Origin of the sequence: Amycolatopsis sp. GA6-003 (assembly GCF_046267895.1) — a bacterium.
Taxonomy (GTDB): Bacteria; Actinomycetota; Actinomycetes; order Mycobacteriales; family Pseudonocardiaceae; genus Amycolatopsis.
The window spans coordinates 8,245,420-8,296,970 of record NZ_CP176499.1 but is presented as its reverse complement, the minus strand read 5'-3'; the positions used below and the strand labels follow the sequence as shown (position 1 = coordinate 8,296,970).

General features: G+C 68.8%; 80 protein-coding genes, 1 tRNA gene and 1 pseudogene (2 of these 82 only partly in view). 6 read left to right on the top strand and 76 right to left on the bottom strand.

The window, feature by feature from the left end:
* The 22 genes from F9C12_RS37640 to F9C12_RS37535 form a co-directional block, all read right to left on the bottom strand.
* Window positions 1-63, bottom strand: the 5' portion of a protein-coding gene (locus F9C12_RS37640) for a hypothetical protein (protein ID WP_409186495.1). Its footprint begins 354 nt before the window's first position; only the first 63 of its 417 coding nucleotides appear in the window; its start codon is at window positions 61-63; its stop codon lies off the left edge, out of view.
* Between the two features lie 86 nt (window positions 64-149).
* Window positions 150-638 carry a hypothetical protein gene (locus F9C12_RS37635; RefSeq protein WP_409186494.1) on the bottom strand — a complete coding sequence of 163 codons (489 nt, stop codon included), beginning with the start codon at window positions 636-638 and terminating at the stop codon, window positions 150-152.
* A 14-nt stretch (window positions 639-652) separates the two neighbouring features.
* Window positions 653-1,210: a hypothetical protein gene (locus F9C12_RS37630; RefSeq protein ID WP_409186493.1), complete on the bottom strand. Its 558-nt coding sequence runs from the start codon at window positions 1,208-1,210 to the stop codon at window positions 653-655.
* 138 nt (window positions 1,211-1,348) lie between these two features.
* On the bottom strand, window positions 1,349-1,783 hold the full coding sequence (locus tag F9C12_RS37625; protein WP_409186492.1) for a hypothetical protein: 435 nt from the start codon (window positions 1,781-1,783) through the stop codon (window positions 1,349-1,351).
* 2 nt (window positions 1,784-1,785) lie between these two features.
* Window positions 1,786-2,097: an HK97 gp10 family phage protein gene (locus tag F9C12_RS37620; RefSeq protein ID WP_409186491.1), complete on the bottom strand. Its 312-nt coding sequence runs from the start codon at window positions 2,095-2,097 to the stop codon at window positions 1,786-1,788.
* A 2-nt stretch (window positions 2,098-2,099) separates the two neighbouring features.
* Window positions 2,100-2,426 carry a hypothetical protein gene (locus tag F9C12_RS37615; protein ID WP_409186490.1) on the bottom strand — a complete coding sequence of 109 codons (327 nt, stop codon included), beginning with the start codon at window positions 2,424-2,426 and terminating at the stop codon, window positions 2,100-2,102.
* A gap of 13 nt (window positions 2,427-2,439) precedes the next feature.
* A complete protein-coding gene (locus F9C12_RS37610) occupies window positions 2,440-2,733 on the bottom strand; it encodes a hypothetical protein (protein ID WP_409186489.1) in 294 nt (97 codons plus the stop codon).
* The gene (locus F9C12_RS37605) at window positions 2,708-3,004 is read right to left on the bottom strand and encodes a hypothetical protein (protein ID WP_409186488.1); all 297 of its coding nucleotides are present in this window, start codon (window positions 3,002-3,004) and stop codon (window positions 2,708-2,710) included. The genes F9C12_RS37610 and F9C12_RS37605 overlap by 26 nt, the downstream gene beginning before the upstream one ends.
* A 10-nt stretch (window positions 3,005-3,014) precedes the next feature.
* Window positions 3,015-3,413 (bottom strand): Gp19/Gp15/Gp42 family protein, encoded by a 399-nt coding sequence (locus tag F9C12_RS37600; RefSeq protein WP_409186487.1) that lies wholly within the window; start codon window positions 3,411-3,413, stop codon window positions 3,015-3,017.
* 3 nt (window positions 3,414-3,416) lie between these two features.
* Window positions 3,417-3,770 carry a hypothetical protein gene (locus tag F9C12_RS37595; RefSeq protein WP_409186486.1) on the bottom strand — a complete coding sequence of 118 codons (354 nt, stop codon included), beginning with the start codon at window positions 3,768-3,770 and terminating at the stop codon, window positions 3,417-3,419.
* Between the two features lie 12 nt (window positions 3,771-3,782).
* The gene (locus F9C12_RS37590) at window positions 3,783-4,805 is read right to left on the bottom strand and encodes a major capsid protein (RefSeq protein WP_409186485.1); all 1,023 of its coding nucleotides are present in this window, start codon (window positions 4,803-4,805) and stop codon (window positions 3,783-3,785) included.
* A 14-nt stretch (window positions 4,806-4,819) separates the two neighbouring features.
* Entirely contained in the window at window positions 4,820-5,224 is a 405-nt protein-coding gene (locus F9C12_RS37585; RefSeq protein ID WP_409186484.1) for a head decoration protein, read from the bottom strand.
* Window positions 5,225-5,240: 16 nt separating this feature from the next.
* A complete protein-coding gene (locus F9C12_RS37580; protein WP_409463594.1) occupies window positions 5,241-5,987 on the bottom strand; it encodes a hypothetical protein in 747 nt (248 codons plus the stop codon).
* 66 nt (window positions 5,988-6,053) lie between these two features.
* Window positions 6,054-7,082, bottom strand: a complete 1,029-nt coding sequence (locus F9C12_RS37575; RefSeq protein WP_409186482.1) for a hypothetical protein — start codon at window positions 7,080-7,082, stop codon at window positions 6,054-6,056.
* Window positions 7,060-8,532, bottom strand: coding sequence for a phage portal protein (locus F9C12_RS37570; protein WP_409186481.1), 1,473 nt, complete (start codon window positions 8,530-8,532; stop codon window positions 7,060-7,062). Before F9C12_RS37570 ends, F9C12_RS37575 begins: the two co-directional genes overlap by 23 nt.
* Window positions 8,529-10,331 (bottom strand): terminase large subunit, encoded by a 1,803-nt coding sequence (locus F9C12_RS37565; protein ID WP_409186480.1) that lies wholly within the window; start codon window positions 10,329-10,331, stop codon window positions 8,529-8,531. The genes F9C12_RS37570 and F9C12_RS37565 overlap by 4 nt, the downstream gene beginning before the upstream one ends.
* Entirely contained in the window at window positions 10,303-10,785 is a 483-nt protein-coding gene (locus F9C12_RS37560) for a phage terminase small subunit P27 family (protein WP_409463593.1), read from the bottom strand. The genes F9C12_RS37565 and F9C12_RS37560 overlap by 29 nt, the downstream gene beginning before the upstream one ends.
* 26 nt (window positions 10,786-10,811) lie before the next feature.
* On the bottom strand, window positions 10,812-11,231 hold the full coding sequence (locus tag F9C12_RS37555) for a hypothetical protein (protein WP_409463592.1): 420 nt from the start codon (window positions 11,229-11,231) through the stop codon (window positions 10,812-10,814).
* Between the two features lie 323 nt (window positions 11,232-11,554).
* Entirely contained in the window at window positions 11,555-11,806 is a 252-nt protein-coding gene (locus F9C12_RS37550; RefSeq protein WP_409186477.1) for a hypothetical protein, read from the bottom strand.
* A 407-nt stretch (window positions 11,807-12,213) separates the two neighbouring features.
* Entirely contained in the window at window positions 12,214-12,465 is a 252-nt protein-coding gene (locus F9C12_RS37545) for a hypothetical protein (protein WP_409186476.1), read from the bottom strand.
* A gap of 380 nt (window positions 12,466-12,845) precedes the next feature.
* On the bottom strand, window positions 12,846-13,394 hold the full coding sequence (locus F9C12_RS37540) for a hypothetical protein (RefSeq protein ID WP_409186475.1): 549 nt from the start codon (window positions 13,392-13,394) through the stop codon (window positions 12,846-12,848).
* Window positions 13,395-13,396: 2 nt separating this feature from the next.
* Entirely contained in the window at window positions 13,397-13,792 is a 396-nt protein-coding gene (locus F9C12_RS37535) for a hypothetical protein (RefSeq protein ID WP_409186474.1), read from the bottom strand.
* Window positions 13,793-13,969: 177 nt separating this feature from the next.
* Between F9C12_RS37535 and F9C12_RS37530 the strand changes: the two genes are divergently transcribed.
* Window positions 13,970-14,569, top strand: a complete 600-nt coding sequence (locus tag F9C12_RS37530) for a GNAT family N-acetyltransferase (RefSeq protein WP_409186473.1) — start codon at window positions 13,970-13,972, stop codon at window positions 14,567-14,569.
* Between the two features lie 3 nt (window positions 14,570-14,572).
* Here F9C12_RS37530 and F9C12_RS37525 read toward each other — a convergent pair whose 3' ends face one another.
* The 39 genes and pseudogenes from F9C12_RS37525 to F9C12_RS37335 all read right to left on the bottom strand — a co-directional run bounded on the left by F9C12_RS37525 (window position 14,573) and on the right by F9C12_RS37335 (window position 32,833).
* A complete protein-coding gene (locus F9C12_RS37525; protein ID WP_409186472.1) occupies window positions 14,573-14,944 on the bottom strand; it encodes a hypothetical protein in 372 nt (123 codons plus the stop codon).
* A 54-nt stretch (window positions 14,945-14,998) separates the two neighbouring features.
* Window positions 14,999-15,541, bottom strand: a complete 543-nt coding sequence (locus F9C12_RS37520; RefSeq protein ID WP_409186471.1) for a DUF6221 family protein — start codon at window positions 15,539-15,541, stop codon at window positions 14,999-15,001.
* Window positions 15,541-16,077 carry a hypothetical protein gene (locus tag F9C12_RS37515; protein ID WP_409186470.1) on the bottom strand — a complete coding sequence of 179 codons (537 nt, stop codon included), beginning with the start codon at window positions 16,075-16,077 and terminating at the stop codon, window positions 15,541-15,543. Before F9C12_RS37515 ends, F9C12_RS37520 begins: the two co-directional genes overlap by 1 nt.
* 64 nt (window positions 16,078-16,141) lie before the next feature.
* A complete protein-coding gene (locus F9C12_RS37510) occupies window positions 16,142-16,753 on the bottom strand; it encodes a hypothetical protein (protein WP_409186469.1) in 612 nt (203 codons plus the stop codon).
* Window positions 16,746-17,843: a hypothetical protein gene (locus F9C12_RS37505; RefSeq protein WP_409463591.1), complete on the bottom strand. Its 1,098-nt coding sequence runs from the start codon at window positions 17,841-17,843 to the stop codon at window positions 16,746-16,748. Before F9C12_RS37505 ends, F9C12_RS37510 begins: the two co-directional genes overlap by 8 nt.
* Window positions 17,844-17,856: 13 nt before the next feature.
* Window positions 17,857-18,060, bottom strand: coding sequence for a hypothetical protein (locus F9C12_RS37500; RefSeq protein WP_409463590.1), 204 nt, complete (start codon window positions 18,058-18,060; stop codon window positions 17,857-17,859).
* Window positions 18,053-18,238 (bottom strand): hypothetical protein, encoded by a 186-nt coding sequence (locus F9C12_RS37495; RefSeq protein WP_409186466.1) that lies wholly within the window; start codon window positions 18,236-18,238, stop codon window positions 18,053-18,055. The genes F9C12_RS37500 and F9C12_RS37495 overlap by 8 nt, the downstream gene beginning before the upstream one ends.
* Entirely contained in the window at window positions 18,231-18,395 is a 165-nt protein-coding gene (locus tag F9C12_RS37490; RefSeq protein ID WP_409186465.1) for a hypothetical protein, read from the bottom strand. Before F9C12_RS37490 ends, F9C12_RS37495 begins: the two co-directional genes overlap by 8 nt.
* The gene (locus F9C12_RS37485) at window positions 18,392-18,634 is read right to left on the bottom strand and encodes a hypothetical protein (protein WP_409186464.1); all 243 of its coding nucleotides are present in this window, start codon (window positions 18,632-18,634) and stop codon (window positions 18,392-18,394) included. Before F9C12_RS37485 ends, F9C12_RS37490 begins: the two co-directional genes overlap by 4 nt.
* On the bottom strand, window positions 18,627-19,634 hold the full coding sequence (locus F9C12_RS37480; RefSeq protein ID WP_409186463.1) for a hypothetical protein: 1,008 nt from the start codon (window positions 19,632-19,634) through the stop codon (window positions 18,627-18,629). Before F9C12_RS37480 ends, F9C12_RS37485 begins: the two co-directional genes overlap by 8 nt.
* Window positions 19,627-19,851: a hypothetical protein gene (locus F9C12_RS37475; protein WP_409186462.1), complete on the bottom strand. Its 225-nt coding sequence runs from the start codon at window positions 19,849-19,851 to the stop codon at window positions 19,627-19,629. Before F9C12_RS37475 ends, F9C12_RS37480 begins: the two co-directional genes overlap by 8 nt.
* A 41-nt stretch (window positions 19,852-19,892) precedes the next feature.
* Window positions 19,893-20,657 carry a hypothetical protein gene (locus tag F9C12_RS37470; RefSeq protein WP_409186461.1) on the bottom strand — a complete coding sequence of 255 codons (765 nt, stop codon included), beginning with the start codon at window positions 20,655-20,657 and terminating at the stop codon, window positions 19,893-19,895.
* Between the two features lie 113 nt (window positions 20,658-20,770).
* Window positions 20,771-21,349, bottom strand: coding sequence for a hypothetical protein (locus tag F9C12_RS37465; protein WP_409186460.1), 579 nt, complete (start codon window positions 21,347-21,349; stop codon window positions 20,771-20,773).
* Window positions 21,346-21,780, bottom strand: a complete 435-nt coding sequence (locus tag F9C12_RS37460) for a DUF6011 domain-containing protein (RefSeq protein ID WP_409186459.1) — start codon at window positions 21,778-21,780, stop codon at window positions 21,346-21,348. Before F9C12_RS37460 ends, F9C12_RS37465 begins: the two co-directional genes overlap by 4 nt.
* The gene (locus tag F9C12_RS37455) at window positions 21,777-22,058 is read right to left on the bottom strand and encodes a hypothetical protein (protein ID WP_409186458.1); all 282 of its coding nucleotides are present in this window, start codon (window positions 22,056-22,058) and stop codon (window positions 21,777-21,779) included. The genes F9C12_RS37460 and F9C12_RS37455 overlap by 4 nt, the downstream gene beginning before the upstream one ends.
* Window positions 22,055-22,870, bottom strand: coding sequence for a hypothetical protein (locus F9C12_RS37450; protein ID WP_409186457.1), 816 nt, complete (start codon window positions 22,868-22,870; stop codon window positions 22,055-22,057). The genes F9C12_RS37455 and F9C12_RS37450 overlap by 4 nt, the downstream gene beginning before the upstream one ends.
* Window positions 22,867-23,241 carry a hypothetical protein gene (locus tag F9C12_RS37445; protein WP_409463589.1) on the bottom strand — a complete coding sequence of 125 codons (375 nt, stop codon included), beginning with the start codon at window positions 23,239-23,241 and terminating at the stop codon, window positions 22,867-22,869. The genes F9C12_RS37450 and F9C12_RS37445 overlap by 4 nt, the downstream gene beginning before the upstream one ends.
* Complete coding sequence (locus F9C12_RS37440; RefSeq protein WP_409186455.1) at window positions 23,238-23,621, bottom strand: hypothetical protein; 384 nt, start codon at window positions 23,619-23,621, stop codon at window positions 23,238-23,240. Before F9C12_RS37440 ends, F9C12_RS37445 begins: the two co-directional genes overlap by 4 nt.
* Window positions 23,618-24,415: a hypothetical protein gene (locus F9C12_RS37435; protein WP_409186454.1), complete on the bottom strand. Its 798-nt coding sequence runs from the start codon at window positions 24,413-24,415 to the stop codon at window positions 23,618-23,620. The genes F9C12_RS37440 and F9C12_RS37435 overlap by 4 nt, the downstream gene beginning before the upstream one ends.
* Window positions 24,412-24,786, bottom strand: coding sequence for a hypothetical protein (locus F9C12_RS37430; protein WP_409186453.1), 375 nt, complete (start codon window positions 24,784-24,786; stop codon window positions 24,412-24,414). Before F9C12_RS37430 ends, F9C12_RS37435 begins: the two co-directional genes overlap by 4 nt.
* Window positions 24,783-25,001: a hypothetical protein gene (locus F9C12_RS37425; protein WP_409186452.1), complete on the bottom strand. Its 219-nt coding sequence runs from the start codon at window positions 24,999-25,001 to the stop codon at window positions 24,783-24,785. The genes F9C12_RS37430 and F9C12_RS37425 overlap by 4 nt, the downstream gene beginning before the upstream one ends.
* The gene (locus F9C12_RS37420) at window positions 24,998-25,819 is read right to left on the bottom strand and encodes a hypothetical protein (RefSeq protein WP_409186451.1); all 822 of its coding nucleotides are present in this window, start codon (window positions 25,817-25,819) and stop codon (window positions 24,998-25,000) included. Before F9C12_RS37420 ends, F9C12_RS37425 begins: the two co-directional genes overlap by 4 nt.
* Window positions 25,809-26,096 carry a hypothetical protein gene (locus tag F9C12_RS37415; RefSeq protein WP_409186450.1) on the bottom strand — a complete coding sequence of 96 codons (288 nt, stop codon included), beginning with the start codon at window positions 26,094-26,096 and terminating at the stop codon, window positions 25,809-25,811. Before F9C12_RS37415 ends, F9C12_RS37420 begins: the two co-directional genes overlap by 11 nt.
* Window positions 26,097-26,157: 61 nt before the next feature.
* A complete protein-coding gene (locus F9C12_RS37410) occupies window positions 26,158-26,583 on the bottom strand; it encodes a hypothetical protein (RefSeq protein ID WP_409186449.1) in 426 nt (141 codons plus the stop codon).
* Window positions 26,584-26,727: 144 nt separating this feature from the next.
* Entirely contained in the window at window positions 26,728-26,976 is a 249-nt protein-coding gene (locus F9C12_RS37405) for a hypothetical protein (protein ID WP_409186448.1), read from the bottom strand.
* Window positions 26,973-27,536 (bottom strand): hypothetical protein, encoded by a 564-nt coding sequence (locus tag F9C12_RS37400; protein WP_409186447.1) that lies wholly within the window; start codon window positions 27,534-27,536, stop codon window positions 26,973-26,975. The genes F9C12_RS37405 and F9C12_RS37400 overlap by 4 nt, the downstream gene beginning before the upstream one ends.
* Complete coding sequence (locus F9C12_RS37395) at window positions 27,536-28,213, bottom strand: lambda exonuclease family protein (RefSeq protein ID WP_409186446.1); 678 nt, start codon at window positions 28,211-28,213, stop codon at window positions 27,536-27,538. The genes F9C12_RS37400 and F9C12_RS37395 overlap by 1 nt, the downstream gene beginning before the upstream one ends.
* A pseudogene (locus tag F9C12_RS37390) lies at window positions 28,210-28,410 on the bottom strand (response regulator transcription factor); the annotation flags it as partial. The gene F9C12_RS37395 and the pseudogene F9C12_RS37390, both read right to left, overlap by 4 nt.
* A gap of 164 nt (window positions 28,411-28,574) precedes the next feature.
* The gene (locus F9C12_RS37385) at window positions 28,575-28,790 is read right to left on the bottom strand and encodes a hypothetical protein (RefSeq protein ID WP_409186445.1); all 216 of its coding nucleotides are present in this window, start codon (window positions 28,788-28,790) and stop codon (window positions 28,575-28,577) included.
* Entirely contained in the window at window positions 28,787-29,440 is a 654-nt protein-coding gene (locus F9C12_RS37380; RefSeq protein WP_409186444.1) for a hypothetical protein, read from the bottom strand. Before F9C12_RS37380 ends, F9C12_RS37385 begins: the two co-directional genes overlap by 4 nt.
* Window positions 29,440-29,697: a hypothetical protein gene (locus F9C12_RS37375; protein ID WP_409186443.1), complete on the bottom strand. Its 258-nt coding sequence runs from the start codon at window positions 29,695-29,697 to the stop codon at window positions 29,440-29,442. Before F9C12_RS37375 ends, F9C12_RS37380 begins: the two co-directional genes overlap by 1 nt.
* On the bottom strand, window positions 29,697-30,473 hold the full coding sequence (locus F9C12_RS37370; protein WP_409186442.1) for a hypothetical protein: 777 nt from the start codon (window positions 30,471-30,473) through the stop codon (window positions 29,697-29,699). Before F9C12_RS37370 ends, F9C12_RS37375 begins: the two co-directional genes overlap by 1 nt.
* Window positions 30,470-30,868: a hypothetical protein gene (locus F9C12_RS37365; RefSeq protein WP_409186441.1), complete on the bottom strand. Its 399-nt coding sequence runs from the start codon at window positions 30,866-30,868 to the stop codon at window positions 30,470-30,472. Before F9C12_RS37365 ends, F9C12_RS37370 begins: the two co-directional genes overlap by 4 nt.
* Entirely contained in the window at window positions 30,865-31,002 is a 138-nt protein-coding gene (locus tag F9C12_RS37360; RefSeq protein ID WP_409186440.1) for a hypothetical protein, read from the bottom strand. The genes F9C12_RS37365 and F9C12_RS37360 overlap by 4 nt, the downstream gene beginning before the upstream one ends.
* Window positions 31,002-31,373: a hypothetical protein gene (locus F9C12_RS37355; protein ID WP_409186439.1), complete on the bottom strand. Its 372-nt coding sequence runs from the start codon at window positions 31,371-31,373 to the stop codon at window positions 31,002-31,004. The genes F9C12_RS37360 and F9C12_RS37355 overlap by 1 nt, the downstream gene beginning before the upstream one ends.
* Complete coding sequence (locus tag F9C12_RS37350; protein ID WP_409186438.1) at window positions 31,370-31,708, bottom strand: hypothetical protein; 339 nt, start codon at window positions 31,706-31,708, stop codon at window positions 31,370-31,372. The genes F9C12_RS37355 and F9C12_RS37350 overlap by 4 nt, the downstream gene beginning before the upstream one ends.
* Window positions 31,705-32,007, bottom strand: a complete 303-nt coding sequence (locus F9C12_RS37345) for a hypothetical protein (RefSeq protein WP_409186437.1) — start codon at window positions 32,005-32,007, stop codon at window positions 31,705-31,707. Before F9C12_RS37345 ends, F9C12_RS37350 begins: the two co-directional genes overlap by 4 nt.
* A gap of 225 nt (window positions 32,008-32,232) precedes the next feature.
* The gene (locus tag F9C12_RS37340; RefSeq protein WP_409186436.1) at window positions 32,233-32,493 is read right to left on the bottom strand and encodes an excisionase family DNA-binding protein; all 261 of its coding nucleotides are present in this window, start codon (window positions 32,491-32,493) and stop codon (window positions 32,233-32,235) included.
* A gap of 121 nt (window positions 32,494-32,614) precedes the next feature.
* Window positions 32,615-32,833 (bottom strand): helix-turn-helix transcriptional regulator, encoded by a 219-nt coding sequence (locus F9C12_RS37335; RefSeq protein WP_409186435.1) that lies wholly within the window; start codon window positions 32,831-32,833, stop codon window positions 32,615-32,617.
* A gap of 247 nt (window positions 32,834-33,080) precedes the next feature.
* Here F9C12_RS37335 and F9C12_RS37330 point away from each other — a divergent pair, with 247 nt between their 5' ends.
* The 3 genes from F9C12_RS37330 to F9C12_RS37320 all read left to right on the top strand — a co-directional run bounded on the left by F9C12_RS37330 (window position 33,081) and on the right by F9C12_RS37320 (window position 35,262).
* Window positions 33,081-33,503, top strand: a complete 423-nt coding sequence (locus F9C12_RS37330) for a hypothetical protein (protein ID WP_409463588.1) — start codon at window positions 33,081-33,083, stop codon at window positions 33,501-33,503.
* Window positions 33,504-33,624: 121 nt separating this feature from the next.
* Window positions 33,625-34,050, top strand: a complete 426-nt coding sequence (locus F9C12_RS37325; protein WP_409186433.1) for a hypothetical protein — start codon at window positions 33,625-33,627, stop codon at window positions 34,048-34,050.
* Between the two features lie 3 nt (window positions 34,051-34,053).
* Window positions 34,054-35,262: a tyrosine-type recombinase/integrase gene (locus F9C12_RS37320; protein ID WP_409186432.1), complete on the top strand. Its 1,209-nt coding sequence runs from the start codon at window positions 34,054-34,056 to the stop codon at window positions 35,260-35,262.
* An 86-nt stretch (window positions 35,263-35,348) separates the two neighbouring features.
* Here the strand turns inward: F9C12_RS37320 and F9C12_RS37315 are convergent.
* Window positions 35,349-35,424 (bottom strand) — tRNA-Asn (locus F9C12_RS37315).
* Between the two features lie 167 nt (window positions 35,425-35,591).
* Here F9C12_RS37315 and F9C12_RS37310 point away from each other — a divergent pair.
* Window positions 35,592-35,771: a hypothetical protein gene (locus tag F9C12_RS37310; protein WP_409463587.1), complete on the top strand. Its 180-nt coding sequence runs from the start codon at window positions 35,592-35,594 to the stop codon at window positions 35,769-35,771.
* Window positions 35,772-35,782: 11 nt separating this feature from the next.
* On the opposite strand, the gene F9C12_RS37305 is transcribed toward F9C12_RS37310, so the two are convergent.
* From F9C12_RS37305 to dnaG, 4 genes are read right to left on the bottom strand one after another with little or no spacing between them, the layout of a single operon-like run.
* A complete protein-coding gene (locus F9C12_RS37305) occupies window positions 35,783-36,358 on the bottom strand; it encodes a class I SAM-dependent methyltransferase (RefSeq protein ID WP_409463586.1) in 576 nt (191 codons plus the stop codon).
* A complete protein-coding gene (locus tag F9C12_RS37300; protein WP_409186429.1) occupies window positions 36,358-37,125 on the bottom strand; it encodes a trans-aconitate 2-methyltransferase in 768 nt (255 codons plus the stop codon). The genes F9C12_RS37305 and F9C12_RS37300 overlap by 1 nt, the downstream gene beginning before the upstream one ends.
* 52 nt (window positions 37,126-37,177) lie before the next feature.
* Complete coding sequence (locus F9C12_RS37295) at window positions 37,178-37,699, bottom strand: hypothetical protein (protein WP_409186428.1); 522 nt, start codon at window positions 37,697-37,699, stop codon at window positions 37,178-37,180.
* Window position 37,700: 1 nt separating this feature from the next.
* The gene (dnaG, locus tag F9C12_RS37290) at window positions 37,701-39,614 is read right to left on the bottom strand and encodes a DNA primase (protein WP_409186427.1); all 1,914 of its coding nucleotides are present in this window, start codon (window positions 39,612-39,614) and stop codon (window positions 37,701-37,703) included.
* Between the two features lie 50 nt (window positions 39,615-39,664).
* Between dnaG and F9C12_RS37285 the strand changes: the two genes are divergently transcribed.
* A complete protein-coding gene (locus tag F9C12_RS37285; protein WP_409463585.1) occupies window positions 39,665-40,606 on the top strand; it encodes a sigma-70 family RNA polymerase sigma factor in 942 nt (313 codons plus the stop codon).
* A 41-nt stretch (window positions 40,607-40,647) separates the two neighbouring features.
* Here F9C12_RS37285 and F9C12_RS37280 read toward each other — a convergent pair whose 3' ends face one another.
* From F9C12_RS37280 to F9C12_RS37235, 10 genes are all read right to left on the bottom strand, one after another.
* Window positions 40,648-41,214, bottom strand: coding sequence for a carboxymuconolactone decarboxylase family protein (locus tag F9C12_RS37280; RefSeq protein WP_409463584.1), 567 nt, complete (start codon window positions 41,212-41,214; stop codon window positions 40,648-40,650).
* A gap of 63 nt (window positions 41,215-41,277) precedes the next feature.
* On the bottom strand, window positions 41,278-43,011 hold the full coding sequence (locus F9C12_RS37275) for a glycosyl transferase (RefSeq protein WP_409467135.1): 1,734 nt from the start codon (window positions 43,009-43,011) through the stop codon (window positions 41,278-41,280).
* Between the two features lie 89 nt (window positions 43,012-43,100).
* Window positions 43,101-44,174 (bottom strand): serpin family protein, encoded by a 1,074-nt coding sequence (locus F9C12_RS37270; protein WP_409463583.1) that lies wholly within the window; start codon window positions 44,172-44,174, stop codon window positions 43,101-43,103.
* A gap of 370 nt (window positions 44,175-44,544) precedes the next feature.
* A complete protein-coding gene (locus tag F9C12_RS37265; protein WP_409463582.1) occupies window positions 44,545-45,843 on the bottom strand; it encodes a deoxyguanosinetriphosphate triphosphohydrolase in 1,299 nt (432 codons plus the stop codon).
* A gap of 132 nt (window positions 45,844-45,975) precedes the next feature.
* Window positions 45,976-46,623: a YdcF family protein gene (locus tag F9C12_RS37260; protein WP_409186423.1), complete on the bottom strand. Its 648-nt coding sequence runs from the start codon at window positions 46,621-46,623 to the stop codon at window positions 45,976-45,978.
* A gap of 103 nt (window positions 46,624-46,726) precedes the next feature.
* A complete protein-coding gene (locus tag F9C12_RS37255; protein ID WP_409186422.1) occupies window positions 46,727-47,332 on the bottom strand; it encodes a response regulator in 606 nt (201 codons plus the stop codon).
* Entirely contained in the window at window positions 47,329-48,558 is a 1,230-nt protein-coding gene (locus F9C12_RS37250) for a sensor histidine kinase (protein ID WP_409186421.1), read from the bottom strand. The genes F9C12_RS37255 and F9C12_RS37250 overlap by 4 nt, the downstream gene beginning before the upstream one ends.
* 23 nt (window positions 48,559-48,581) lie before the next feature.
* The gene (locus F9C12_RS37245; RefSeq protein WP_409186420.1) at window positions 48,582-49,322 is read right to left on the bottom strand and encodes an ABC transporter permease; all 741 of its coding nucleotides are present in this window, start codon (window positions 49,320-49,322) and stop codon (window positions 48,582-48,584) included.
* A complete protein-coding gene (locus F9C12_RS37240) occupies window positions 49,319-50,248 on the bottom strand; it encodes an ABC transporter ATP-binding protein (RefSeq protein ID WP_409463581.1) in 930 nt (309 codons plus the stop codon). The genes F9C12_RS37245 and F9C12_RS37240 overlap by 4 nt, the downstream gene beginning before the upstream one ends.
* Window positions 50,249-50,399: 151 nt before the next feature.
* Window positions 50,400-51,551, bottom strand: partial view of a glycine--tRNA ligase gene (locus F9C12_RS37235; protein ID WP_409186418.1) — the 3' portion only. The gene runs 237 nt beyond the window's last position; only the last 1,152 of its 1,389 coding nucleotides appear in the window; its start codon lies off the right edge, out of view — the gene reads right to left on this strand; its stop codon occupies window positions 50,400-50,402.

Sequence of the window (51,551 nt, the reverse complement as noted above, 5' to 3'; positions counted from 1 at the left end):
GAGCGCGGAATCGGGGATTCGGACGAGGCGACGCACAAGCGCAGCCAGGTCGGCGGCGGGCATCGTGCGCCACGCCGCGCGCAGATCTTGGTGGAAGAACTGGTGGAAGTCGGTGAGGACGGCGTCCCACCACGGTCCGGCGACCGCGGTCAGGACGCCGAGGATTCCCCCACCGCATCCTCAGCGGGACCGGCTGAGCCTGCTGCTGCTTCGGCAGCGCGGTGTTTCGGCGTGTACTCCGGATCGCCGGACAGCGCGAAGTCCAGCATTGCCAGCACGAACGCGTTCTCTTCTTCTCCCGTCAGCGGGCTGCGCTGCCGTCGGAACGCGTCCCTGAACGCCTCGTCCTGATCTGGGTCAACGAGAAGCGCAGCGATTGCGCCGAGAATGTCGCCCTGCTCGCGTGCCTCGGTGTACGCAGCGAGCTGCTCGCCGGTTGCCGAGCGGACGATGTCGAACGGTTCTCCGTCGAGCCGGAGCCGCCGGGTGCCGATCAGGCCACGCTTCGCGAGCCAGTCGTTGAGGTCAAGTTCCTGGTCCGCGGCGGACTCACGCACAAGCGGGTTCGGCTTGGGCTTCGTCGTGCGGCCGGTGGTTTTGCGAGTGGTGGTGGTCTTGCGGGGGGCGCCCTGCGTCATGCTTCAGCTCCTGTTCAGGCGAGCGGGTTGGAAGAGGTGAACTTGCGGATGGACTTGCCGCCGGAGTCAGGGACGAGGTCGATGACCTCCAGGTCCCAGCCTTCGAGGTCTTCACCATCCATCGTTTCCGGCGGCTTGTTCGCGAGTTCGGACTTCTCCAGGTAGAAGCCCTTCCACTCGGTGCCATCCTTGACCCGGAAGATCAGCGCGAAAGTCTCGTCCTTGCCTTCGACCCACTCCCAGATCCCCGATCCAGTCGCGGTTTCGACGATCGACCCGCCGTTGAGCAAAGTCAGCGCGGTGGCCTTCGAGACGTCAACCGGACGGAACTTGATCGTCTCGGTTTTGACGCCCTTCTTCTGCCGGTAGGTGCCTTCCTTGTTCCAGATCGTGAGGTTGGTGTTGTCCTGCGACGGTTCCCGACTGAAACCGGCCTTGATGCCGCCGAACGCATCCCAACCGGGCAGCGCGGTCGCGAAAATGTCTGCCGGGAGCGGGGTTCCGGCGGGCGCGCGGAAAGCGTCGCCGTCCAGCCACAAGCGCGAATCGCTCGGGCTCGCGTAGTCGGACATTCGTCCTCCTGCTGTAGTCCCGCACGTCGCGGGGTCTGGGTAAGGAAAAGGGGCACCCTGCAAGAGGTTCCGGGGCAGTTCGCGAAGAAAGGCCCGACCCGCCGCGCAGGGCGCCCCACCCCAACGGCGGGCCGGGGGTCAGTGGGCGTGGATCGTCAGTTCGGCACGCACCTGCACACCGAACACTGGCATCGCGGTACCGCGGGTCTTGTCGATCGGCATCTCCATCGGGCCGTCCGTGACCCGCGCCGAGTACCGCACCTGGTCGTAGCTGGCGTTCCGGACGGTCGCGAACACCGCGGCCGCGCGGGCAGCGATGTCCCACGCCGCCGTGAGCGGTTCCTTCCCGGCGAACCGGATCGACGCGCACCCATTGAGCGCGAGGTCGCCGCGGTATGCACCGGCGGCCGCGTTGATCGGCGTGACGGACGTCAGCATCACCGCGAACGGCTTGGTGACGTCCGCAGGCGCGGCCGACGCCAAGCCGCCGGGCACGAGCGCAGCGAATGCCGAGTCAGCGAGCAGCAGAGCGCGGGCCAGTCCGGCGAGGTGCGGCAGGACGGGAGCGGTCACGATCACCTCCGCGGCTGGTATCCGGTGTAGCGGCCGTACGCCTTCGCTGCGTTGGTGAGCACCGCGTGCGCCGGGGTGTCGCTCGTCCCGTATTCCTTGTAGAAGCTGTCCTTGTCTCTGTCCACAAGCGACACTTGGTCACCGGAGACCTCAACGCCGATGCCGTCCCGGTATTCGCCGGTCAGCACCGGGGCCGCAGCTTGCGCGTCCCCAGCTGCCATGTGCGCGATCTCGACCCGTCCCGGAGTGGACAAGCGGCGCGCCTCGGCGACCGCTTGGTCCGGGTAGACCGTTACGCGGAACGACGCAGCCATGGCTACAGGCTGAACGCGGCGACGGTGAACCCGGCCGCCGACGGGGTCGCGATCAGCGTCGAACCGTAGTAGTTCACCGGCCAACCACCGATCACGCCGACCTGGTTCGCGGTGAACGTATAGCTCCTCGGCGTGACGGCCTGGCCGTCGACCTTGTCAGCGAACGCCACGGTGACGGTGCCGCCACCGGCCGGAGCGGTGATGCGGAGCCACAGCTTCCCGCCGTTGACGAACGAGTTGCCGTTGACGTTGTCCATCGCGGTCGGCGTCGGGTCCGTGAGCACGGACTTGTAACCCACCGGGGACACGGTTTTCGCGGTTGCGGCCATCGCCACACCCCTCCTACTGCTGCATGTCGGATACGAGCCGCGCGGACGCGGCGAGGAATTGCGGGCGGTGATTAGGGCGGCGCGCGACGTCGCCCTCAATCGCGTACTGCCGGCCGGACTCGTCGATCACGATCGTGGCCGAGGTGAGCGGCTTGTCCGGCGGAACCAGCACCGTCCACGCGGACACCACCGTCGTCTGCTGACCGGCGATCTCCGTCTGCGAACCCAGGTCCGCCACGCTCTTCTGAGACAGCCGCGCCGGGGAAACCGTGTCGACCGGATCAGGCGGAACTTCCGCCCCCGTCACCGGATCCACGGTTCCCGGACCGATTCCCGGATTTCGGAGCGTCACCTGCTGCGGGTACTTCGGGGGCATTCGAGGTCGCCTCCTCGTCCTGCCCGGACGACTCCGGGACGTCGTCGCCCTGTGCGGGCGGTTCCGCGGTGAGCGTGCCGTCGGCCAAGCCGTTCTCGGCGAACACGGAACCGGCCGCGGTGTAGTACTGGCGGCCGTCGGTGCCGTACAGCTCGACCGTGGTCGGCTCGATCACGATGTCGCCGGTGTGTTCTTCGGACATTCGGTTGGTCCTATCCGGGATGAACGGAGAACGCCTTGCCGCGCTGGTGACTCGCGTCCTGCTCGGTCGGGGTAAGCAGCTCGATCTGGCCGGCGGTCAGGTCTAGGTTCGCGGCGGTGGCGTCCTGGAAAACGATCGTGTACTCGGGATGCGCCTCCGACTTGACGCCTCGCTTCACCTCGACGGCTTGCGAGACGACATCGACGCACACACCCTCGGCGAGATCCGGCTCGATCGAACCGTCGGCGATGCCGGCGTCGAGGTCCGCGCCGACGCCGCGCAGGCGCTTGCGCATGATCGCGGAGACGTAGCGGAGCAACGCCTCGGCTTTCGCGGTCTCGGCGGCATTGAAGTCGACGAGGAGGACGGTGGCCACGTCAGCGGCCGTGGCGTACGACGTGGCCACCATGCGTCACTCCCCGGTCTTCTTCGCGTGTTCCGCGCGGTATTCGTCGACCGCCTTGACGATGTCGTCCCGGGTCGCGTCCGCCGGGATCTCCTCGAACCAGCCGAGCTTCTCGGCGTAGTCGCGCCACGCCTCGACACTGGACCCCTTGCCGGACCGCGGCGGTTCGACGAGGTCGTCCTCGCCGCCTCCGCCATCACCGCATGCGGCCGTTTCCGCCGAGTCTTCGGAGTCGGCCCACGCCTTCGGGTTCGTGATCGCCGAGCGCGCCCAGCCGGGCAGCTCGTCGCCGGGCCCGAAAACGCTGATCTGCCCGGCCTCGTCGGCCACGTGCACGTAAGTGCGCAGCTGGTTTCCCATGCTCGCCACCACCTACGCGACGTCCGCGACGAACGACAGGTCCGGGTTGATCAGCAGCGGCAGGCCGATTGCCGCTGCCTTGGTCCACACCGCGACCGGGTCCTTCGTCGAGTACGCGCCGCCGACAACACCCGGAGCGTTCTCGGTGCCGGCGAGACCGTACTCGGGCTCCAGGGACTCTGCAGTGGTGCCCCACTGAGTTTCGCCGAGCTGCGACGACCCGCCCGGCGACGGCAGCAGCAGAACCTTGTCATCGGCGATGACACGCTGCGCGGTGTTGTTCACCGACACCTGCGCGTCGTACAGCTCGATCGGCGGCAGGCCGAACGCGCGCAGCACGTTCATCAGCGCGTCCTGCGTCACGATGGCCGGCTGGTTCGCGCCCGGATAGACCAGGTTGCGCACCTGCCCGTTCTGCATCAGCAGCGCGAGCACCCGGTCGGAGGTGACCATGACGCCCGGCTGCTCGCCGTTCGACGCGACGAACGTCTTCTTCCACGACATCAGATCGGTGATCGGCGTCGCGGCCGGATCAGTCCACAACGTTGCCGCGGTGACCGTGTGGCTGCCCTTCCGGCCGAAGTCGACCGTGAAGTTCGCCAGCCCGTTTTCGTTGATCGTGACGGTGCCGTTGACGAGCGCGGCCGCGCGCGCCAACTCCATCCGGGCCGACAGCGACCGGGTCATCGTCAGCGCGTCGTTCAGGATCGAGTCCCGGATCCGGGTGTCCAGCTTCCGGGTGCGGAGCCGGTCGTACTCGCCGAGCCGGATCTTCCGCGACAGCGGCGGCAGCTCACCGGAGATCCGGGTGATCCCCTGGCGGGCACCGATCGGAGACTCCGTGTCGTACGACCGGAACTCACCCGCCTCAACGAGGCCAGCACCGCCGCGGACCGCGCGGAAGTCGATGTCGTCGACGATGTTGTTCGGCAAGTACCGGGACAGCGTGAACTGGTTGACCTGCAGATCAGCGAACGCCTGGCGGACGTACCCCGTCAGCTCGATCGGGGTGATGTAGTCGGTGTTGAGCAGCATCTATTTCACCCCTCTCAGACGTAGATGATCTGGCCCTTGACGTCGGCCTTGCCGTTGGCGTCGACCGCCCCGGCACCCGACGAGAACGGCAGTTTGGCGGTGCGGACGCGGCCGTGCTCGTAGAGCGCGGCCCCGACCGGAGTCGACGTGCTCGCGGGCACCTTCACACCGGTGAACAGATGCCCGACGAGGGTCTGCCGACCGTCGGTCTGCGTGTCGTCGTACGGGCCGTACTTACTGCTGGCCGTGATCAGGCCGAGCGCGGTCCCGGACGGGATGTAGCCGTTCGGGTAGTGGGTTCCGGCCGTGAACTTCGAGACGTCCAGGGTGATCGTGCGCGTCGATTCGGTGCCGTGCGCCGACCCCAGCCAGGACTGGTCGTCCTGCTGGAACGCCTCAGTCTTGATGCTGAGGTCCATGATTCCCCTTCCGGGATCAGGTGTTCTGAGTGTTCTGGTAGGGCGACTTGTAGAGCGCCGCACCGGCCGCCAACGTCGGCGTGACGGGCGTCGCGAGCGTGCCCTGGCCCGGCAGCGGCGCGGGTGCCGTCGCGGCGACACCGGCCTTCGTGAGCAGTTCCTGCACGGACGCGGCCTGTGCCTTCAAGGCGGCCTCGTCGGCCGCGGTCAGCAGGTGCAGGTGCGTCGCCGGGATCCCGTGGTCAGTCGCGGCCTTGAGCCGGAGTCGCTCCGTGCTCTCGGTCACGAGCTTCTGCTCCAGTTCGGCGACCTTGGCCTGTGCCTTCTGCAGGTCGTTCATCCCCGCCTGCTCGAACTCGGCTACCTTCTGGTTCGACGCGGCGAGATCGCGCTCGAGCTGCGCAACCCGATCCCGTTCGGCCTGCAACGCGCGCAGCCCAGCTTCGCCAAGCGGCTGATCCGCGGGGTTCGCCGGAGGCGTCGCGCCTCCGGTCGCCGCGGGCGGTGTCGTCGGCGGGCCGGCGGGCGGCGTGCCTGGTGCCGGGGTTCCGGCGGCGGGCGGGGCGGGTGCGGGCGGCGTGGGCGTCCCCGTCGCGGGTGGCGCCGCCGACGGAGCAGCCGGTTGGCTGCCGCCGGGGATCGGGTCGGACGCACCCATGACCGGCCACACAGGACGGCCTCCGACGATGCCGACAGCGCGCAGCGGATCGCCCGTCCGCGGGTCGACGATGCTCGGGTGGGTGGGCAGGGTGTTCGTGCGCATCGCGCGGTCCTCCGATGGGTCGTCCTCGCGCGTCGCGCGTCGAGGATGCGCCCTGCACGTCGCGTGTCAGAGCAGGTAGGCGAAGCGCCGCAGCTGGCGCAGCACTTCCGCCCGGTCCCAGCCGAATTCGTCGGCCAGGCGGTAGATCTCGTCCGGCATCAGCCGGGGAGCTTTAGTCCGCCAGTAGCGGCTGCCGCGGTCGCCGGTCCGGACTGTGCGGCGGAGCTCGCTGTCCGCTCGCTTCCGGAACCGGCCGTCCTCGAGGACTTCGTAACCGCCGAACACGGCTCGGCGCGTCGTGCCGACGGTGCTGACCTGGACTTCGCGGCCGTAGGCCATGCCGTTGGTGACGCCCTCGCGGACGTTGACGACCTGCGAGATATCCGCGCCGTCGCGGATCGCTTGTGCGCCCGCGGCGGTGAACACCCTGTCCTGGTCCTGTGTGGACAGCGACCGGAAGTAGTCCTTCGGGTCGACCGTCCAGTTCTTCGCCGGTTCCTCGGCGGCGGGCACCATGCGACAGTCGCATCGCGGGTGGCGCTGGAACGCCGACACCCGGTAGCGGCGGCCGGCGAGGACCGCGCACCGGGCGCAGGTGACGCCGTTCAGCACGCGCACGTAGTGGAGTGCGCCTTGCGACCACATCGCGGTGCCGATCGCGGCCCGGCCCGTGTCGCGGATGCCGGATAGGACGATCGACGTCGCGACCAGTTGCGCACGCCGCTGCGCCTCGACGACACCGAGGCTGCGGTTCGCTGCTCGTGTCGAGATCGGCGCGTAGATCAGGTTCCGCATCCACGAGCCGCCGCCGTCGGTGAGGTCGGCGAACCCTGCCGCGTTCACCTCGACGGCGCCCGCGGCAGGCCCCACGCCTTGGACTTGCAGCGCTTTGGCGACGTAGGCGTCCGCGACCCCGGCCACGTCGGTCTGAAGTTGCAGCAGCCGCGGCGCGATGTTCGCGATGGCGTCACGCCACGCTTCGGGAGACGTCGTGCTGCGAGTCGCGTCGGCCAGCGCTGCGAGTGCGTCACGGGTGGCGTTGTCGGTGACCGCCCCGTACCGGTTCGCGAGGTCAGAAAGCGGGGACGGGAGCACTGGGCACCGCCGGGTTCACGCCAGCACCGCCGCCGACGTCGAGGTTGCGGAGGTCGTCCGCGCTCTGGACGAACGTGGTCCGGTTCAGGCCCATGCGTTCGCGGAGACGCTTCTGCCGCTGGGGCGAGAAACTGAGGATGTCCCACGCTTCTTCGGCATCGAAAATCCCGCCCTGCACGCCCTTCACTGCCGCGTCCATCGCGGACGCAATCGTCGGCATCGCCGCGGACTTCCACTTCGGCGTCATCCCCGCGATCGCCTGCGGCTCGTTACCCATGATCGCCCAGGAAATCTGCGCCGCGCGGCGGGCAGAACCGCCGTACCAAGTGTGGTGCGCCTCGGTGCGCAGGATCAGCCGCTCCAGCGAATACATGATCGACTCTGCGCTCGGCGGATTGTCTGAGCTGTAGCCCATCATTGCTGGCGGCATCCCGTACTTCGACGCCGTGAACTGCGCGAGCACTTTCAGGCTCTCGTGGAAGTTCCGCAGGTCCGACGCGGAGAACTGGCCGATCTGCACCGGCAACGGGTTGTCGTTCCGGTTGTCGCGCTTCGGATGAGGAACCGCCCAGACGTCGCCCATGGCGACCTTCCACAGCGGGACCTGCTGGCCGTTCTCGTCGACAAAGTCCTTCGCCGACACACCTACCGCGTATTTCCGACTGACCGCGTGGTGCTCGCCGGCGGCCATCATGTTGGTCGCGAACTGGTTCGCGGCGTCCACGAGCGGTTTCAACGCGAACAGGTCAGATCGTCCTTCGCCGCGACGGGGCTTCGTGAGAATCGGAACGAACGGCACCGACGGCAGGCTCATGTCGTTCGCGATCGTCGCCGACCACTCTTCGAGTTTTCTCGACGACTCCACTTCGCCGTTCACGAACTCGTAAACCATGCCGCGGCCGAATCGGCGATCGGTGGCGCCCGGCCACCCCGGCAGATACAGCGCTCCGTAGAGCACCCGCGAGCTATCGCTCTGTTCCTCGTGCCAAAGCTTCAGACCGGCGATCGGCTGCCTGGTCCGCGGATCCAGCTCCACCGCGACCTGGTCGGCGTACTCAGTCGTCAGCATCGGCATCCCGCCGGGACCGTCCGGCCCGACCATGAAGAAATGCTCGCCGCCGGTGCTCGCCGCTTCCCACGCCTCCGGCGACTGCGTCGGCATGTCGTTCGCCGCCCACCACTTTCCGAGGTCGTCAACCGATTCCTCGTTGGTGAGCAGAAAATCCTCGAGCTTCATCCGCTCGACCACGGTCTCGACGACCAGCTCCGGCCACGGAAGCAGCAGCGGCGGGAACCGGTCGTCCTGCTCGGCGAGGATCCGCGCCACGTAGATGAGCGGCTGCTCGAGATCCATGTACTTCCACCAGTCGATTGCCTTTTCCCACTGGTGGCTGGTCTTCGCGGCGAGCCGGTCGTACCACTGCTTCGGGGTGAGGTCGGAGAGCTTCACGCGGTCCTCCCTCGGCTCGACACCACGATCTGGGCCTTCTGCGGCTCTTCGTCCACGAGCGGTTTGCGGAGCATCGCGTTGCACGCCATCGCCGCGGCGGGCACGCCGTCAATTCGTTTCCCGACCTTGCCGCGCTCCGGCTTGTCCGGCCGGATCAGATCCGGGTTATACGGTGCTTTTCGCACCTCGACGGAGTCGAAGCAGAACTCCGCGACCGGGTTCCCGTGGTGCAGGAACCGGTCCGTCTTCACCAGCGCCATCAGCTCGTTCATCCCGAGCGTCATCGACTGGAAGTCGTTCTTGTACGCCTCTATCTCCCACAGCCCGGTGTCCTGCTCGATCCGCTGGATCACCGGCGCCGACGACCACACGTCACAGTCCGCGGCCTGCAGGTCGAAGTCGTTCGCGTCCTCGAGGACGTCGCCGTAGATCTGCTCGTAGTCGACGACCGGGCCTGGAGTCGCGACGATCCAACCCTCTTTGACCCAGCGCGAAAACTTGTCGTCGTTCTTCTTGTCCAGCTCCTTCAGCGCGGATTCCGGGAGCCAGAACCGCCACAGCGCGTGGATCCATCGGCCTTCGGGGATCAGCGTGCACCACGCGGTCAGGTCCGAACGGGCCGCGAGGTCGAACCCCGCCCACGCCGGTTTACCGACGAGCCGGTCGCGGTGGTAGTCCGGCCGGAGCCAGATGTCGTTGGCGTCGCCGCCACACGCGCGGTACTGGTGCATCGGCATCCAGCGGAACTTCTGCGCGACCCTTTGGTTCACCTGGAACTGCCGGAACCCGTTTTCCTTCGCCGGATCGTTCTTCGCGTCCAACGCCTGCCGGCGCAGCGCGTCCCGCGACTTGAACTGGTCGAGCGCCGGGTTCGGCCACTTCCAGTTCCGCTCGTCGAACGGGTCCGTGCTGACCGGGAGGTGCGGGTGGCCGGGGAACGTCGCGCGCAACCGCTCGAGGTCGTCGTTGCTGTGCGGGAGCTTCCGAACGAAGCTGAAGACGTGCGGCGCCCGACTCGGGTCCTCCTGCGTCTTCTCCGCCTCGTCGATCAGGTCCGCGCCGAACGAGCTGTCGTCGTCGGTCTCGGTCGTCGTGGCATACATCAGTTCCTGCAACCGCGCGCCGGCCGCCGTGGTCATCGCTTCCCACATCGACCCGTCCGGCTGGGACAACACCTCGTCGAGGTTGAACGCGTGCGGGTTGTGCCCGAGTTCGCCCTCGGCGTCCGCGGTGAGGATCTCGTAGTGCGACCCGGACAGTTCGTCGACAAGCCGGCGCGCGTTCTTGATGTGCTTGAGCCGCTTGGAAAGCCTCGGCGACAGCTGAACCATCCGCAGCGCGGGCTCGAACACCTTCCCGGCCTGCTTGGTGTCCTTGGCCGCGCAGTAGATCTCGGCGGATTCTTCGTCGTCGCCGACGAGCATGTACAGCTGGATCGCCGCCGCGATCTCGGACTTGCCGTTCTTGCGGGCGACAACGATGTAGGCGATGCGGTAGCGGCGCGCGTAGGTATTCCACTCGCTCGACCACTGCACTTCGCCGAACAGCGGCCGGATGATCTCGTATTCCTGCCAGTCGAGCAGCAGGAACGGGGTGCGCTTCAGCGGTCCTTTGACGTGGACCAGCATCCGCGCGAAGAACGTGACGACGCGGTCGGCGCGCGGTTCGCAGTAGTGCGCACCGTTTTTCGGGCAGCGCTTGCCGCGGAACGTGTACCCGCACACGGGGCCGCTGTCGTCGTCCGGGCGCCAGCGGGCGTCGAGGTCGTAGTCAGCCGGTGAGGAGGTCGTCGTCTGCATCGTGGGACGCCTCCCCGATGGACAGGCCTGCTCTGTCGCTCGGGGTGAGCCCGAAGCGGGCGGCGTACTTCTGCATCTGGGCGTCCGCAGCGTCGAGGATCTGCTGCCACGGGTTCTTCCCGAGTCGGTAGCCGGTCTGCTCGCCGTTCTTGTTGAACACCGGCAGCTCGATCACTTCGCCGTGGGTCTGCACCTGCTTCGAGGCGTGGCGGCGGCGGACGACGGCGTCGCACCAGGCCGCGAACGCTTCGCAGTCCCAGGCGGTGAGCACGTCCTTCGCTTTCAGGTCGGGGGCGAGGTGCTGCCAGACCTCGACGGCCTGCTCGCCGAGCCACGACGGCGGCTCGACGGTCAACTCCGACGGCTTCGGCGTGTTGGCGTTGATGCGGTCCTTGCGGTCGCCGTGCAGGACAGCGAGCTGGGTCGGCTTCTTCGGGCGGCCAGTGGTGCCCACGGCGGTCACCTCCCGGCGGTCTGCGGTCAAGGGAGGTCGCGGGGCAGGCTGGCGAACAGCTCGCCGTAGATGTAGGCCAGCTGCTCTTCCCGCTCGCCGCAGTCGTCGCCGAGCCGGACGTCGCGGTCCACATTCATCCGGTAGATCTGCGCGGAGGCGTGCACCAGCTCGTGCGCCACGATCTCCGGACTGACATGCCCCTCGGCGAGGCGCAGGATCCCGGCGTAGCCATTCGCCGGCCACCGTCCGACCCAGGCTTCGCCATCGTGGCGTTCCCGGTAGGCGACGGGCTGGAAGCAGCCCAGGCAGCCGTCCCAGTACGCGGTCCCGTGCCACGGTGCTGTGCGGATCGCGGCGGCGCGGAAGTGGTCGAGGTCCGGGTGGACGACGACCCAGCACCAGCGGCGCGGGCCGATCCGATCGGTGGCGATCGAGAAGCGCTTCATCGAGGATGCCCTCCGCGTCCTGCCAGTGCGCTGGCCTGGGCCGAGGGCTGTACCGGGCTCTGTCCGGCACCCGATCATGACGAGGTGGCCGAGCATCGGGCGCGTGGAACCCGAGAAGCTGCCCGGCCGCGGGGCTCACCCACGCCAGCCAAGGGGTGGTTCGATGGTCGTCCGGCGACGTTGATCGTCAGCCGGTTACGACGGCCCCGGAGTTTTGTCGGCGCGCGATCCGCCCTTGCCCGGGGCGAATGTGGCGTTGACCGGGGGGGTGGGGGCTGCCCCCGGGGTGGTTGATCATGCACATGTTGATCACTTTTTGATCTTCATGTGATCGACTTCTGATGATCGACAACGCTGGTGGTGGTGCCTGCCCGTGCCCTGCCCTGCTCGGCCTTGCCGACTGGTCGCGTGATGATCTCGTACGCGGCACCGTGCTGGTCGACCGCGTGCAGGATGTCGTCGCCCTGGTCGTCGCAGCTGGGCGTGTAGCCGGTCACGCGGTAGGTGATCGTGTTGGCTTCGCCGGTCTCGCGGTTGATCGTGACCATCGCGAGGTGTCCGTCGGTGGTGATCACTGTCGGCTCCTCGGTCAGCGTGCTGCTTTGCGTCCGTTGCAGGATCGGCAGAGGACGGTGAGTGGTCCGTCGGGTGGGCCGCGTCGTGCGACGGGGGTGACGTGGTCGGCGGTGAGGTCGTGGCTTGGGTGGGCTGGGACGCGGTAGCCGGGACAGATCCAGCCGTGCTCGGCGACGTGGGCTTTGACTGCGGCGCGTCGGCGGTTGATCTCGGTCCAGTCGCGGTCGCGGTTGGTGGGGCTGGTGCGTGTTCGGTGGCGTTGGTCTTGCTGGGTGTGGCGTTGGCAGGGGCCGCGGTGTCCGGGTGTGGCGGATGGTTGGGGGCAGCCTGGTCGTGTGCAGGTCCATGTCGGCACGGGGTGGGTCCGTTCCGAAGGGGGTGGGGGTTCCTGGAATCGGCCAGGGGGTCAGGCTTCCCGGTCGGCGCGGCGGATGAGTTCGGCAGCGAGGAGGCGGGCGTCGTCTGGGCTGAGCAGGATCAGCACCTGCCGCCCGGCGCGTTCGCGGGCATGGATGCCGACGTGCTCCTCGTGGTCGATCACGCCGACGAACGCGCCGGCCATGGCGGCGTCGGGGTACATCGTCTCGGTCTCGCCGGTCGGACCGAGGGCCACAGGTTCGCGGAAGGCTGGCGGCTGGACGTGCAGGGCGCTGGGCATGGGGCGAACTCCGTTCGGGGCGGGAGTGTCGCGGTGGTGGTGGGAGCTACTGCTCGACCGACCCACTGATCCGCATGATGGCTGATCATTGCGTTCGCGCTGGTCGAGCGCAATCACCCGGTTTGATGATCCTTCGCCGGGCGCAGGTCGGGTCGGGCGTGGGGCGCATCGCGTGCGCGTGTGTACGCGCGGGCGTGTGTGCGTGCGCGACCCAGAAACTCAACCACCTCAGGAACGGAACAGAACCACTTCCCCTACCACTACCACTAGGGGTTCGCCGAATCCTTCCGTCGGGTGATGCCGGGAGAGGGTTCGGCGAAGGGTTCGCCATACCCTGCGCGTAGGGTTCGCGAAGGGTTCGACACCACAACATGTTGTGGTCAGGCTCGCCCGTTCGAAGGATTCCCGGAAGGGTTCGGCAAAGGGTACGGCGAACCCTCCACACAGCCCGACTGGCTCGGGTGCGCGGCCCACACCGCGACGTCGATGTCAGCGAACCTCATGTCCAACAACGCCATCCGGTGACGTGCCGCGCGCAGGTGCTCCACCTCGAGCGGACGCCGCTGATACCCCCGTGCGGCCCGCTTCTTCGTCGCCCGCCGAGGCGTGACGCCGAGCGCACGACTCCACTCGCCGGACCGCGGGTCGAACAGCACCTCCGGACGCGCATGCAGAACTTCGTTCCGCTCCTCGTCGAGCGCCGTCATCGCGTCGTTGAGCCACGCCAGAACCTCAGCACGTGCCTCGCTCGTCGGCCAGCGATCCAGCTCAGCCCGCGCCCTCTCGACGTACTGGCTCACCAGCAACCCCGGCTCCAGGTTCATCGTGATCACCATGCTGAGCTGGATCACAGCGTCCTCGAGATGCATCGCATCCCAGGTGAACCGGCCAAGCTCGAGGAGGACTTCGTCGCCCGCTTCGTAGGCCACGGCTAGCGCACGCTGCAGGTAGCCGTGCTGCTGGCCGAGAGCCCGCTCGTCCCGGCTGCGGGCAGCGCGCCGTCTTCGGCGACGACCTTCCCGGAGGCGTCCTTTACCACGCACGACGCGCCGTTCGGCAGCGTCGACTCGACGGTCAGAGTGAAGCTGCCGGCGTGGATGGTTTGCGTCGCGGCACCCGTGCTGACGTCGATGCTGCCCGCGCCGGTTCCGCTGTCGTTCCAGTTGGCGGAGATGTTGCCGCGGACGGTGACCTGGTAGTCAGTGGGCGCGGGGTCGCTGTTCGCGCGGACGAGCCAGATGACGCCGGCGACCGCGGCGAGGACGACGACGGCGATGAGCGCGATGGCGGGTTTGGTGAGTGCGGGTCTGCCTGCGGCTTGTGTCATGGCGGGGTTCCCCCTCGACTGAGTCTGGGGGTTGAGTCGCACCCGCGCCTATGGCTGTTACCGGGGTGTCCGGATTGTGATGGGGTGTCGGGCCCGCCTCGGGGTGGAGCGGGCCCGACTCACCCGACCGTAGAACATGTGTTCGACTCCGGGCAAGCTGTGGGGCATACTCCGATCGTGCACGACCAGTCCGACGCCCCACCTGTATCGCGCCTTGACCTGCCCATACGCCCAGCGTTGCGGCACGAGTGCTGTCTGAATGGGCACCGGCTCGACATCGCGGGCCGGAACGCGTCGTTCAACCCGAACCTGTGGGAGCACCACCATTCGTGCAACGTCTGCTCGGACCTGCACCTGCCGCGCACGAGCTGGCTCGAAGTCGATCTCACGCTCGCGCACGAGCAGGTCGGGAACGGCCGGTCACGGCTGCGATTGGTGGCGCGCCCGCCGTCGACCGCGGCCGGCGTCGGGCAGATCGCGCTCGAGGTGCGCGGCGAACCGGTCGGCGATGTGGACGTTCAGCTGTGCGCGGTGGACCGGCTCGGCGTGATCGAGCAGGTGCGGGTCGATGAGGACTGTCGTCGGCGGGGCGTGGGGTCGCTGCTCGTGGCGGCGGCGTTGTCGCGCGGGCCGGGCTATGGGTGGTCGACGACGGTGCTGGATCGCACGCCGCGGGCGCGGGCGTTCTGGGCTGCGTTGCGAACCGACGTGCCGATTCGGCTGGGCGAGCCGCAGTATTGCGGGCACATGCTGGACGCGAGCGCCAGGGATGCGTAGCCGCTACCGGTAGTTCCAGTCCCGGTTGTACTCAGGATGGGTGCACCATGCTCGGGCGAGGAGGAACGGGAGCCGGGTGTAGAGCGGGTCGGGTTGGTCGTGGTGCCAGCGGTTGGCTCGCCACACTTCGATGAGTTCGCGGCGGCCGTCGAGGTCCCGGATTCCTTCGGGGACGGATGCGGTGCGTCTGGCTTCGTTGATGCGGTCGATGGTGAAGCGGGCGGCTGCGGCGAGATCGTCGTCGGGGTGGTCCGATTCTGGTGGCTCACCTTGGCCGTCAGGGCTGGTCACGCTGCGGTTGCTGGGGAGCGTGAGTCCTTGTCGGAATACAGCGTCGGAGAGCGCTCGGCGTGCCGCGTCGTTTTGATCGTCCACCGGGCTGAGCCTGCCAGTCGTCCCGGTGGACATGCATCGACTCAAGGTGTGAACCTACGGCCGCCACTCCTCGCGGTAGTCCGGGTGATCGGCGTACGGCAGGGCCAGCAGGAGCAGTGTCGGGCACGGCCACTTGACGGTGTTGATGCAGTCCGTCCCCGCGAGCGCGCCTGCGCACGAGCACGTCTTGCAGTCCGGGAGATAGTCGCTGTCGGGCGAGTGCAGGTCGATGATCCGTCGTTTGGCGTCGATCTCGGCTGCGCGACGACGCCACATCCCCGGCGGGGTCCACTCGCGACGGGTGCCGTCCGGGCGCAGGCGGCGCCAGTAGCGTTCCTCGGTGTAGTCGAACCGCTCGAACGCATCCAGGTCGACGCTGGTCGTGTTCAGCTCCCAGCCCCCGCCCTCCGGCGGGTCGTCGACCTCGCGCCACGCCTTCCGCTGGCCCTCCAGGGTCTTGTATTCGTAGGCCGGGTGCGCATTCCGCTGGTGCAGCTCGTCGTCGCTGAGCCCGGCATACGGGTTCTCCAGGTGCGGTTCGATCTCGGCCTGCTCGTCGGTGACGCGGGCGCGGAGGAACGCGATCAGGTCATCCATCAGGGAAGCTTCCTCTCTGAAAGTCCGATGATGCCGAAGTCCAGCGCCTCGATCCACTCAGCCGGGCAGTTCCGGCAGCCAGTGCGCCCGCAGTGCCATCCGTCCTCGCGGCGCTCCCAAGCGATCGTGCCATCACGATGGAGGTACTGCGTGCCGACGGGCGGCTCCGGCGGGTTGTCCGGAAAGAACTCGGAGGCGTCCTTGAGCCGTTTCTCGGCGGCTTCGGCCCGGCCCCGCCAATACGCGACCTCCTGCTCGAGCTGGCTCGCCGCGACCGACACTGTGCCGCCGGTGCCGCGCTTCGCGAGTGCGGCGTTGCGGGCGTCGTTCGATCCTCCGTCGACCGGGACGCACAGGTCCGCGATCCAGCTCAGTTCGCCGCCGTCCGGCTGGACGATGTGGACAGTCGGCCGGTCGGCGTAGGCATACACGTAGCCAGTGGCGTGGACACCGCTGCCGGTGGCGTAGCGGGCCTCGACCCGCTGGCCGTCGGTGACCCACTTCGAGTAGTCGTTCACGCTCGATTCATCAGTCACGTCTGGGGCTCCTTGCCGGTGAGTGTCAGGCTGATCTCGGCCTCGGCGCCCTCGATGCGGAGTTTCACCGGTCCTCCTGGCGCAGGGTGTAGGTGGCGCGCTGGCGGTGGTCGATGACGACGATCTGGTGCTGGCGCAGGTCGGCGGCGATTCGCCGGATCACGGCGAGGTCCGAGACGTGCGGGCTGGTGAGCAGAACACCCGGCTCCTGGTGGGTCTGCGGGCCGTCTGGGAGCCGGCGCGCGGACATCAGCGTCACCGTCTGCACCGAGACGCTGTGCGCGCGGGCGCGGCGCAACGCCTGCTCAACCTCGCCGTGCTCGTGCACCGCAGCATCCGGGCTGTAGCCCTCGCGCAGTCCCATCGCGACAGTCACCGCACTGGTGGGTCCGACGACGATCCGCCTGGTCCATCCGCGGCGGCGGAAGAACGCCACCAACCCGCCGTGCACAGGGATCGACGGGGTGCCGTGGGTGACACTGGGGTGCCGGTACAGCACCATGCCGCGCACCCGGCCGTCGTCGCCCGGAACGACAGCCGCCGTCACCGGCACCCCGTTGCACGCCTCGGCGAGGCTGCCGAGGACGTCCTCGACGGTCAGGGGCCTGGCGGGTGCCAGCAGGCCGGCAATCCAGTCGCCGTCAATGGTCGCGCCCGCCTGGTACAAATCAGCCACGGCTGTCCTCCTCGCCGCGGAGGATGCGGGCGATCCGGCGTTCGTCGTCCGTGCCACCGCACGCGGCAAGGGCCTTTCCGATGCGGGCCTGCAACTGGTCCCGCTCGGCAGCGTTCTTGTCGCGTTCCTCGATCAGTACCTGAGTGGCACAGAACTCCCGAGCGCGTTCAACGATCGGCAGCGCGCTGTCGGCCGCCGGCTGGTGTTCCACCACCTGACCGAGTTCGGAGATCGGGATCGGCTTCCCTGCGTTCGGGTTCGGGATCATGATTGGTGCGAGGCGTTCCAACGCCGCCTGCATCTCCGGTGTGTGTTCGACCGTGCCCGCGACCTCCCACGGGCGCGGCAGCTGCTGCTTGTTGCGGAGCGCCCGCTCGGTGGCCTCGACGAAGTCCTCGCGGTGTTCCACCGCCTGACCGAAGTGGACGGGGCATTCGGGGTTGGGTTCCATCATGCTGCCCGGCTCAGTCGCGTCGTAGTGCTTGGTCCACAGCGATTCGGGGGTGACGAAGCACGAACACTCGCGGTGTTCCACCACCTGACCGTGAGCGTCGGCGAGCCGCTCGCGGATCACCTCGGCCAGCCGCGAGTACGGCTCGCCTGCCGCGAGCTTCATCCCGAGCGCGGCCTCGATCTCCTCCAGAGCGGCTTCTTTGCCCTTGAGCGCGGCGACCACCGTCCGGTAGGCATCCAGCGCCACCACGTCCTCGCGGGGTTCCGCAGGGGCGGCAGCGGTCCACGAGACATCGCATTCGTCGCCCCGTTGGCAGTGGCCGAGAGTCAGGCACGACGCGCACGGTCGCTCAACCGAGCCGGCAGCGGGGCGGTCGAGTATGACGTCGATCTTTTCCAGCGTCTCCAGCGCGCTGGTCTGGTTCGCCTTGTCCAGCTGGCCGAATTCGACGATCACCTCGCGGATCTCGTTGAGCTTGTCGGTGTAGCTCATCGGGTCTCCAGCGGGTACGAGCTTCACGGCGTCGGCGGGCAGCTCGTCACTGGCCTTGACCGGGTAGTAGTCCGGGCAGAAGTAGCCGTCGTCGTCCTTCTCCCACAACGCCTTTTCGCTCGCGCTCCACCACAGTTCGGGCACGCGGAGTGTCTGGTCACTCATCGTCGGGGCACTCCTTGATCTCGTCGGCCAGCTCGATCAGGAAGATCGCGTCGTTCCGGGTCCACCGGTCGTCTTCTGCCAGCACATGCAGCACGGCGGCGACGTCGCGGCGAGCGCACTTCCCCCCGTCGGCCGTCGGTGCGGACATCGCTGAATCGACAGCCGTTTTCACGAGCAGATCGGCAAGCTCACTCATGGTCGGGGCTCCCCTCGGGGCCGCCGCGAAGGTCGTTCCAGACCTCGCGGGTCAGCGGTGTTTCGGTGTACCGCTTGGTGTCGATGTGCACCCACGCGTCGAGACCGAGACCGCACCGGCAGAAGCCGGGGTCGCGCTCATCCGCGTCACTGGGATGACGTCCGGTGTAGTCAGCCATGGTCGGGGCTCCCCTCACGGCCGCCATTCAGGTAGTGCACGCGCTGCGCCGCCTCCTCTTCGGATCTGTGGTCGGTGGCCGGGGCAAACGACCCGTCCGGCCGGTAGAACCCGACCGTCCACAAGCCGGTCTCGAAACTCTCGTAGATCCACGTCATTGCTCGTGGCTCCCCTCACGGACACGGCGGGCGCGGGTGTCGACGGCTGGCGCGTAGGCGTGGGGCCGCGCGTAACTGGGCAGGAACGCGGGCGCGATCCGGGTCAGGCCGCGGTCGTTCTGGTTGCACTGCATCCAGCCGTGGAGCCCGATGCTGAACTGCTCGAACCGTCCAGTCGGTGTGCGCCGGTACGGCGGGTTGCCCGTGAGGTAGCGGTAGAACGTGAAGCCGTCAGCCACGGCTGTCCTCCTCGTCTTCCGGTTCGTCGATGTCGGGGTCCATGTCGTAGGCGGACCGCTCGGCGTCCACTTCCGCGGCGGCGGTTTCCTGCGCCTCGGCGAGACGTTCCTCGGTGGCGTCGCACTCGCGGGCCCACGCATCAGCGGCAGCCAGGGACGGCTGGTCGGTCTCCGTGGTGGTGCGCTCGACGACCTCGCGGATGCGATCGAAGTACACCGGCGGATTCGTGATCCAACGCTTCATCCGGATGCCCGTGGTCACCGGTATCACTTCGTACGCCTCGGCGATCACGGCGCGGATCTCGTCGAGCTTCGCCCGGTCGGCGTCACGCTCAGTGCAAGCTTGCTTGCACAACTCCAGGGCCTGAGCGAGCCGTTCTTCCGCCAGCTTCGCGCGGCGCTGGTGGTCGCCCCGATGCCCGATCCGATCGGATTCGCCGAGCACTACCGCGAGCGCTTCCCTGCGCACGCTGGCCGCGTCCTGGCCGCCTTCGAGCAGCACCACACGGACCTGATCAAGGCGGTCCTCGACGGCCTTCTTCCGCTCCGCGAGCAGCGCCACCTCTCCGGCCAGCCCCATGCCCGCGCCGTCCTCGACGTTCGGGCCGAGCGCATCGTCGAGGATTCGATCGACGTTGAACCGGATCTTCTCGGCGTCCCGCAGCTTCGCCTCCGCGGCATCGGCGCGGCGAGCCTGGTCGTTCTCCTGCAGCGTCCACTCTTCGAGCTGCGCCTTGACGTCCCGCAGCTCCGCCGCCGCGGCATCAGCGCGGGCGCGTTCCTGGCGCAGGTTTTCCTCCCATGTGCCCATGAACTCGGCAGCCTCGGCACGGCTACGCCGGTAGATGTCCTTCGCCGCTTCCCACCACGACGAGGCACGCTTCTCGGCTTGTTCGAGGTCGATCTCGTAGAGGTGGATGAGATGGCGGAGCACATCCGCGCGTGCCGTTTCCTGGCCCGCATTCGGCCGCTCGCTGGCGTTCTCGGTCTGGTCAGGCATCGGGCTTCTCCTCGCTGTCGGACGCTCCCAGGAACGTGTCGAGCCGCTCGCCGAGCTGCTCATCGTTCAGCGGCTCGCCCGGGACCCAGCCACGGCGGGCGAACGCTGACCGGGCGAGGTCAAGAAACGCCTCGGCCTGCTCCCGGGATTTCCCGGTGCCGTCGGAGATCGCGGCTAGCGCCTTCTCTCGTGGGCTGGGCTCTGTCGATTCAGGCATTTGGTGTTCCTTCGGGGTTTCGGGGCTCCTGGCGGAGCTGGTCATGACGCTTGCGGGATGGATTGCGCGGCAAGGAGATCGAGTACGTCACCCACCCGGTAGCGCGGCACTCGACGCCGCTCCCGACCGGACGAAGGCACGTCGAGCAGGTCGTCTTCCGACGGCTCAGAATCCGCGTGCTGCACCAGACGGCCCCGTGCCGCATAGCCGCGGATCATCGACGCCGTCACCTCCCGGTCCAGGTACGTCGGCAACGCCCGCGACAGCTCGGTCGCGGTCAACAACTGGTTCTCCATCGCGCGGAGCATCCAGTCCCGGCGCTCCTGGATGTCCCACTCCCACCCGCACGCCGGGCACACCACCGATGCCCGGTTCGGCAGGCCGTACAGGTCGCGGTCGCAGCGTTCGAGCTGCTCGGCGTCCGGGTCGAACTCCTCGACCACCCGGACATCAGCCGAGCAAATCCCGAGATAGACCCGGTCCAACGGGCCGGACACCATCCGCCGCGCGCTCTCCACACGCCACGTGATCTCAGCGAAAAGCTCAGCAGCATAAGCACATCCGGCCATCCACGACGGGTGCCGCAACAGCCACCGCGCCAACGGCAACGGGTGGACCGCCACGTCGATCGGCGTGTGGTCGACCGCGTAGTCCTCCCACAGGTTCTGCACCCAGCCGGCGAGGTTGTCGCGCAGATCGTCGGTGAGGCTCGACGCGCCGAGGTGCAACGGCATCGGCGACCCGCCCCCGCCGGTGACGAAGCCGACGCCGCCGCGCGTCGTCTTCGCCTGCCGGGTGATGGTCACGTCCAACTCGGGGTATAGCCATTCGATGTCCCGCAACGCTTTGGTGAGCGTGTCAAGGCAGGTACGACACAGCGCAGTGTCAGTCGGGCGGCCACAACCAGTCGCGCACGTGTTCATCGGGTCCTCCTCGCGTCGATGCGCTTCGGGGCGCGGGGTTGCTGGCGTGGCCCGGTGTTCCGGTGCCGGCGTGCTTCGAGCGCCGCCTGCATCCGATCGGCGAGGGACGGCTCGTTGAGCAAGATCTGCCCGAGTCGCGCGTCCTCCGCCGCGTCCTCGATTTCATTCGGCTGCGCTCCGGACATCAGGACCGGCAGCGGGATGTCGAACGCGCGGGACATCTGCGCGAGGTTCCGTTCCAACGCCTCTCGGAACGGATGAAGGTCGACGTTGAAGTCGTAGATGATCTCCGCTGACGTTCGCACGGGAACCGGTTCCGACAACGAATCGATGACCTGCGCCCTCAGCCTGTCCGTCGGCATAACCGGGTCTCTCCAAACGACCGACGCGTCCAGGAAGACCCCGTACCCGCACTCACCGCTTCCGACTAGCCGCTCCGAACGCTCAGCGTGCCAACGGGTATGGCAATCCTCCGTACAGAAGTCCAGCGACGCGCCATCCGACGACAGCGGCACCGAGCACCAGCCGCACACCGGGGTCGTCACCTCGTCGATCAAGTCCACGATGTCGGTCATTTGGCCGCGCCCCCATCCTCAACTGTGACGCCCGTCAGGTGCTCGTACGCAACCCGATACTGCTCGTCGGCAGGGCGCATCGAGGTCGCAATCGCGAGAACCCGTTCGAGGACAAGGTTCCAGTCTCGTTCGTCGATTTCGGGATAGTCCTCCCAAAGAATTTCCCCGCACGTCACGGCGAGCCGGAGCTTCCGGAACAGCGCATGCCGTGCGACGGTGTCGATCGCCTGCTTGCGTGTCTCAGCGTCCACAGTGGAAACCCCCAGCGGTAACAGGATCTGGTTCGGATCGACCGGGTGGTCGGCAGTGACCGGGCCCGACGGCACGGTCGGGTGCTCACGTCCCCAGCACACCGGGCCGTAACCGCGCTTCTTCGACTTCTCCGACCGGAGCGGACGACCGCACTTCGCCGCCTTGCACCGGGCCGTCATGTCATGACTCTCGGTTTCCGGCCGGATCCGTCGCAGCCGTCGCCACGACGCCCGTGCGCACGCACGCGACCATCGGTGCGGAGCGCGGTCATACGACCGCACACCGGGCACCGTCCGTGCCGGAGTCCGGGGATCTCCGGCAGCCAGGTCACCGCACCGCAGGACCAGGTGGCCGCGTGCTCGTACACGCGCATCACCTCGGTCTCGTGGCCGCGCGGGCACGGCACGGCGAGCACAGTCACCGTGTTCAGCAGGCTGCCGAAGTCGGTCGTCGTCACGCCGACCTCCGGAGCGCATTGTCGATCGCGTCCGGACGCACCCCGTACCTTTGCGCCACCGACAACCGCGACTGCTGGGTCAGCAGCCACCGCAGTTCATCCGCCGGCGGCAGCTTCGGCTGACCGCCAGGCCTACGACGCGATTCCTCGACACCGACCGGTTCAGCATCCGGGTCGTCGATCGTGTCGTCGTCCCACGCCAGCGGCGGCACCCAGCCGTGCCGTCGCGCGTAAGCGCGGGCGTGACGCGACGCGACATCATCGGCCGGAGGCGTGTCCCACAGTTCGTCGTAAAGCGCATTGATCTGGCGCTGCTTCGCGGCCGTGATCCTGGTCTGCCGCTGCATGACCAGCCAGAAATTCCCCGGCGTCATCCCGAGCCGATCGGCCAGATACTGCTGTGTGCGGCCAGTCGCGACGAGCGCCTGCAGCCGCCGCCGACTTCCAGTGATGTCCACGACCGCCTTGTCCGCCAACGCGTCGCCGCTGAACTTGACAGCGAAGATTCTCTCCGCGGTAGCGGCGCGGATCCGTTTGTTCGGAACGCGACCGGGCCTGCCGAACAGGATGCTCTTGACGATGGAGTCGTGGAGCCCGGCGAGTTTGGCGGCGCGACGCCACCCGATCCCGGCCTCGCTGAGCGCACGCAGATGCTGGCGCGCGGGCTCGGCGTCGATGTATGCCGGGCGGCCATAGGCGCGTTGCCGCTTCTGGTGCTTGTTGTAGTCGCGGTTCGCCTGGGTGCACACGTCACACTTGCAGTGCTCCATCACATACTTCGCACGCCCGTGCGGGCGTCCCGTGGTCGTCATTTCGCCTCCGGCGGTCTCTGGCCGGTGAGCAGCGCGGCGAGGTCGGCGACGGTGCAGGTGACGTACTGGCGTGCGGGGTCGGTGGTGCCGCGGCGCTTGTGGACGACGAAACCAGCGATGGCGTCGTCGTTCCCGCGTTCGATCTCGGCTTCGGCGGTCCAGCCCGCGAGGTCGGTGCGGGCGACGTCCTTGCATTCGAGGACGACCCGGCCGCCGCCGGGTGCGCGAACTCCGCTGATGTCGCCGCGGTCTTTGCCGCCGTTGCGGGCGCGGCGTTCGATCCGGTCGTCGACCTGCTCGGCGAGGTAGCCGGCGATGCTGGTTTCGAAGCGGGTTCCGGCGGCTTTGGCTGAGGCGCGGTTGCGGGTCACGGGGTCCTCCGGGCGCAGCAGGGTCCGTTGTAGCCGCTGTCTTCGCGTCGTTCGATGGTGTCGCCGGGCCGGTACTGTTCCCGGCAGACACAGCAGCGTCCGGGGTAGGACGCGGTGAAGATCTCGGATCGGCCGGCGATGGTGGCGGGTCGCCGGTTGCCGCCGGGTCGGCAGTGCGAGCACTGGTCGGTCGGGAGTTCGGTGAGGCCGCAGCGTTCGACCTCGGGTGCGGGTTCGGCAGCGCGCAGCCGTGCTTCGATCTTCGCGATGTCGACGCGGTCGGCTGCGGTGAGCGGGACGGCGCGGCCGGTGATCGCGTCGAAACGCTGGTGCATTCCGCGCCACAGCTGCTCGGCCCGCTCGTAGAACTGGTCGGTCACGTGGTGCTCCCGTGCAAACGTTCGATGGTGGTCCAGGTCGGGCAGGGCGCGGATGGCCAGTAGAGGGCGTCGCATCCGTCCTCGTCGTAGCCGTTGACCTGCTCGCAACCACGGCATTCGAGCCGGTTCTCGCCGTTGAGCTTCGGCGCGTGGTCGCGGATCAGGGCACGGATCACGCTGTTCTGTGGGACGTCCGGGATGGTCGCGAGGAGGTCGGCGTGCCGGTCGAGGACCAGCTGCCGTGCGAGGGCTTCCCGGGCTTCGCGTTCCTCGGCGCGGGTGCGGCGCTCGGCGACCTCCTCCGGCGTCGGCGGCTCGAACAACTTCCGCATGATCTCCGCGCCCCGGCCGGAGGAGTCCAGGATTGGTATGAACGCCTCAGGCTCGTCCCGCTGGTCGCCGAGCACGTGGACGCCTTCAGGGATGGGCACGACCGGCACGACCGGCAGGATCGGGATCGTGGGCGGGTCGAGGTAGTAAGGCCCGGACCGGCCGGGTGCGGCGTCGCTGTCGTCGGTCGGCCACAGCTCGGTCGGCGGGGCGAACTCACAACGCTTGTGGTCCCAACCCATTCCGGCGGCGGCGTGCGCACGACAACCGACACCGGCGTCGATGCATCCGGGGCACAGCAGGCGCGGGTCGTCTTCGCCGCCAGCGATGGTTTCGAGGTGGTTGGTGGTCGGTTCCTGACGGCCGCTGAAGCCGTTGCCGCACGCGGCGCAGGTGCGCCAGGCGTCGCCTCGGGCGACAGCGACAGCGCGCCGCAGCGACCGGCGCATGCTGGCGGCGGTCACGGTCTCGCCGCGCTTGTCTTCGGCGCAGAGGTGTATCGCGGCAGCTCGCCGTTGTCGTCCTTGGGATCGTTAACGCTGTAGTACGTCTTGCCGCCGTCGTTGGAGAAGCACGCCGAGTTGCGGCGGTTCTGCCACAGCGGTGTACCGGAGATCTCGCCGTGGTTGTGCCATTCGTCGGGGTCGTCGGTCAGCGGAGCCAGGTTGCCGAACGCGAGGAGAGTGTGCAGCTGCTCGCGGGCCATCTCAGCGGACCCTCCGCTGTGACCGAAGGAAGCGAACGCTGCGACAGCCGCGACCAAGGACGCGCTGTACACCGGGTCCTCGCCGATCAACTGCAGCTCACGGCGGGCGTGCTCTACCAAGTTGCTCATGATTCTTCCTCGTTTCGTTGGTGGCGCTCGCGTTCCTCACGAGCGCTGTCCTCGTACAGGCCGAACGTCTTCTGCCGCCGCAGGTGCGACGCGAGCTTCGGACGGCAGATAAGGCACGGACGCAACGGAGGATCCGCGTTGCGGTCCTCGAAACCGCCGTCGCACTCGTGCTCGTCGACAATCACCTCGTCGCCTGTCCGGTCCAGATGGCTCACGACGCCCTCCTCGGTCTCAGCGTCCGCGGCTTGTGGTCACACAAAGCGGTCCCCACGTAGCCGTCCTTGTCGCATCGGTCACAGCCGTCGATCGCGGCACGCCGCTCCGCTGCCTTCGCACGCGCCTCAGCCGTGCGCGCCCTGTCCTTCGCGCGGGACTGCTCCGCATCCCATTCCCGAGCCGCGTCCCGTGCCGAACCGCACGCCCGGCACGCCCGCGTCGTCGGATTCTCCAAATGCTTCGGACATCGAGACGGCGGCCGGCGAGTTGCCTCGACCCGCTCCAGAGCACCGGCCGCGTTGGCTGCCTGCACCGCGATCTCCTCGTGCATCGCCGGATCACCAGCGCCGCCGTCGAGCCCGTCCGCGGTCAGCAACATCTCGCCCGACAGCACCTGCCAGGTGAGGCCGTCGACCTCGTGCACGAACTCGGCGTGGATTCGGCGCAGTTCGTAGCCGAGTTCCTGCCTCAGCCGAGGAGACTCGATCTGCCGCGCGGCTTTCAACCCGGCCCGGAGGATTTGGGGTTGCCGCCACACCTCGTCGGAGCGGATGAAGCTGCGGAGCAGGAACTCGTCGGTCTCCCAGTCGATCAGTACCTTGCGTTTCTTGTCGAGTTCGTCGAGCGCGTCCCGCAACGTTTGCTCGGACCAGCCGAGGTTCTTCAGCCACCGGCCGAACCTCACCGGTCCCGATCCGCACTGGGTGGTGTGCGGTTCCGTCATCACCGCGAAGTAGGCGAGCTTCGCGGCATCAGTGTCCACATCTGACAGTCCTTGCCAGACGGTGAACAGCAGACGGGCATGACTACGCGCCACGGGCGTACGACTCCTTCCGCGCTGGGCGCGGGGCGAGTCCGAGGCGGTCGCGGATCCGGGCCGTTGTGTAGGTCGTGAGGCTGGTGTGGGTGGCGATCTCGACGTCGGTCCAGCCTGCGAACCACAGGTCGTAGATCAGGGTTTCTCGGTCGACAGGCGAGAGTTGTTCGGCTGGGAGGTCGCCGCGCCAGCACGCGGAAAGCACTCTGGTGTAGGTGATCGGTTCGACGCACGGCGGTTGCCCTGGCACTGGTCGGCCGTCAACTCGGTAGCCCATCTCGCCTCCTTTCGGGTGGTGCACGGGCCCGGCCGTATCGGGAATGACCGGGCCCGCGAGATCAGGCGTCGGAGCGGGCGAGCGAGAAGACGGTCCGCAGCTCCGACGCGCGGACGCCGAGCTTCGCCAGCTCGTTCGGCGTCACCGTCTCGTCGGTGATCAGCTGCAGTGCGGCGGAGATGATCTGCAGGTCGCTTGACGGGCCGCCGACGAACTTCCCGGGCTCGGTCTCGTCGAACGTCGCGTACCGCCCGTACCCATTGCGGTCGGTAGGGATGTCCTTCTGGGTGATGGGTTTCCCGGCCCGGATGCGACGACCGATCAGGACACCGAACTGCCGCCAGGTTTCGCTGTGCTTGGCGAGCCACCGGTCTTTCAGTTCGGTGTAGTTGGTGACGCGCTGCGTGTGGCGGGCTTCGAGTTCGCCACGCTCGTTCGCGATCGCGGTCTTGACGGCTTCGCGGAGCTTCTGGACGTCGTATCTCACTTGCTCTGTCCTTCCTGGACGGTGGTGACGGCAGGGTGGCTGTCACCAATTGCGGACACCGAATCGGCGGTGTCGATGAAGTTGGGTAGTGGCCGGGCGGGGCTTCTCGGCGGGAAGGGGGTGAGCCCGCCCCGCCCGGCCACGTCAGTGCCCGCCGCCGGTGTGCGCTTCCGCAGCAGCAGGCACTGGGCTTTCATCAACAGCAACCCGGACGTCTTCCAGAGGCAGCGCCGCCGCCAGCGCCGAATGCGCCTGCGACAGGCCAATCGCGACCTCCGCGCGCCGCAACTGCCCCGGGTTGCGCGGCTCGGTGTCGTAGGTGAACCGACGCCACAGCTCCTCACCGGTTTCGAGCCACGCCTCCGCGGCCTCAACGTGCTCCTGTGCGTTCATGCCTCACCGCCAGCGGTCAGGTCCGGGTCGTCCGGCAACGTCGGGTCCGTCGGATCGGTGCTCTCGACGATTCCGGCGTTCGTCAGCGCGGCGACCTCGGCTTCGATCACCTTCCGCCGCGCAGGAGTGGCGGTCTTCCACTCGCGCTTGAACTCGGCAACGCGGTCCTCGGTCGTCTCGACCAACGGCTGCACCACGAAGATCGCGGACTTGCCGCGCGTCACCAGCAACGGCACCTGTTTCTTCTTCTCCAGGTGGCTGAGGTGGCTGATGCGGGTACCACCCACTGCCTGCCCGCCGAACCGCACCTCGGGATCGCAGTACAGGGTCACGCGGCGACCGACGTAGGTGGACGCGTCGGGCCCCCAGCAGGCGACGAGCACGCGGCGCATGCTCTTCCCCGGCCGCCACACCCGCGGGAACTCGGTGAGCTTGATGTTGACGGGCTGCTCAGCATTGCCCTTCGACACCTTCTCGATCGTGAAGGTCCGCGGTCCTCCGAGGAGATCGACCGCGTCGAGCTGGTCGCTCGTCGGCGCGATGCTGTCGGTGAGGTCCATCAAATCCTCATTTCCATGAAGGTGATCCGTTCAGTGGCAGGCAGCCTCTCGGTCTTGGCCGCGTACTCCGCGACCATCTCGGCGGCCGTCGCCTCGAACCGCTCGACGGCGGCGACAATCGCGTCCTGCCACGCCGGGTCCGGGAACACCCGCTTATGCCACATCGGCATCCCGCCCGAGAAGCTGATGAAGTCCAGCCATTCGCGGCCGGACACGAGCAGCCCGGCCTGGCACTGCGCCATGTGCTCGGCGGGCACCTCGTCGGAAAGGATCGTGCGCAGGTGCCCTTTGGCGCGCGGGGCCTTCACCTCGATCAGCCCGTCGTCACCGACCAAACCGTCCGGCGAATAGCCGAGCTGCCAGGTTTCCTCCTTCCGCAGAAGGAACCCGACGTCGCGGACAGGCCGGTCGTACACCTGGGCGTACAGCTCACGAGCGCGCGGTTCGTCCTCGATGCCGCGCAGCATGTCGTCGCCGACGTAGGTCGGGTCCGTATATCCGGTGATCCGTTCCGCTACCAACTGCACGGTGATGCCACGGCTCGAATCGTTGTTCGCCGGCTTCAACGTTTTCGGCGTGACCAGCTGGCCGACGACGGACGCGGTGACGATGCCTCGGCGCTGGTCTAGCCATTCGTCGGAGCCTTGGATCACGTCCGGAAATTCGATGAGGGTCATCGGGCACCGCCGAGGATTCCTTGCTGGTAACCGATCGCGACGGCTTCGGCCCGGTCGCTGACGCCGAGTTTCTTGAACAGGTGCCGTGCATGCGTTTTCACCGTGTCCGTCGACAGGAACAGGGCGGCCGCGATCTGCGGGTTGGATCGTCCGGCCGCGATCCCTTCGAGCACTTCGAGTTCCCGCTCAGTGAGGGTGATGGGTGTGTCGGTGAGGTCGCGGCCGACGACCCGGTGGTGCGGGGTTTGGCTCGGCGCGGTCGGGATCGTGTTGAGGAGGTATCCGCCGTGCGCGAGGTGCGCCTGGAACGCTGGCCAGTCGGCGGAGGAGACGGTGACGGCGTGCATGGTGGGGGCGCTCATCAGCGGGCCTTTCGGTAGAGCGTGGATTCGGCGGCGATGCGCGCGTCGGTGATGTGGTTGAGGTCGCCGTCGCCGAGCCACGGCCCGCCGACGTGCGGCGGTTCGGGCTGGTCGTCGAGGTGTCGGATCGGGCGGCGTTTGTCGATCGCGAGGACAATGGCGAGCAGGACGAGCACGAGCCCGACACCTCCGATCGTCTGCTGCAGCGTGGTCACGCGATCACCCCCGCGCGCTTGAACAGCTGCCGCGCCGCGTCGACCTTCGCCCAGTCGGCCGGGTCACCACCGACGTCCGGATGCGCCTTGTGCGCGGCGCGGCGCAGCATCAGCGCCGCAGCATCCTTGACCGCGCGGTCGGTGTGTCCGGCGGTGGGCATGTCGGTGAAGTTGCCGAGCCAGCGGAGGGCGTCGTCGACCGACGCGAACCCGGCCGGGGTGGTCGCTTCGATCGCACGCCAGCCGGCGTACTGCTCGCCGCGGGCCGCAACCCCGTACCGATCCAACGCGCGCAGGTGCTTCAGGCCGAGGGCGATGGCTCGCAGGTTGACCTGCCAATCGGGATCGCCGTGCCAGCGGCCTTGGAACGCGTCGCACGGGTAGGTGAGCGCGCCGAGCTTGCGGGAGGTGAAGGAGATCGCGACGCCGGGATGGCGGACTTCGGCGCGGGCGCGGAGCATCCCGTCCCGTCGGACATCAGCCTCGGCCGCGACGACGCGGACCGCGACCGCGCCTTCGACCTTGAGGTGGTCGAGTTCGTCGGCGAGGAGTTCGAGGGTGGCGTCGAACTTCGCGCGGAACGGGTTCCACCGCCGCCCCGTGGTTTCGGGGTAGGGCCAGCGGGGCATGGGCTCGATCTGCCACTGCATCACGAATCACCGCCCAGGCGCTCCAGAAGATCCGGGCCACCGTGGTGAGCGAGCAACTTCAGCGCCGCCTGGCCGCCGTTGTGCCGGGCGACCTGCGCGGCGAGCTTCTCCCCCACCTCCAACTGTTCGCACAGCACGGAACCGCCGTTGAGGAGGTGCACGAGACGCGACACGTCATGCGTGCCGGACACGACCAGCACGACAACCGGATCCGGACCGAACTCGCTCGGCCGGTCGTAGGCGCGGGACTCGTACATCAGCCCTCACCGCCTGGCTTCGGCACCCACGAGGCACGCTTCCACTCGTCGAGGTTGAGCGGCCCGAACTCCGTCACCCGGCCCTCATCCACGAACACCGCCAGCCCATACGTCGTCGACTCGTCCGGCCGCACCGACGTCACCTTCCGACTCGCGCCGTCGCTCTTGCGCACAACCCGCATCCCGACCCGCGGCTCGAACGGCAGCGTCCTCGCGGGAGTCGACTGCACCACCTGATCCGCGTGGAACCGGCGGAACCCAGGCTCGTCGACAGCTGGCCACGGTTCCCGGCCCGGCCCGCGCAACACCCGGAAACCAGACGCGACCATGTCCCGCATCACCTGGTCCGCGAACTCCCCACGCGCCTCAGCGGTCCACCGCTCCGGCGCGGCAGCACGCAACACCTCGAACAGGACGTCACCGTCCACCGCGCCCGGACGAGCCGCCCATTCCTGGAAACGCTCCGCGGTGAGCCGCGCGACGTGACCGCGCAATTCGCCGATCGTCGCGGAAGCCTTGCCGTACGCACGATTACGGTCACGCAACTCGCGGGCGAGTCGTTCCTCACGCGACGGCTCAGTCGAACTACGAAGCCTCGACCGCAGCTTCCCCCGTCCGATCTCCTTGCGGTGTTCCTCCCAGCCCGCGATGTCTCCGACCTTCTTCCCGCACCCGCACACCCCGTGGTCAAAACGGTTGTGCGGTTCGGGGAACGCCGGGTGCGGGGCAAGCACAACGACCCCGTCCGCCTTGTACTCGACAGCAGCCTTGCTCATCGCGCACCGAGCCCTTCGACCGTGCCAGCCGCCACATACTCAGTCAGCTGCGCGAGCGTGATCTCGTGCTCGCGATCGCCAGACACCCAGCGGATAAGGTCGCCGCGATCACTACCCCAGGCGCGCACCGGAACGTCGCCGATCCGGGCGAACACATAGACACCAACCCAGTCGGCCACCTGCCGAATGGTGATCCGGGGGTTTTCGAGTGTCTTCGCCCAGACCAGCGCCCCCTGCGCGCGGTCCGGAACGCGGAGCTGCAGGTCCAATCCGCCTTCTTCGATGTACTTGCCCACGTCGACCACGGGCAAGTACGGGTGAGCACGCAGGTGCGCGACCAGCGGAACCAGCTGATCCGCGAACGCCAACGCGGGTGTTTCGATCGTCTCGGTCATCGCGGCGTGTCCTTCGGCTGCCCGGTCTTGTTGGCCTCGTTGGCTTTCTGCTCCCGCTTCGCGGTCTTCTCCCGGGCGACGTCGTCCTTCGCCCGTTCCACCGTGCGGTTGATCAACCGGTCTCCCCACGCCATCACGCACCCGCCTTCGCGGGCGCAAGAACCCGCTGCCGCGTCGCGACCACCGCGACAAAATCCTCAATGGATAGACAGAACGCGGAATGGCGGCTGTCAGGCAGGAACCGCTCTTGCACGTCCACCGCGATCGCCACCGGCTTCCCACACATGATCAAGCCCGTGACCGTCAACACCGCACGGTTACTTCCCGCCTCAATCCGGAGCCGGGGCTGCGAAAGGTGCTTCGCCCACGACCCGAACATCGCGACGTCGTCGTCACGCATCCGCACCACCGGAACCGGCGTGAACCGCATCGACTCCACGCGGTCATCCAGGCCCCACGCCTTCGCGTGCCGCACAATCCGGTCCAACGTGTCGAAGTCGTTCACGACCACACCCCCAAACCGGCCGCGACGCCAAGCACGCCCGCTGTCGCGAAACAACCCATCGCCACACCAGCCGCGCCCACCGTCGACACCCAACGCGCCACCGCCGCCACGCGCGGAAACCGCGGCTCCACAACGCGAACCGTCGGCTGCGGCGGCATGTAATCCACCGACACCGGCTCGCGCACCGCCGGGAACGGAACCGTCCCGACCTCATCGCGCCAGCAGCGGAGCATCTCGCCGAGCGCACCCGGCTCAGCGAGCACACCCTCGACCGTGAGCAGCTGCGTCGCCTCAGCCCACGCCGAATCGCTCACCGGAGACTGCGCGGCGCTCATCGGTTGATCACCTCGGCTGCCGCTTCCTGCAGCGACGCCCGGTACGCCTGCAGCATCGCGATCGCATTGCCGGCCATCTCCCCGGCCTCACGGATCGCTGCCTGCGCCTCCTGAGCGTTCTGCCACAAGCGACCGTGCAGTGCCGACGCCTCCCCCAACGCTTCCAGAACCGCTGCTGTCGCGTCGGCCTGCGGCTCGTGCAGCATCTGCACCTGAATCCGCGCCTGCTCGGCCTGCTCGACCGGCACCTGCCCACCGATCTCCATCAATTTGGCGGCGATCTCCTGCAAACTGCTCATTGCCCGCACCGCCAAACCGCGCGCACCACACCGAACAGGCCAGCCGTCGACAGCAGCACTCCGCGCTCACGCTGGTAAATCCGGTACACGTCCACCAAACCCACACGCGAACGGCAATGCCGCCCCGGTCTGGCAGAATGCTTCCTGGTCATGAGGGACCACTCCTCTTGATCTGGGCCCGGTGTTCACGGCACCGGGCCGACTTATTTGTTGGGTTGAGCGCGGTCAGGCCGCGCCGTCCAAGACCGCCTGCCTGAGGTAGCGTCGGAACTCGGCCTTGGGGATCCGGTAGTAGCGGCCGGTTTTGATCGAGCCGAGCTCCTTGATGTGGATCAATCGCATGACCGTCCGGTACGGAACGCTCAGTCGCGCCGCGACCTCATCCGGGCTGTAGGCCCCGTCGAGGTCGTCGTCGGGCTCCGTCACGTTGATCGCCTCGGAGTCAGAGCCGACCTCGGCGGCATCCTTCTGGACAGAATTGGTCACCGCGGCCTCCTTTTCGGGTCGGGCTTCGGGCTCGGTTTCGAGGGCTGCGCGGGAGCCGGTCCCCAGGGACGGGGCGGCGGCGCTGTCGGGCGCGGCGGCGGGACGGGGTGCGCGATCTCGGTCATGCCGCACCGATCCAGTCGCTGGCCATGACCTGGTCAATGGGCAGTTCCAGCACTCGGGCGATGCGGTACAGCAGCTCGGGCTTGGCGGTGTTCGCGCCGTTCTCGATGTTGCTGATGTGCTTGACCGACCGGCCGACCTTTGCAGCCAGCTCGGCACGTTCCATCCCCTTCTCGATCCGCGCTTGGCGGATGTTGTCTCCCAGGGGCTTGGCCATGCGAGACAGATTAGGACAGTTTGAAGGAGTTGGCAAGCTGCCAAAGGACAGAAGAGGACACATGACGACGCAAGGGGTTGCCAGAGGAGCGAAAAGGAGCTAGAAAGAGCCCAGGGAGGGAGACAGAATGAGACACCTAACGACCAGAAAACGCCGCCGAGCAGGGTGCGTTGTCGACAGGACTAGACCGTTGAGGCACACTTACCGTGTGTCTAACGGAGGAGACTGGAAGCACCTCGGCGAAACCGTGGGCACCTGGATCGGCCGCCTCGGCATCGACCGCGAAGAAGTCGCGCGGCGAATGGGCATGGACAAGAAGACCGTCGACCGCATCATCCAAGGCACAGCAGTCGCCAAGGCGACCCTCGGCCGCCTCGAGACTGCACTCGGCTGGATGCCGGGCAGCACTCAGGCAGTGCTCGCCGGCGGGCAACCGATCGTTCCGCAGCCGCTCGACGCCGAGACGCAACGGGCCCTGGCCAAGATCCAAGCTGAAGCAGCCGAGATCCGCCGGAAGCTCGAACTGGTGTCGGACATCTACGACGATTACGGCCCGGAGGCTGCTCGCGCAGCGATCGCCAAACTGTCTGCTGAACTCGCCGATCTCAACCGTCAGATCGCGGAGTTGACGACGTCCTCGAGCGACGAGGGTTTGTCGCAAACCAGCTGATCACTCCGATTTGCGTGGACTAGTCCATTCGGGCGCTGTTCGTAACACGCTGTGGTCACCGTGGGATTATCTGAATATTCGGGGATGCAACAGATGTACGACGCACGATAGGAGCACCCCCATGTCTCGACGCCTGTTCTGGTTCGTCATCTTCGCGGCAGGCACCACAGCCGTAGCTGTCGCAGACTCGGTGGTCCGCAACCAGGGCAACGGTTTTTCCGTCCTCCCGGACGAATACCAGACACTAGTCCGCGTCATCGCAGTCGGATTGTGGATGCTCGCGGGCATTTCCTTCGCGACCCGGGAGGTGATCGATCACATCGATCGCAGCACAGAAAAAGCGATGAAAGAACTACTCACCGTGGTCGGGGAGCGCACCCAGGAGGTACTGAAGGTCGTCGACCACCGGAAGCGGAGGGAACTCGACGCCATGTTCAAAGAGTTCGGGCTGCCCCCTCAACAGCGCGATGACGAACCGACGGCGCTCGACGCCGGCGGCACGATCGAACTGGCGTCCTACCGTCGCCGCGGCAACGACCGGAACTGACCGGTGGCCAGACGCCCCGCGCCGGTCGGAACAATCGGCAAGATCAACACACGCACGCTCGGCCGCAAGTGCGTCGAGGCGGACGGTCGGGTCCGTATCGCGAACGGTGAGTGGAAGCGCATGCGCGCACGCGGAACCTCCGCCACTGAAGCGAAGAACAACCTGACGGAGAAGCTGAGAGAAGCCGCCGAGGAAGCAACCAACGACGAGATCACCCGAGATACGCGGATCGAGGTTCTCGCGGAGATGTTCCTGGATGACCTCGAAACGGAGTACCGGCTCGCGAAGCGGTCTCCCGACACCGTGCGCCAGTGGCGCGGGTACGTGAAGAACTGGCTCACCCCGGAGTTCGGGAAGCTCCAGGCGCGCGAATTCGAGAAGGTCGCACGACGGTGCGACCAGCTCGTGAAGCGCTGCATGGAGACCCGCAGCTACGACGCTGCGAAGAGTCTGCGCACGGTGGGCATCAAGTTGGGCGAGTTCGGCATCAAATACGGGGCCCTGACGTCGAATCCCTTCCTCGGGATCAAGCTGCGTCGCGCCGAGAAACGCAGGATCCGAGCCTTGTCGGCAGAACAGCGCGTAGACGTGGTGGCCAAGCTGGCGGACAACGCGCGGAAGCGGAGCGTCGACAGCAAGGGCCGGTCCCTTGGCGACCGCGCACGGATCTGGTGGATGCTGCCGCTGCTCATGCAGGCGGTCCTGTCGACGGGCGTGCGCATCGGCGAACTTCTCGCGTTGACAGCGGCGGAAGTCGACCTCGCAAAGCGGCAGGTGACGATCCGCTGGCACCTTGTCCGACAGCCCGGAGTCGGCATCATCCGCATGCGCGGGCGCAAGGGAAACCCGGACGCCATCCTCACGCTCACGCTTCCCGAGTGGTCACTGTTCGTCTGGCGTCTCCTGGTTCAGGAGGCGACCGACGGCGGGCCGTTGTTCCGGGCGATGCGGTCGGAGTGGCTCGACCCGTCGACGGTGATCAACAGGTTGCAGGAAGCGTTGCTTGCCATCGGGTACGGATGGGTCACCTCGCACGTGTTCCGCAAGACGGTCGCACGGGCGCTCGACGAGGAAGGCGTGCCCACCAACTGGATCGCGGACCAGCTCGGCATCACGCCCGCGGTGCTGGAGGAGCACTACCGGGAGAAAGGCACGTCAAACACTCGAACGGCCGAATCGATGGAGTCGCTCGACGTGGGAACCACGGGCTGATGTCGCGTCCATAGTTGGACAGTTATTGGACACCTGAGCTTGTCGTTGGCACGCACGAAAAAAGCCCAGGTCGTTGACCTGGGCTTTGGCTCCCCCGCTTGGACTCGAACCAAGAACCCTCCGGTTAACAGCCGAATGCTCTGCCAGTTGAGCTACAGGGGATCGTGCTCTGCCGGTCCGGATCTCTCCGGGCTGACAGGAAGAACTTTAGCCCATGCCGTTCCGGCCCCGCACAGGGGGGGGTGGGTTTTCGGCGGCCCCGCGCGGGAGCCGGTTGTGTTGGACAATGGACAGTCGGAAGTCCTGCTGAGGAAGAGGTGTGGCCGTCGATGAAGAAGTTCCTGCTGGGCGTGGGCCTGGGGTACGTGCTGGGCACCAAGGCCGGCCGGGGACGGTACGAGCAGATCGTGCGCACCTATCGCCGGCTGGCCGACCATCCGATGGTCCAGGGGGCCGCCGGGGTGGCGCGGGCGAAGCTCGGCGAGAAGTTCGGACGGGGGAACGGCTGAGAAAGCCCAGCTCAGGACGGTTTTTGCCAGGTCAGCGAGTACCGGCGCAACACCTGCCTGCGGTACCGCACCCCGGGCAGCAGCCGGGCCGCGGTTGTGCGGACTTCGCGGTAGCTCATCTGCGGCCGCAGCACCGGCATGCCGTCCGGGCCGTGTGCGCGGCGGAGTGTCTTCGTCACGCGCACGATCGGGGCGGTCGCGATCGTCGTCGCCCAGTCTGTCGCGCTCGCGTCGCGGGCCAGGCCGACGACTACCAGTGCGCCGCCTGGGTTCAGGAGGTCCCGCATCCGGGTGAGGGCTGTCTCGAAGTCCACATGGTGGACGGTGGCCACCGAGCAGATGAAGTCGTAGGCGCCGAGGTCGGCGGTGAGGAAGTCTCCCTCTACAAAACAATGATCAGACACCGAGCGGGCCTGAGCGACCATCTCCGGGGACTTGTCGATCCCGGTGACGGAGGGCACCACCGAAGCCAGTTTCCGCACCAGCAGGCCGTCGCCACAGCCGACGTCCAGGGCGGTCGAGCATCCGGCGGGCACCGCGCGCAGGATGTCCGGATGACGGGCCACGTTCGTGTTCCAGTACGGCATCAGCCGGGGATCCTCGCGACGAAGAAGATCCGCCGGAATTCGAACCAGGTGGTGCCGTCCGGACGCGGCGGGTAGGCCTCGTCCAGCAGCGGGGCGAGGTCGTCTTGGAAGGCCGCCCAGTCCTCGTCGCCCAAGGCGGCGCGGATCGGGCGGAGGGCGGTTCCGGTGATCCACTCCAGGACGGCGCGCGGGCCGGAAAGCTGTTGCACGTACGTGGTTTCCCAGGCGTCGACCAGGCATCCGGCGTCGGCGAGGAGGTTCGCGTAGTCGCGCGGCTCGCCGACGGCGTCTTCGGCGCGCAAAGCGACCGAGGACAGCCGCGAGGCCCAGGCCGGCGAGGCCGCCAGCTCGCGGCTGAGGGCGTGCGAAGGGGCGGAAAAATTGCCGGGGACCTGCACCGCCAGCACGGCTCCGGCGGGGAGTTCCGCGGCCCAGCGGCGCAGCAGGTCCTCGTGCCCGGGCACCCACTGCAGGACCGCGTTCGAGACGACCACGTCGGTGTCCGGTTTCGGCGTCCACGTCCGGACGTCGCCGACCTCGGCGGCCACCCCGCGTTCCCGCGCCGCGGCGACCATTTCCGGCGAGCTGTCGATCGCCTCCAGCACCGCGTCCGGCCAGCGCAGGGCCAGGTCGAGGGTCAGGGTTCCGGGACCGCAGCCCAGGTCGGCCACCCGGCGGGGCGAAGCCGCCGAGATTCGCCCGATCAGGTCGTAGAACGGCCGGCCGCGCAGGTCGGAGTAGTCGAGGTACTTCGCCGGATCCCACACGAGCAGCCTCCCGCCAGTAAACAGTACAACTGTACTGAGTACGAGCGTACTGCTACTCCGCGCGCTTGGCCAGCTTCTCCGCGACCTCCGCCGCGACCGCCTCGACCAGTTCCGGGTCGGTGCCCGGATCCGGCCGGACCTGCAGTTCCACGCCGTCGCGGCCGGGGACCTTGCGCTGGACGAACCACGCGCCGCCCTCGGGGAACTCGTGCCGGTGCCGTCCCCGCACCGAGCCGTCGACCCGCAGGCGCACCTGCTGCGGCACCTTCCCCGGCCGCGGCAGCCGGAAGCGCACCGGCTCGCGGTCGGCCAGCACCGCGACCGCGCCGGCCCGCCCGGTCTCCTCCGATTCGGTCAGCGTGAACACGCCGTCGGCCCAGGCCGCCTTGCCCACCAGGTGCCAGCCGACGCGCCGCGCGCCGCCGCCGGACGGGATCCACAGGCCCAGCGACGTCACGAGGAGGTGCCCGCCGCCCTCGACCTCCGCCGCGGCGACCGGGTCCTCGCCCTCGGCCAGCTCGCCGGGGAAACCCGGGGGCAGGCCGCCGCCGAAGAACCGGTTCAGCAGTCCCACGTCACTCCCACCCGCTCGCCGCCTGCTCGCGCAGCGACTTCCGGTACTGCTCCAGCGCGACCAGGTCGCCGAACAGGGCCCGGTAGTCGTCCGGGGCCTCGACCGGCGACAGCCGCTGCAGCTTCGACTTGATCTCGCCGATCTGCCTGCCGACGAGGTTCTCCTGCACGCCCGCGAGCACCCCGGAGATGTAGCGCGAGTCCACTTCTCCCAAGGCGCGCAACGGTTCCACCGCCAGTTCGCTGAGCACGCGCCGGACCGTCCCTTCCGGACAGTGCGCCGCCGCGGCGTCCAGCAGCGCGGGCCCGGTGAGCCCGGACGCCGCCCCGCCCGCCTTCAGCACGGCCTGGTGCACCGCGATGTACACCGGGTGCGTGAACGCCTCTTCCGGCAGCGAGTCGTACTCCGGACCGGCGATCGCGGGCTGCTGCAGAGCGGCCTTGAGCGCTTCGCGCTGGCCGATGAACCGCGGGTCGTTCGGAGCGGGACGCGGCAGATCCTGCTTCTCCGGCTCGGGCGCGGGGGCCTCCTGCCGGGCCGCGGACCGGCGCGGCTGCACTTCGACCGGCCCGCGCCGCGCCGCCGCTCCGGCCGCGCCGCGCACCCGGTTGACCACCTGCGCGACGTCCTGCCAGCCGACCCACCAGGCGAGCTTCGACGCGTACCCGTCCCGGCTCGCCCGGTCCTTGATCGCGGCGACCATCGGCACGGTCTTCTGCAGCGCGGCGACCTGGCCGTCGACCGAGTCCAGGTCGAACTGCTTCAGCATGCTCTTGATCACGAACTCGAACAGCGGCGTGCGGCGGGCCACCAGGTCGCGCACCGCGGCGTCGCCCTTCGCGATGCGCAGCTCGCACGGGTCCATCCCGTCCGGCGCGACCGCGATGTAGGTCTGCCCGGCGAACGTCTGGTCGCCCTCGAACGCCTTGAGCGCCGCCTTCTGCCCCGCCTCGTCGCCGTCGAAGGTGAAGATCACTTCGCCGCGGAAGGCGTCGTCGTCCATCATCAGCCGGCGCAGGACCTTCATGTGGTCCTCGCCGAACGCGGTGCCCGAGGACGCGACCGCGGTCGGCACGCCCGCCGCGTGCATCGCCATCACGTCGGTGTAGCCCTCGACCACGACGACCTGGTGCCGTTTCGCGATCTCCCGCTTGGCCAGGTCGAGGCCGAACATGACCTGCGACTTCTTGTAGATCTGCGTTTCGGAGGTGTTGAGGTACTTCGCCGAGATCCGGTCGTCGTCGAAGAGCCGCCGCGCGCCGAAGCCGACCACGTCGTTGCCGACGTCGCGGATCGGCCACACCAGCCGCCGGTGGAACCGGTCCATCGGGCCGCGCTGGCCCTCCTTCGACAGGCCGGACGCGATCAGCTCCTTCACCTCGAACCCGCGGTTGAGCAGGTGCTTGGTGAGCTTGTCCCAGCCGCCGGGCGCGAACCCGCAGCCGAACTGCTTGGCCGCGGCGGCGTCGAATCCGCGCTCGGTGAGGAAGTCCCGCGCCGCGCGCGCTTCGTCGGTGCCGAGCTGCTCGATGTAGAACTCGGCCGCCGCGCGGTGCGCTTCGATGAGCCGGGACCGGGTGCCCCGGTCGCGCTGCACCGACGCGCCGCCGCCCTCGTAGGTCAGCCGGATCCCGACCCGGTCGGCGAGCCGTTCGACCGCCTCCACGAACGACACGAGGTCGATCTTCTGAATGAACTTGATGACGTCGCCGCCCTCGCCACAGCCGAAGCAGTGGAAGGTCCCGTGAGTGGGGCGCACGTTGAACGACGGGGTCTTCTCGTTGTGGAACGGGCACAGGCCCTTCAGGCTGCCCCCGCCGGCACGGCGCAGCGCGACGTACTCCCCCACGACCTCGTCGATCCGGTTGCGCTCACGCACCTCCGCGATATCGCTCTCCCGAATCCGTCCTGCCACGACACCACAATAGTTCTCCCTCCCGCCGCGCCGTGCGGCACACTCGGGACATGGGCACCACGACCGCGCTGGAGGAGTACGCCGCCGAGTTCGACCTCCACCGGCCGCACCTGATCAGAGCGGCCTACCGGCTCACCGGCACCCGCGCGGACGCCGAGGACGCGGTGCAGGAGGCCTGGCTGCGGCTGTCCGGGCTCGACGACGCGGGCCGCGCCGGGATCCGCGACCTGCGCGGCTGGCTGACCGCCGTGGTCGGCCGGATCTGCCTCGACCGGCTGCGGTCGGCGGCCGTGCAGCGCGAGAAGTACGTGGGCGAATGGCTCCCCGAACCGATCGTCACGCCGCTCGGCGCGCCGGCGAGCGAGGATCCGCTCGAAGCCGCGGTGCGCGACGACGGCCTGCGCATGGCCGCGATGGTGGTGCTCGACCGGCTCACGCCCGAGCAGCGCGTGGCGTTCGTGCTGCACGACGCGTTCGCGGTGCCCTTCGCCGAGATCGCCGGCGTACTGGGCTGCAGCCCGGCGGCCGCGCGCCAGCACGCCTCCCGCGGCCGCCGCGCGGTCGAGGACTCCGACCCGCCCGCCCGGCTCGACCTCGCGCAGCAGCAGCCGGTGCTGGAGAAGTTCGTGGTCGCGCTGCTGGCGGGCGACATCCGCGCGGTCACCGAGCTGCTGCACCCGGACGTGGTCATGATCGGCGATTCCAACGGCCTCTCGCGCACCAGCCGCCGGATGATCGTCGGGCAGGACAAGGTCGCCCGCTTCATCCTCGGCGTGCTGGCGAAGTACGCGCCGGGCACGATGGACAACGGGCGGCCGGTGCTCGTCAACGGCGATCTCGGCCTGTGGCTGCCGGGGCTGCCCGCGGCCGACGGCTACCTGGCCCTCGACGAGCGCGTGCAGACGTTCAGCCTGCGCGACGGCCGCATCGTCGGCGTCTACGACCAGGTCAACCCGGAGAAGCTCACCCGGATCAGGCGGCCGGCCTCGTGAGTGCTGAGCACGGTTCTAACCGTGATCAGCACTCACGACGGTCACGGGATGGGCACCCGGCAGGCGTCGCCCGAGGTGAAGCCCTGGTCGACGATGCCGAGCGCGCTGTTCATCCGCGCCCGCGAGTTCTCCAGGCCGATCTGGTAGGTCAGCTCGACCACGCCCTTCTCGCCGAATTCGGCCACCAGCTCGGCGATCTGCTCGTCGGTGACGGTGACCGTCGGGCCGGACATCGCGTCCGCGAGCGCCAGCGCCAGCCGTTCCTGGCGGGTGAACAACGGCGACGTCGCGTACTCGTCGATGTGCTTGAGCCGGTCGATGTCCAGGCCGTCGTGCCGCTGCAGCATGGTGCCGAAGTCGACGCACCACGAGCAGCCGATCTGCGTGGCGACGCGGTACACGGCGAGTTCGCGCACGTTGGCGGGCAGGTGCTTGGACGCCTTCTCCGCCATCAGCTCGTGCGCGATGCTGGTCCGCAGCAGCCCGCGGTGGTGCGCCACGACGGCCATCGGCTCCGGCACCGCGCCGTACCGCTTGCCGGCGATCCGGTAGAAGAGCTTGAGCACCGGGCCGCCGTCGGTGGCTCGTTTGACCGGGATACGAGGCATGTCGGGTCCTCCTTCTGAGTGGTTCGCAGGAGGAACGGGACAGCCGCGCGAGATGTGACAGCGTCAGCGGCGCCCGGTGATCGGGCGCACATCCCAGATCCACACGCCGTCGACGTACTGCGCGGGCTTGCGCAGCAGGAGGTCGACGGTCGCGCGGTAGGCGTCGCTGTGCTCGCGCGGGATCAGCACGAGCACGCTGGCGTTCCAGTAGCGCAGGTCCTCGATCGCCTGGTTCCGGTCGGCGTCGGTGACCTCCTGCGCCTCCTTGGAGTCGCGGACCCGGTCGAACAGCATCGAGGTCGGCCGCTGGTAGGAGCCGTAGCGGCCGCGTTTGTCGTCCGGGCCCTGCGGTCCGACGAAGTAGCCCTCCGGCATCGCGTACCGCAGGCCGGCGTCCATCTGCCAGTGCAGCGGCTCCGACTCCCCCGAACTCGGCAGCGGCACCGGCACGACGGTGCCGCCGGGCGCGACGTAGTTCTGCCAGGTGCCGTCGGCGAGGAACGCGGGCGTCGGCGGGCGTTTCTGCACGAGTAGCTGGGTCGGCGCGATCGGCAGCAGCACGGCCGCGACCGCGCCCAGCCAGATCAGCCGCACCGGCAGCTTCAGGTCGCCGTCCCGGGCCGCGGCGAACACCCGGTCGGTCGCGATCGCCAGCAGCGCGCCGATCGCGGGCACGCACGCCATCGCCAGCCGCGATTCCAGCAGCGATTCGAACAACGGCAGGTCCGCCAGCAGTTTCCACGGACCGGGCACGCCGGTGTTCTCGTGCAGCACGGTGATTTCGGAGCCGAGCGAAAGCCACGCCATCAGGAACATCGAGATCGCCAGCGAACGGGCCACGACCTCGCGCCACAGCCACGCGGTGACCACGACCATCAGCACGATCAGCGGCCAGCCGAAGAACGCGTTCTCCTCGGTGCGGTTCAGCGACACCGCGGCCGCCGCCTCCGGCTGCCCGGACACCGACTGGGTCGCGAACCGGGTCATCGCGGCGGTGTCGTTGCCGACCTGGCCGTGCTCCAGCCCGGTGTAGCTGTCCGGGCCGAAGAACTGCCACCACAACGGGAACGCGACGACCGCCAGCGTCAGCGCCACCGCGACGGCGCCGCCGAGCAGCACCGGCCGCACCATCGCCTTGACCTCGTGCCGCCGCGAAACGCAGTACGCGACCGCGAAGATCACGAAGCCGAGCGCGAAGATCAGCAGCGGCTCCTCGCCCAGGAAAATCTGGTACGCGGTGAGCACGCCGAGCCAGATCCCGTTGCGCACCGGGCGGTTGCCCCGCGCCAGCTGGATCACCTTGAGCGCGATGAACGGCAGCAGGAACCAGGCGACGAAGTTCGGATGCGCGTTGGCGTGCGAGATCATCGGCGGCGCGAACCCGGCGAACGCGCCGCCGATCGCCGCGGACACGCGATGGCGCACGAGGTGCCGCGAGAACACCCAGTACCAGGCCGCCGCGCTGCCGGCGAGGCTGCCGGTGAGCACGATCGCCCAGGTGACGGTGGGGCCGAAAGCGAGCGTGACCGGGGTGAGCGGGACGCCGACGCCCAGCATGGCCGTGTTGGCCATCATGTTCACGCCGAGCGGGTAGTTCTGCAGGCCGCTGGTGAGCGGGTTTTCCAGGTGCTGCACCGATTTCGCGGTGACCGCGAAGAACCATTCCCACAGGTTCTGGTCCGACGCGCTGTTCCACAGGTAGCCCTGGCCGAGGTCGGCCCACAGGCCGCCGAACAGCAGGACCGAGAACGCCAGGTACGCGCCGATGATCCCGGCGTCGGCCCAGGACCGGCGCATCCGCGGTTCGGCGGCGACCGCGGCCGGACCGGGTTCGCGAGGCGGTGCTTCGGGTTTCGCGTCGGGGTTGGCTTCGGGCTGGAACACGCTCACGCGGGGCGCACCACCCGGGCGAAGAAGTACACCGCGCCAGTTTCGGCGTGCCGCACCAGCAGCAGGAACGGCCGGTCGAAGCGGACTTCGAGCGGTTCGGCGGAGATGAGCGACATCGTGCGCATCTGGACCGCGGTGGCGGCCGCGCCTTCGAGGCCTTGTTCGTCCAGCCGGAGCACGGCTTGGTGCAGGATGCTGTCCACCCACAGCGGCCGGTACGGGGTGAGGCCGGTGAGGTCGGCGTCCTGGGTGAACAGCTCGCGGACGCCGAGGCCCTGCAACGCTCGCTCGAGGTCCGCGCGCACGTCGAGGGAGATCTTGGGCAGCGACAGCTGGATTTTGTGCTGCTTCGGGCTTTCCACGAGCGCGCGCAACGACTGGCCGTCGAGCGCGGCTTCGGCGCTCTCGAGGTCGCCGTCCGGCAGCAGGAGCACCGTCTCGACGCCGCCCTCGGCCGCCAGCCGGACGATCTGCCAGCCGTTTTCGTGCGCGTAGCCGACGGATTCGTCCAGGTGCATCGTCGGCACCTGCCGCACGCCGTCGGGGGTGTGGAAGTCGGCGTCCGCGGTGGCGTGCTCGGGGAACGGGTGCCGCCAGGCGGTTTTCAGGTAGAGCGCGTTGACCAGGCTGGCGCGCGTGTACGGGTGGATCGAGCCTTCGGGCAGCAGCTCCGGGATCAGCCCGTGAGTGGTCTGGTCCACGTCGGCGTTGATCCGCTCGCGCGCGCCCTCGGGATCGGTCTCGAACGGCGCGGTCTCGGCTTTGCCGCCGGGCCAGCGCACGAGTGCGGCGTGGAAGCTGTCCTCGACGGTGATCAGGTCCGAGGCCCAGAGCGTGTTCGCCACGGCCAGCCGGACGTCGTCGCCCAGCTCAGCGGCGGCGTGCAGCAGCCCGCTCTGGTCCCGGCCGAGCACGGCGGCCAGCTCCTCCGCGGTGCGCCCGCGCGCGGCCTGTTCGGCCAGGCCGAGCGCACTCGCCGCCGAGTAGGGCGAGAAGCAGGCGTCGGTTCCCGGGGGCGCGGTCGCACCGTGCAACGCCAGGGTGAAAGTGAGGTGGCTGTCCAGGGCCATGCGGCGACCGTACCGGAACGGGTGGTTCCCCGGCTGCCGGTTCGGCTGGCGGGGCTGTTCCGTGCGGCCGGGTGCGCAGCTTTCGCGTCTCAGGGCTCAGCAGACTGCACGATTCCACGTCGCTGGCCGCGCCGGGTTCCGGATCGCACCGATCGCCGCCGCTCCACGCTGCCCGCGGCACCGGATTCCGCAGTTCACCGGTCACCAGGCGGCACTCGCTCAGTGCCACCCGCCGCACTCGCCGCGACGCGCCGCTCGCCAGGCAGCACCGCTCGACGCCACCCGCCTCGCCACGCTCCAGCACCTCACACCACCCGCCGCGCCACGGCTCCCGTTTCACCGCGCAGCACGCGCCACCCCAAGCCCCACCTCACCCTTCAGCAGGCGGTGCCGTTCCATGCCGTCCGGTGTGCCAGCGGTGCCATTCGTACGCCTGCGCGTCGGTGAGCGACGCCACCTGGTCCACCACGACCCGCAGCCGGGCCGCGTCGTCCGGGGCCGCCTCCCACGCCGGTGCCAGCAGCGGGTCCAGTGCCTCCGGTGCGCGCCGGCACAAGGCCGCCACCAGTTCGGTGATCACCTCTCGTTGCCCGTCCTGCATCGCCAGCCTGCGGCGGTCGCTCATCACGTACCGCAGCGCCAGCGCCTTGAGCAGCGCCACCTCCGCCCCGACCTGCTCCGGCACCGCCAGCCGCGCCGCGTAGCGGGTGAGCGGGCCCTCGCCGTAGCCCGCTCGGGTGCCGGTGACCGCGGCCGACGCGAACCGGCCGACCAGTTCGCTCGTGAGCCGTTTCAGCGCGACCTGGGCGCGCAGCGAACCGTCCGGCTCCGCGCGCACCAGCTCGGCGACCACCGGCAGGTCGAGCAGTTCCTTCGCCGCACCCTCCAAAGTGGACACCGACAGCGTGGAGAAGTGCCGCGCCGCCGCCTCGGCGACCGCCGCGCGTTCCTCCGGATCGGCCAGCAGCCGCAACCGGATCCGCCCGGCCAGCACCCCGTCCTCGACGTCGTGCACCGAGTACGCCACGTCGTCCGCCCAGTCCATGATCTGCGCTTCCAGGCACCGGCGCAGGCCCGGCGCGCCCTCGCGGATCCAGCCGAACACGGGCAGGTCGTCCGGGTACACGCCGTATTTCGGCTCCCCGGACCGGCGCGGCCACGGGTACTTCGTGGCGGCGTCGAGACACGCCCGGGTGAGGTTGAGCCCGGCCGTCGCGCCGTCGGGGCCGACCGCCTTCGGTTCCAGCCTCGTGAGGATGCGCAGCGTCTGCGCGTTGCCCTCGAAGCCGCCGCACGCCTGGGCCGCCTGGTCGAGCGCGCGTTCGCCGTTGTGGCCGAACGGCGGGTGCCCGATGTCGTGCGCCAGCCCTGCGGTGTCGACCAGGTCCGGGTCCGCGCCCAGTTCCTCGGCGATGCCGCGGCCGATCTGCGCGACCTCCAGCGAATGCGTGAGCCGCGTCCGCGGCGCGCCGCTGACCTCCGCGCCCTCGCCCGGCCCGACCACCTGCGTTTTGCCCGCCAGCCGGCGCAGCGCGGCGGAATGCAGCACCCGCGCGCGGTCGCGGGCGAACGCGCTGCGCCCGTCCGGCCGCGCGCCGGCCAGCGCCGCGCCCTTGGGTTCCTCGGCCAGCACGCGGGCGCGGTCGTGCTCGCGGTAGCCGTCGCTCACCCCGCCAGCTTACTGATCCGACCTCAAGCAGGCCGATCCCCGCACGGCTGGTAACCGTTGCCACGAAAGCCATTCGGCCGTGGCTGTGGTCGGATCGGCAACGATCGGCACAGTGGCGCGGGGACCGACAATTCAGCCCATCGTCGTCCCGAACAGGTCGTCCGCGGGCGACTTGGTCAGCTCGTAGAACAGCAGCGCGCCGGTTTCGCGGAAGATGTAGCGGACCTGCGTCGAGCGTTCCTGCACGATCGGCCCGCTGTGCGTCGGCGCGGTCCAGGCCTCCAGCCCGAGGTCCTCGGTCATCGTCCGCGACCGGTAGGAGTGCCACGGATCGCTGACCAGCACCACCGAACGCCATCCGCGAGCCTTCACCTGGCCGGCGACCGCGCGGAGGCTGCGCAGGGTGTCGTTGCCCTCGCCGACCGGCAGCGTCGCGGCTTGCGGCACGCCGTGTTTGGTCAGCCAGCGGGCGCCCGCGGTCGCCTCGGTGTAGTTGTCGCGGGTCTTCTTGCCGCCGGCGGTGATGACGGTCTTCGCGACGCCGTCGGCGTAGAGCTGCCGGGCCTTCTCCAGCCGCGCGGTGAAGATCTCGGAGGGTTTGCCGTTGTACTGGGCGGCGCCGAGCACGACGATCGCGTCGGCCGGGGTCCGGTCGTTCTCGCGCGCGACCTGCCACACGCGGAACGCGGTGCCCCCGATGACCGCGACGAGGGCCAGCACCGCACCGAAAACGACGCGGCGCACCCAGTTTCCCGCAGCAGGACCTGTCCACGCATCCATGGCGGCCATCCTCGCAGAACCGGGTTCCCGGGCCGGGAAGGCGCCCCGGCACCGGGATCGCGCCTCCGACGGGGCGATCGAGGCGGTCCGCCACTGCGGAAAGCTAGAGCCAGCCGCGTTCCTCCGACAACCGCACCGCCTCCGCCCGCGTGCGCGCACCCGTCTTCCCGATCGCCGACGACAGGTGGTTGCGCACGGTTCCGTCGGACAGGAAAAGGGATTTCGCGATGTCCGCGACCGTGCTGCCGTCCTTGGCCGCGCTGAGCACGTCGCGTTCCCGGGCGGTCAGCGGGCTCGTCCCGGTGGCGAGCGACTCCGCGGCCAGCGCCGGATCGACCACCCGCAGTCCACTGTGGACCCGGCGCACCGCCTCGACGAGCTGTTCCGGCGGCGCGTCCTTCACCACGAACCCGGCCGCGCCCGCGGCCATCGCCCGGGCCAGGTAGCCGGGGCGGCCGAAGGTCGTGCAGATGATCACCCGGCACGCCGGGAGCGCGGTTTTCAGCTCCGCCGCCGCGGTGAGCCCGTCCATGCCGGGCATCTGCACGTCGAGCAGCGCCACGTCCGGCGCCGTTTCCTTGGCCGCGGCCACCACCTCGTCGCCGGCGCCGACCTGGGCCACCACTTCGATGTCGGCTTCCAGGCCGAGCACGGTGGCCAGCGCGCCGCGCACCATCGCCTGGTCGTCGGCCAGCAGCACCCGGATCACGCCAGTCCTCCCGCGGGTTCGGCCCGCACCGCGACGGCGGATCCGCCCGGGCTCGGCTCCGGGACCTCCGCCCGGACGACCCATCCTCCCCCGGGCCGCGCCCGCGTCGTCACCGTGCCCCCGATCGCGGCCAGCCGCTCGGACAATCCCCGCAATCCGTTGCCCGGCACGACCTCCCCCGCGCCGCGGCCGTTGTCCTCGATTTCCAGCCAGTCGCGGCCCAGCCGCACCTTCACCAGTTTCGCGCCGGAATGCCGCAGCACGTTGGTGACCGCCTCGCGCAGCACGTAGCCGAACGTGCTCTGCAACTCCGTCCGGACGTTGTCCACCGCGTGCGGCAGATCGGCCTCGACCTCCGCCGCGCGCAACGCCGCCCGCGCCCCGGCGATCTCCGCGGGCAGCGACACCTCGCGATACTCCGACACCGTCGCCCGCACGTCCGACAGCGCCGAGCGGCTGAGCCCCTCGACCTCGCGGATCTCCTGGACCGCCCGGTCGACGTCGCCGGAGCTTTCCAGCACCCGCCGCGCCAGGCCCGCCTTGACCGTGATCGTGGTGAGGCTGTGCCCGAGCAGATCGTGCAGGTCGCGGGCGACCCGCTCGCGTTCGTTGGCGACCGCGAGCGTCCCGATCTCCTGGTTCGCCAGCTCCAGCCTGCGGATCACCCGGATCAGGTTGGACATGAAGAACAGCGCCGACGTGACCGAAACGACGGTGATGACGTCGGAGAGGTGCTCGGGCAGGTCTCCGCGCAGATGCAGGACCAGCACCAGCAGGCCCAGCGCCGTCCCGTTGAAGATCACCGACCAGGCGGCCGGGAACAGGAAGGCCAGCGTCGCGGTGGCGTAGAGGAGGACGTACGGGCTGGCGTCGGTGATCAGCGCGCACAGCAGGCCCAGCACCAGCATCGCCCCGCCGAACCAGAGCTTCGTCCGGCGGGGTTTGCCGAACACCGCGGGGAACACGGCGTAGCAGGCGCAGTAGGCGTAAATCACCACGCCGAGCAGCACCCGGAGCCACAGCGGCCCGGGGTCCACGAACAGGCCGCGGGTCGCCGGGAGCAGGAACGGCAGCAGGAACCCCACCGCGAAAATCGGCCAGCCGACCTTGTGCGGACCGCGTCCCGGGCGCACCGGCGGATCGTCCCACCAGGACGCCCGGTCGGCGAGCCCGAACCGGTGCTCCGGGGACTCTCCGGTCGTCGCCTCACGGCCGCGTGGCCACACGTCGTTCTTCCCTCCCCGCCCGGTCAAACCCGGGCGCTGTCTTTACGGTATCGCCTGACTACGACAATCCCGAGCGCGAGCGTCCACGCGCCCAGCACGCCGAGCGCGGCCGGCAGGCTCACCAGCAGCTGGTTCGCGACGACCGGGCGGACCAGCCCGAGGACCCAGTAGGTCGGCATGAGCTGCGCGACGTCGTGCATCCAGGACGGCATGCCCTCCAGCGGGATCCAGAGCCCGCCGAGGAAACCCATGCCGAGGGTGACGATCATGCTGATCGGCTGCATCGACTCCGGCGTGCCGAACTGGCCCAGCAGCAGTCCGAGCAGCACGAGCGGAATGGTGCCGAGGAAAATCCCGAGGAAGACCCGCAGCCAGCCCGCCGGGTCGAGGTGCACGCCCTGGGAGAAGGCGGCGATGACCGGCACCAGGATCAGCGCGGGCAGCCCGGCGAGCATCCCGGACAGCGCTTTGCCGCCGAGGTAGCCCGCGCCGGACAGCGGGGTCAGCCGCAGCTGCCGCTGCCAGCCGCCGGCCCGCTCGATCGCGAGCCGGGCGCCGTTGGTGATGGCCGCGGCGAACGTGCCGAACGTCATCATGTTGACCATGAGCACGCCCGCGACCGCGACGTGGTCCGCCGCGGACGGGTTGGTGAACACCGTGGCCTGCAACAGGAACATGAGGACCGGGAAGGCCACGACGAAGATCAGGAACCGCGGCGAGCGGAACAGCCTGCGGGTTTCGACGACCAGGTAGGCGGGATTCATCGGACTGCTTCTTCCGTTTCGTCGGAGGTCAGGGAAAGGAACGCGCCTTCGAGGCCGACCGCGCCGATCTCGATGTCGTGCACGGCCGGGACCGCGGCGAGCAGGGCGCGCAGGGTGGCGTCGGAGTCCGAACTGGACAGTGCGACGCGGTCGCCGCGCAGTTCGAAGGAGGTGACCGCGGGCAGCGTCGAGACCATCTCGTCGCCAACCCCGGGGGGCAGCACCGCGCGAATCGTGCGGCCGCCGGCGAGGGCGCGGACCTCCGCGACCGACCCGTCGGCGACGATCTCCCCGGCCCGCATCAGCACGACCCGGTCGGCGAATTCCTCGGCCTCCTCGAGATAATGGGTCGCGAACAGCACGGTGCGGCCGGTGTCGGTGAACGAGTACATCGACTTCCAGAACTCGCGCCTGCTGCCGACGTCCATCGCCGCGGTCGGCTCGTCCAGCACCAGCAGATCGGGGTCGGACACCAGCGCGACCGCGAATCGCACGCGCTGCTTCTGGCCGCCGGAAAGCTTGTTGGCCCGCCGGTCGGCGATGTCCTCGACGCCCGCGCGGCGCAGCGCGTCCCGCACCGGCATCGGGCGGCGGTGCAGTTTCGCGACGAGACCGACGGTTTCGCGCACGGTCAGGTCGTCCAGCAGCGTGCCGCCCTGCAGCATCGCGCCGATCATCCCCGCGCGCACCGCGTCGGCGGGCTTGCGGCCGAACACCGAAACGGCGCCCTCGTCGGGTTCGGCGAGCCCCAGAATCATGTCGACGGTGGTCGATTTGCCCGCCCCGTTGGGCCCGAGCAGCGCCACCACTTCCCCCGGCGCGATGGTCAGGTCGACCTTCTCGACCGCGCGCACGTCCCCGTACCTCTTGGCGATCCCGCCCAGCCGGATCGCCGCCCCCGCCGCGATTTCCCGTGTGTTGTCCATGGCTTGAAGCGTGCCGCGCCGGGGCGGCCGGGACGCAGGCCGAGCGTCACGACCCGGCCGTGACAGGTGTCAGGGGTCCCTGGCGCCGAAACGCCGGGCGGCCCTCCCCCGAGGTGCGGGAAAGGGCCGTCCGGAAGGGTTCTCGCGCCGGTCAGCAGCCGAGCAGGCGGCCGGCCAGGTACGACTCGACCTGGTCGATCGAGATCCGCTCCTGGCTCATGCTGTCGCGCTCGCGCACCGTCACCGCGTTGTCCTCGAGCGTGTCGAAGTCGACCGTGACGCAGTACGGCGTGCCGATCTCGTCCTGGCGGCGATAGCGGCGGCCGATCGCCTGGGCGTCGTCGAAGTCGACGTTCCAGTGCTTGCGCAGCCGCGCGGCCAGGTCGCGCGCCTTCGGCGACAGGTCGGCGTTGCGGGACAGCGGCAGCACCGCGGCCTTGAACGGCGCGAGCCGCGGGTCGAGGTGCAGCACGGTGCGCTTGTCGGTGCCGCCCTTGGCGTTCGGCACCTCTTCCTCGTCGTACGCGTCGATCAGGAACGCCATCATCGAACGGCCGACGCCCGCGGCAGGCTCGATCACGAACGGCCGGTAGCGCTGGCCCGAGGCCTGGTCGAAGAACGACAGGTCCACGCCCGAGTGGTTCGAGTGCGTGGTCAGGTCGAAGTCCGTGCGGTTGGCGATGCCTTCCAGCTCGCCCCACTCCTGGCCGGCGTTGAAGGAGAACCGGTACTCGATGTCGACGGTGCGCTTCGCGTAGTGCGAGAGCTTTTCCTTCGGGTGCTCGAAGTGGCGCAGGTTCTCGGCCTTGATGCCCAGGTCCTTGTACCAGTCGGTGCGCGCGTCGATCCAGTACTGGTGCCACTGCTCGTCGTCGCCCGGCTCGACGAAGAACTCCATCTCCATCTGCTCGAACTCGCGCGTGCGGAAGATGAAGTTGCCCGGCGTGATCTCGTTGCGGAAGGACTTGCCGACCTGGCCGATGCCGAACGGCGGCTTCTTGCGCGAGGCCTTCTGCACGTTGAGGAAGTTCACGAAGATGCCCTGCGCGGTCTCCGGCCGGAGGTAGTGCAGGCCTTCCTCGGTCTCGACCGGGCCGAGGTGCGTCTTCAGCATCATGTTGAAGTCGCGCGGCTCGGTGTACTTGCCGCGGGTGCCGCAGTTCGGGCACGGCACCTCGGACAGGTCGTCCTCGGTGGTGGTCTTGCCGGTGCGCGCCTCGAAGTCCTCGGCGAGCTGGTCGGCGCGGAACCGCTTGTGGCAGGACAGGCACTCGATCAGCGGGTCGGTGAACACGTTCACGTG

Excerpts from the sequence above, each read along its gene's own strand:
- F9C12_RS37310 (WP_409463587.1), top strand. The coding sequence starts at position 35,592 with ATGAAGAAGTTCCTGCTGGGCGTGGGCCTGGGGTACGTGCTGGGCACC.
- F9C12_RS37635 (WP_409186494.1), bottom strand. The coding sequence starts at position 638 with ATGACGCAGGGCGCCCCCCGCAAGACCACCACCACTCGCAAAACCACC.
- F9C12_RS37600 (WP_409186487.1), bottom strand. The coding sequence starts at position 3,413 with ATGGTGGCCACGTCGTACGCCACGGCCGCTGACGTGGCCACCGTCCTC.
- F9C12_RS37520 (WP_409186471.1), bottom strand. The coding sequence starts at position 15,541 with ATGGATGACCTGATCGCGTTCCTCCGCGCCCGCGTCACCGACGAGCAG.
- F9C12_RS37245 (WP_409186420.1), bottom strand. The coding sequence starts at position 49,322 with ATGAATCCCGCCTACCTGGTCGTCGAAACCCGCAGGCTGTTCCGCTCG.
- F9C12_RS37480 (WP_409186463.1), bottom strand. The coding sequence starts at position 19,634 with ATGCCTGACCAGACCGAGAACGCCAGCGAGCGGCCGAATGCGGGCCAG.
- F9C12_RS37415 (WP_409186450.1), bottom strand. The coding sequence starts at position 26,096 with ATGGGCTACCGAGTTGACGGCCGACCAGTGCCAGGGCAACCGCCGTGC.
- F9C12_RS37240 (WP_409463581.1), bottom strand. The coding sequence starts at position 50,248 with ATGGACAACACACGGGAAATCGCGGCGGGGGCGGCGATCCGGCTGGGC.
- F9C12_RS37350 (WP_409186438.1), bottom strand. The coding sequence starts at position 31,708 with ATGAGCGCCGCGCAGTCTCCGGTGAGCGATTCGGCGTGGGCTGAGGCG.
- F9C12_RS37565 (WP_409186480.1), bottom strand. The coding sequence starts at position 10,331 with ATGCAGACGACGACCTCCTCACCGGCTGACTACGACCTCGACGCCCGC.
- F9C12_RS37555 (WP_409463592.1), bottom strand. The coding sequence starts at position 11,231 with ATGAAGCGCTTCTCGATCGCCACCGATCGGATCGGCCCGCGCCGCTGG.
- F9C12_RS37605 (WP_409186488.1), bottom strand. The coding sequence starts at position 3,004 with ATGTCCGAAGAACACACCGGCGACATCGTGATCGAGCCGACCACGGTC.
- F9C12_RS37620 (WP_409186491.1), bottom strand. The coding sequence starts at position 2,097 with ATGGCTGCGTCGTTCCGCGTAACGGTCTACCCGGACCAAGCGGTCGCC.
- F9C12_RS37260 (WP_409186423.1), bottom strand. The coding sequence starts at position 46,623 with ATGGATGCGTGGACAGGTCCTGCTGCGGGAAACTGGGTGCGCCGCGTC.
- F9C12_RS37450 (WP_409186457.1), bottom strand. The coding sequence starts at position 22,870 with ATGACGACCACGGGACGCCCGCACGGGCGTGCGAAGTATGTGATGGAG.
- F9C12_RS37375 (WP_409186443.1), bottom strand. The coding sequence starts at position 29,697 with ATGTACGAGTCCCGCGCCTACGACCGGCCGAGCGAGTTCGGTCCGGAT.
- F9C12_RS37495 (WP_409186466.1), bottom strand. The coding sequence starts at position 18,238 with ATGGCTGACTACACCGGACGTCATCCCAGTGACGCGGATGAGCGCGAC.
- F9C12_RS37500 (WP_409463590.1), bottom strand. The coding sequence starts at position 18,060 with ATGAGTGAGCTTGCCGATCTGCTCGTGAAAACGGCTGTCGATTCAGCG.
- F9C12_RS37405 (WP_409186448.1), bottom strand. The coding sequence starts at position 26,976 with ATGAACGCACAGGAGCACGTTGAGGCCGCGGAGGCGTGGCTCGAAACC.
- F9C12_RS37345 (WP_409186437.1), bottom strand. The coding sequence starts at position 32,007 with ATGAGCAGTTTGCAGGAGATCGCCGCCAAATTGATGGAGATCGGTGGG.
- F9C12_RS37270 (WP_409463583.1), bottom strand. The coding sequence starts at position 44,174 with ATGGCCCTGGACAGCCACCTCACTTTCACCCTGGCGTTGCACGGTGCG.
- F9C12_RS37370 (WP_409186442.1), bottom strand. The coding sequence starts at position 30,473 with ATGAGCAAGGCTGCTGTCGAGTACAAGGCGGACGGGGTCGTTGTGCTT.
- F9C12_RS37360 (WP_409186440.1), bottom strand. The coding sequence starts at position 31,002 with ATGGCGTGGGGAGACCGGTTGATCAACCGCACGGTGGAACGGGCGAAG.
- F9C12_RS37490 (WP_409186465.1), bottom strand. The coding sequence starts at position 18,395 with ATGACGTGGATCTACGAGAGTTTCGAGACCGGCTTGTGGACGGTCGGG.
- F9C12_RS37580 (WP_409463594.1), bottom strand. The coding sequence starts at position 5,987 with ATGCGCACGAACACCCTGCCCACCCACCCGAGCATCGTCGACCCGCGG.
- F9C12_RS37275 (WP_409467135.1), bottom strand. The coding sequence starts at position 43,011 with ATGCGCCGGTCCTGGGCCGACGCCGGGATCATCGGCGCGTACCTGGCG.
- F9C12_RS37280 (WP_409463584.1), bottom strand. The coding sequence starts at position 41,214 with ATGCCTCGTATCCCGGTCAAACGAGCCACCGACGGCGGCCCGGTGCTC.
- F9C12_RS37545 (WP_409186476.1), bottom strand. The coding sequence starts at position 12,465 with ATGCCCAGCGCCCTGCACGTCCAGCCGCCAGCCTTCCGCGAACCTGTG.
- F9C12_RS37380 (WP_409186444.1), bottom strand. The coding sequence starts at position 29,440 with ATGCAGTGGCAGATCGAGCCCATGCCCCGCTGGCCCTACCCCGAAACC.
- F9C12_RS37615 (WP_409186490.1), bottom strand. The coding sequence starts at position 2,426 with ATGGCCGCAACCGCGAAAACCGTGTCCCCGGTGGGTTACAAGTCCGTG.
- F9C12_RS37460 (WP_409186459.1), bottom strand. The coding sequence starts at position 21,780 with ATGACGGCCCGGTGCAAGGCGGCGAAGTGCGGTCGTCCGCTCCGGTCG.
- F9C12_RS37400 (WP_409186447.1), bottom strand. The coding sequence starts at position 27,536 with ATGGACCTCACCGACAGCATCGCGCCGACGAGCGACCAGCTCGACGCG.
- F9C12_RS37430 (WP_409186453.1), bottom strand. The coding sequence starts at position 24,786 with ATGAGCAACTTGGTAGAGCACGCCCGCCGTGAGCTGCAGTTGATCGGC.
- F9C12_RS37305 (WP_409463586.1), bottom strand. The coding sequence starts at position 36,358 with ATGCCGTACTGGAACACGAACGTGGCCCGTCATCCGGACATCCTGCGC.
- F9C12_RS37630 (WP_409186493.1), bottom strand. The coding sequence starts at position 1,210 with ATGTCCGACTACGCGAGCCCGAGCGATTCGCGCTTGTGGCTGGACGGC.
- F9C12_RS37590 (WP_409186485.1), bottom strand. The coding sequence starts at position 4,805 with ATGCTGCTCAACACCGACTACATCACCCCGATCGAGCTGACGGGGTAC.
- F9C12_RS37395 (WP_409186446.1), bottom strand. The coding sequence starts at position 28,213 with ATGACCCTCATCGAATTTCCGGACGTGATCCAAGGCTCCGACGAATGG.
- F9C12_RS37325 (WP_409186433.1), top strand. The coding sequence starts at position 33,625 with ATGTCTCGACGCCTGTTCTGGTTCGTCATCTTCGCGGCAGGCACCACA.
- F9C12_RS37535 (WP_409186474.1), bottom strand. The coding sequence starts at position 13,792 with ATGACACAAGCCGCAGGCAGACCCGCACTCACCAAACCCGCCATCGCG.
- F9C12_RS37465 (WP_409186460.1), bottom strand. The coding sequence starts at position 21,349 with ATGACCGACATCGTGGACTTGATCGACGAGGTGACGACCCCGGTGTGC.
- F9C12_RS37365 (WP_409186441.1), bottom strand. The coding sequence starts at position 30,868 with ATGACCGAGACGATCGAAACACCCGCGTTGGCGTTCGCGGATCAGCTG.
- F9C12_RS37335 (WP_409186435.1), bottom strand. The coding sequence starts at position 32,833 with ATGGCCAAGCCCCTGGGAGACAACATCCGCCAAGCGCGGATCGAGAAG.
- F9C12_RS37285 (WP_409463585.1), top strand. The coding sequence starts at position 39,665 with ATGGGCACCACGACCGCGCTGGAGGAGTACGCCGCCGAGTTCGACCTC.
- F9C12_RS37475 (WP_409186462.1), bottom strand. The coding sequence starts at position 19,851 with ATGCCTGAATCGACAGAGCCCAGCCCACGAGAGAAGGCGCTAGCCGCG.
- F9C12_RS37595 (WP_409186486.1), bottom strand. The coding sequence starts at position 3,770 with ATGGGAAACCAGCTGCGCACTTACGTGCACGTGGCCGACGAGGCCGGG.
- F9C12_RS37585 (WP_409186484.1), bottom strand. The coding sequence starts at position 5,224 with ATGGACCTCAGCATCAAGACTGAGGCGTTCCAGCAGGACGACCAGTCC.